This is a genomic window from Bacillus sp. FDAARGOS_235, from assembly GCF_002073415.2.
Lineage (GTDB): Bacteria > Bacillota > Bacilli > Bacillales > Bacillaceae_G > Bacillus_A > Bacillus_A toyonensis.
Genome location: NZ_CP020437.2, coordinates 3,893,700 through 3,951,370, shown reverse-complemented (window position 1 = coordinate 3,951,370; position 57,671 = coordinate 3,893,700). Strand labels below are relative to the sequence as shown.

Annotated in this window: 53 protein-coding genes, 2 pseudogenes and 2 other annotated features (2 of these 57 cut by a window edge); of the genes and pseudogenes, 11 read left to right on the top strand and 44 right to left on the bottom strand. The window is 37.1% G+C overall.

Features of this window, described 5'->3' with window-relative positions:
- The 3 genes from ruvX to alaS all read right to left on the bottom strand — a co-directional run.
- On the bottom strand, positions 1 to 74 hold the 5' portion of the coding sequence (ruvX, locus tag A6J74_RS22545; RefSeq protein WP_001221202.1) for a Holliday junction resolvase RuvX. Its footprint begins 340 nt before the window's first position; the window shows 74 of its 414 coding nt (coding positions 1-74); it begins with the start codon at positions 72 to 74; its stop codon lies off the left edge, out of view.
- Between the two features lie 3 nt (positions 75 to 77).
- Entirely contained in the window at positions 78 to 344 is a 267-nt protein-coding gene (locus A6J74_RS22540; protein WP_000348591.1) for an IreB family regulatory phosphoprotein, read from the bottom strand.
- Positions 345 to 420: 76 nt separating this feature from the next.
- A complete protein-coding gene (alaS, locus tag A6J74_RS22535; RefSeq protein WP_000811807.1) occupies positions 421 to 3,063 on the bottom strand; it encodes an alanine--tRNA ligase in 2,643 nt (880 codons plus the stop codon).
- A gap of 40 nt (positions 3,064 to 3,103) precedes the next feature.
- Positions 3,104 to 3,322 (bottom strand) — a binding site (T-box leader).
- Between the two features lie 237 nt (positions 3,323 to 3,559).
- On the opposite strand from alaS, the gene A6J74_RS22530 reads away from it, so the two are divergent.
- Positions 3,560 to 3,904 (top strand): PH domain-containing protein, encoded by a 345-nt coding sequence (locus tag A6J74_RS22530; RefSeq protein WP_000209538.1) that lies wholly within the window; start codon positions 3,560 to 3,562, stop codon positions 3,902 to 3,904.
- Between the two features lie 42 nt (positions 3,905 to 3,946).
- Here the strand turns inward: A6J74_RS22530 and A6J74_RS22525 are convergent, their stop codons facing one another.
- On the bottom strand, positions 3,947 to 5,014 hold the full coding sequence (locus A6J74_RS22525; RefSeq protein ID WP_000793114.1) for an AI-2E family transporter: 1,068 nt from the start codon (positions 5,012 to 5,014) through the stop codon (positions 3,947 to 3,949).
- Positions 5,015 to 5,190: 176 nt separating this feature from the next.
- Here A6J74_RS22525 and A6J74_RS22520 point away from each other — a divergent pair, with 176 nt between their 5' ends.
- Positions 5,191 to 5,403 (top strand): hypothetical protein, encoded by a 213-nt coding sequence (locus A6J74_RS22520; RefSeq protein WP_000242555.1) that lies wholly within the window; start codon positions 5,191 to 5,193, stop codon positions 5,401 to 5,403.
- A gap of 35 nt (positions 5,404 to 5,438) precedes the next feature.
- Here the strand turns inward: A6J74_RS22520 and A6J74_RS22515 are convergent, their stop codons facing one another.
- The 7 genes from A6J74_RS22515 to cymR all read right to left on the bottom strand — a co-directional run bounded on the left by A6J74_RS22515 (position 5,439) and on the right by cymR (position 11,845).
- Positions 5,439 to 5,567: a YrzQ family protein gene (locus A6J74_RS22515; RefSeq protein ID WP_001053553.1), complete on the bottom strand. Its 129-nt coding sequence runs from the start codon at positions 5,565 to 5,567 to the stop codon at positions 5,439 to 5,441.
- Between the two features lie 18 nt (positions 5,568 to 5,585).
- A complete protein-coding gene (locus A6J74_RS22510; RefSeq protein WP_000469281.1) occupies positions 5,586 to 5,774 on the bottom strand; it encodes a hypothetical protein in 189 nt (62 codons plus the stop codon).
- Between the two features lie 127 nt (positions 5,775 to 5,901).
- A complete protein-coding gene (gene recD2 / locus A6J74_RS22505) occupies positions 5,902 to 8,238 on the bottom strand; it encodes an SF1B family DNA helicase RecD2 (RefSeq protein WP_000528059.1) in 2,337 nt (778 codons plus the stop codon).
- A 107-nt stretch (positions 8,239 to 8,345) separates the two neighbouring features.
- Positions 8,346 to 9,005: a tetratricopeptide repeat protein gene (locus tag A6J74_RS22500; RefSeq protein WP_000066402.1), complete on the bottom strand. Its 660-nt coding sequence runs from the start codon at positions 9,003 to 9,005 to the stop codon at positions 8,346 to 8,348.
- A 110-nt stretch (positions 9,006 to 9,115) separates the two neighbouring features.
- On the bottom strand, positions 9,116 to 10,231 hold the full coding sequence (mnmA, locus tag A6J74_RS22495; RefSeq protein WP_001038014.1) for a tRNA 2-thiouridine(34) synthase MnmA: 1,116 nt from the start codon (positions 10,229 to 10,231) through the stop codon (positions 9,116 to 9,118).
- A gap of 16 nt (positions 10,232 to 10,247) precedes the next feature.
- Positions 10,248 to 11,393 carry a cysteine desulfurase family protein gene (locus tag A6J74_RS22490; RefSeq protein ID WP_000439899.1) on the bottom strand — a complete coding sequence of 382 codons (1,146 nt, stop codon included), beginning with the start codon at positions 11,391 to 11,393 and terminating at the stop codon, positions 10,248 to 10,250.
- Between the two features lie 35 nt (positions 11,394 to 11,428).
- Positions 11,429 to 11,845 (bottom strand): cysteine metabolism transcriptional regulator CymR, encoded by a 417-nt coding sequence (gene cymR, locus A6J74_RS22485; protein ID WP_000704116.1) that lies wholly within the window; start codon positions 11,843 to 11,845, stop codon positions 11,429 to 11,431.
- A gap of 396 nt (positions 11,846 to 12,241) precedes the next feature.
- Here cymR and A6J74_RS22480 point away from each other — a divergent pair, with 396 nt between their 5' ends.
- The gene (locus A6J74_RS22480) at positions 12,242 to 13,528 is read left to right on the top strand and encodes a replication-associated recombination protein A (RefSeq protein ID WP_000812908.1); all 1,287 of its coding nucleotides are present in this window, start codon (positions 12,242 to 12,244) and stop codon (positions 13,526 to 13,528) included.
- A 37-nt stretch (positions 13,529 to 13,565) separates the two neighbouring features.
- Positions 13,566 to 14,207 carry an RsfA family transcriptional regulator gene (locus A6J74_RS22475; protein ID WP_000857728.1) on the top strand — a complete coding sequence of 214 codons (642 nt, stop codon included), beginning with the start codon at positions 13,566 to 13,568 and terminating at the stop codon, positions 14,205 to 14,207.
- A gap of 480 nt (positions 14,208 to 14,687) precedes the next feature.
- On the opposite strand, the gene A6J74_RS22460 is transcribed toward A6J74_RS22475, so the two are convergent.
- From A6J74_RS22460 to A6J74_RS22400, 13 genes and pseudogenes are all read right to left on the bottom strand, one after another.
- Complete coding sequence (locus A6J74_RS22460; RefSeq protein WP_000903173.1) at positions 14,688 to 15,455, bottom strand: tRNA threonylcarbamoyladenosine dehydratase; 768 nt, start codon at positions 15,453 to 15,455, stop codon at positions 14,688 to 14,690.
- A gap of 500 nt (positions 15,456 to 15,955) precedes the next feature.
- A complete protein-coding gene (aspS, locus tag A6J74_RS22455) occupies positions 15,956 to 17,731 on the bottom strand; it encodes an aspartate--tRNA ligase (protein ID WP_000840918.1) in 1,776 nt (591 codons plus the stop codon).
- A gap of 12 nt (positions 17,732 to 17,743) precedes the next feature.
- On the bottom strand, positions 17,744 to 19,015 hold the full coding sequence (hisS, locus tag A6J74_RS22450; RefSeq protein WP_033657340.1) for a histidine--tRNA ligase: 1,272 nt from the start codon (positions 19,013 to 19,015) through the stop codon (positions 17,744 to 17,746).
- A gap of 69 nt (positions 19,016 to 19,084) precedes the next feature.
- Positions 19,085 to 19,315, bottom strand: a binding site (T-box leader).
- A gap of 54 nt (positions 19,316 to 19,369) precedes the next feature.
- The gene (locus A6J74_RS30090; RefSeq protein ID WP_001242605.1) at positions 19,370 to 19,546 is read right to left on the bottom strand and encodes a hypothetical protein; all 177 of its coding nucleotides are present in this window, start codon (positions 19,544 to 19,546) and stop codon (positions 19,370 to 19,372) included.
- An 85-nt stretch (positions 19,547 to 19,631) separates the two neighbouring features.
- Complete coding sequence (locus A6J74_RS22440) at positions 19,632 to 19,823, bottom strand: hypothetical protein (RefSeq protein ID WP_001104578.1); 192 nt, start codon at positions 19,821 to 19,823, stop codon at positions 19,632 to 19,634.
- Between the two features lie 79 nt (positions 19,824 to 19,902).
- Positions 19,903 to 20,235, bottom strand: a pseudogene (locus A6J74_RS22435) (YrdB family protein).
- Positions 20,236 to 20,500: 265 nt separating this feature from the next.
- Positions 20,501 to 20,941, bottom strand: a complete 441-nt coding sequence (locus A6J74_RS22430) for a D-tyrosyl-tRNA(Tyr) deacylase (RefSeq protein WP_001266954.1) — start codon at positions 20,939 to 20,941, stop codon at positions 20,501 to 20,503.
- 17 nt (positions 20,942 to 20,958) lie between these two features.
- Entirely contained in the window at positions 20,959 to 23,142 is a 2,184-nt protein-coding gene (gene relA, locus A6J74_RS22425; RefSeq protein ID WP_001262805.1) for a GTP diphosphokinase, read from the bottom strand.
- A 210-nt stretch (positions 23,143 to 23,352) separates the two neighbouring features.
- Positions 23,353 to 23,865, bottom strand: coding sequence for an adenine phosphoribosyltransferase (locus A6J74_RS22420; RefSeq protein WP_000346217.1), 513 nt, complete (start codon positions 23,863 to 23,865; stop codon positions 23,353 to 23,355).
- Positions 23,866 to 23,930: 65 nt separating this feature from the next.
- Entirely contained in the window at positions 23,931 to 26,252 is a 2,322-nt protein-coding gene (gene recJ, locus A6J74_RS22415; protein WP_000941246.1) for a single-stranded-DNA-specific exonuclease RecJ, read from the bottom strand.
- Positions 26,253 to 26,353: 101 nt separating this feature from the next.
- A complete protein-coding gene (locus tag A6J74_RS22410; RefSeq protein WP_000409731.1) occupies positions 26,354 to 27,247 on the bottom strand; it encodes a cation diffusion facilitator family transporter in 894 nt (297 codons plus the stop codon).
- A 164-nt stretch (positions 27,248 to 27,411) separates the two neighbouring features.
- Positions 27,412 to 29,676 carry a protein translocase subunit SecDF gene (secDF, locus tag A6J74_RS22405; protein WP_001119095.1) on the bottom strand — a complete coding sequence of 755 codons (2,265 nt, stop codon included), beginning with the start codon at positions 29,674 to 29,676 and terminating at the stop codon, positions 27,412 to 27,414.
- A gap of 282 nt (positions 29,677 to 29,958) precedes the next feature.
- Positions 29,959 to 30,243: a post-transcriptional regulator gene (locus A6J74_RS22400; protein WP_000890217.1), complete on the bottom strand. Its 285-nt coding sequence runs from the start codon at positions 30,241 to 30,243 to the stop codon at positions 29,959 to 29,961.
- Between the two features lie 185 nt (positions 30,244 to 30,428).
- Here A6J74_RS22400 and spoVB point away from each other — a divergent pair, with 185 nt between their 5' ends.
- The gene (spoVB, locus tag A6J74_RS22395; protein ID WP_000198279.1) at positions 30,429 to 31,988 is read left to right on the top strand and encodes a stage V sporulation protein B; all 1,560 of its coding nucleotides are present in this window, start codon (positions 30,429 to 30,431) and stop codon (positions 31,986 to 31,988) included.
- Positions 31,989 to 32,044: 56 nt separating this feature from the next.
- Here the strand turns inward: spoVB and A6J74_RS22390 are convergent, their stop codons facing one another.
- Positions 32,045 to 32,701 (bottom strand): DUF421 domain-containing protein, encoded by a 657-nt coding sequence (locus tag A6J74_RS22390; protein WP_000455387.1) that lies wholly within the window; start codon positions 32,699 to 32,701, stop codon positions 32,045 to 32,047.
- Between the two features lie 103 nt (positions 32,702 to 32,804).
- Here A6J74_RS22390 and A6J74_RS22385 point away from each other — a divergent pair, with 103 nt between their 5' ends.
- Positions 32,805 to 33,188: a TIGR04086 family membrane protein gene (locus A6J74_RS22385; RefSeq protein WP_000349137.1), complete on the top strand. Its 384-nt coding sequence runs from the start codon at positions 32,805 to 32,807 to the stop codon at positions 33,186 to 33,188.
- 37 nt (positions 33,189 to 33,225) lie between these two features.
- Here the strand turns inward: A6J74_RS22385 and yajC are convergent, their stop codons facing one another.
- Genes yajC through ruvA form a run of 6 tightly spaced genes read right to left on the bottom strand, consistent with a single transcriptional unit; the run spans position 33,226 to position 37,559 of the window.
- Entirely contained in the window at positions 33,226 to 33,486 is a 261-nt protein-coding gene (gene yajC / locus A6J74_RS22380; protein ID WP_000991114.1) for a preprotein translocase subunit YajC, read from the bottom strand.
- A gap of 27 nt (positions 33,487 to 33,513) precedes the next feature.
- Complete coding sequence (tgt, locus tag A6J74_RS22375; protein WP_000125368.1) at positions 33,514 to 34,653, bottom strand: tRNA guanosine(34) transglycosylase Tgt; 1,140 nt, start codon at positions 34,651 to 34,653, stop codon at positions 33,514 to 33,516.
- 12 nt (positions 34,654 to 34,665) lie between these two features.
- Positions 34,666 to 35,718, bottom strand: coding sequence for a tRNA preQ1(34) S-adenosylmethionine ribosyltransferase-isomerase QueA (gene queA / locus A6J74_RS22370; RefSeq protein WP_000354013.1), 1,053 nt, complete (start codon positions 35,716 to 35,718; stop codon positions 34,666 to 34,668).
- A gap of 19 nt (positions 35,719 to 35,737) precedes the next feature.
- Entirely contained in the window at positions 35,738 to 35,938 is a 201-nt protein-coding gene (locus A6J74_RS22365; protein WP_000136158.1) for a DUF2905 domain-containing protein, read from the bottom strand.
- Positions 35,935 to 36,936 (bottom strand): Holliday junction branch migration DNA helicase RuvB, encoded by a 1,002-nt coding sequence (ruvB, locus tag A6J74_RS22360; RefSeq protein ID WP_000344470.1) that lies wholly within the window; start codon positions 36,934 to 36,936, stop codon positions 35,935 to 35,937. Before ruvB ends, A6J74_RS22365 begins: the two co-directional genes overlap by 4 nt.
- Before the next feature lie 5 nt (positions 36,937 to 36,941).
- Positions 36,942 to 37,559 (bottom strand): Holliday junction DNA helicase RuvA, encoded by a 618-nt coding sequence (ruvA, locus tag A6J74_RS22355; RefSeq protein WP_000464514.1) that lies wholly within the window; start codon positions 37,557 to 37,559, stop codon positions 36,942 to 36,944.
- Between the two features lie 188 nt (positions 37,560 to 37,747).
- On the opposite strand from ruvA, the gene A6J74_RS22350 reads away from it, so the two are divergent.
- Entirely contained in the window at positions 37,748 to 38,692 is a 945-nt protein-coding gene (locus A6J74_RS22350) for an iron-hydroxamate ABC transporter substrate-binding protein (protein ID WP_000823618.1), read from the top strand.
- Positions 38,693 to 38,703: 11 nt separating this feature from the next.
- Here the strand turns inward: A6J74_RS22350 and A6J74_RS22345 are convergent, their stop codons facing one another.
- Complete coding sequence (locus tag A6J74_RS22345; RefSeq protein ID WP_000871206.1) at positions 38,704 to 39,234, bottom strand: BofC C-terminal domain-containing protein; 531 nt, start codon at positions 39,232 to 39,234, stop codon at positions 38,704 to 38,706.
- 439 nt (positions 39,235 to 39,673) lie between these two features.
- Here A6J74_RS22345 and A6J74_RS22340 point away from each other — a divergent pair, with 439 nt between their 5' ends.
- Positions 39,674 to 40,117, top strand: coding sequence for a hypothetical protein (locus A6J74_RS22340; protein WP_002039655.1), 444 nt, complete (start codon positions 39,674 to 39,676; stop codon positions 40,115 to 40,117).
- 33 nt (positions 40,118 to 40,150) lie between these two features.
- Here A6J74_RS22340 and A6J74_RS22335 read toward each other — a convergent pair whose 3' ends face one another.
- The 5 genes and pseudogenes from A6J74_RS22335 to nadB all read right to left on the bottom strand — a co-directional run bounded on the left by A6J74_RS22335 (position 40,151) and on the right by nadB (position 46,729).
- The gene (locus A6J74_RS22335; protein ID WP_001093525.1) at positions 40,151 to 40,798 is read right to left on the bottom strand and encodes a YhcN/YlaJ family sporulation lipoprotein; all 648 of its coding nucleotides are present in this window, start codon (positions 40,796 to 40,798) and stop codon (positions 40,151 to 40,153) included.
- A 2,024-nt stretch (positions 40,799 to 42,822) separates the two neighbouring features.
- A pseudogene (gene safA / locus A6J74_RS30740) lies at positions 42,823 to 42,985 on the bottom strand (SafA/ExsA family spore coat assembly protein); the annotation flags it as partial.
- 224 nt (positions 42,986 to 43,209) lie between these two features.
- Positions 43,210 to 44,316 (bottom strand): quinolinate synthase NadA, encoded by a 1,107-nt coding sequence (gene nadA / locus A6J74_RS22325; protein ID WP_000025287.1) that lies wholly within the window; start codon positions 44,314 to 44,316, stop codon positions 43,210 to 43,212.
- 30 nt (positions 44,317 to 44,346) lie between these two features.
- The gene (nadC, locus tag A6J74_RS22320; RefSeq protein WP_001092204.1) at positions 44,347 to 45,180 is read right to left on the bottom strand and encodes a carboxylating nicotinate-nucleotide diphosphorylase; all 834 of its coding nucleotides are present in this window, start codon (positions 45,178 to 45,180) and stop codon (positions 44,347 to 44,349) included.
- Positions 45,181 to 45,199: 19 nt separating this feature from the next.
- A complete protein-coding gene (gene nadB / locus A6J74_RS22315; RefSeq protein WP_001138523.1) occupies positions 45,200 to 46,729 on the bottom strand; it encodes an L-aspartate oxidase in 1,530 nt (509 codons plus the stop codon).
- Between the two features lie 155 nt (positions 46,730 to 46,884).
- Here nadB and A6J74_RS22310 point away from each other — a divergent pair, with 155 nt between their 5' ends.
- From A6J74_RS22310 to A6J74_RS22300, 3 genes are all read left to right on the top strand, one after another.
- Positions 46,885 to 48,027, top strand: a complete 1,143-nt coding sequence (locus tag A6J74_RS22310; RefSeq protein WP_000973768.1) for an IscS subfamily cysteine desulfurase — start codon at positions 46,885 to 46,887, stop codon at positions 48,025 to 48,027.
- Positions 48,027 to 48,569, top strand: a complete 543-nt coding sequence (locus A6J74_RS22305) for a transcription repressor NadR (protein WP_000812272.1) — start codon at positions 48,027 to 48,029, stop codon at positions 48,567 to 48,569. The genes A6J74_RS22310 and A6J74_RS22305 overlap by 1 nt, the downstream gene beginning before the upstream one ends.
- 79 nt (positions 48,570 to 48,648) lie before the next feature.
- Positions 48,649 to 49,296 (top strand): MOSC domain-containing protein, encoded by a 648-nt coding sequence (locus tag A6J74_RS22300; protein ID WP_000510706.1) that lies wholly within the window; start codon positions 48,649 to 48,651, stop codon positions 49,294 to 49,296.
- A 110-nt stretch (positions 49,297 to 49,406) separates the two neighbouring features.
- Here A6J74_RS22300 and pheA read toward each other — a convergent pair whose 3' ends face one another.
- The 7 genes from pheA to obgE form a co-directional block, all read right to left on the bottom strand.
- Positions 49,407 to 50,258 (bottom strand): prephenate dehydratase, encoded by an 852-nt coding sequence (pheA, locus tag A6J74_RS22295; protein ID WP_000621713.1) that lies wholly within the window; start codon positions 50,256 to 50,258, stop codon positions 49,407 to 49,409.
- 96 nt (positions 50,259 to 50,354) lie between these two features.
- Positions 50,355 to 52,268 (bottom strand): ABC transporter permease, encoded by a 1,914-nt coding sequence (locus tag A6J74_RS22290; protein WP_001026357.1) that lies wholly within the window; start codon positions 52,266 to 52,268, stop codon positions 50,355 to 50,357.
- 49 nt (positions 52,269 to 52,317) lie between these two features.
- Complete coding sequence (locus tag A6J74_RS22285; RefSeq protein ID WP_001011401.1) at positions 52,318 to 54,240, bottom strand: ABC transporter permease; 1,923 nt, start codon at positions 54,238 to 54,240, stop codon at positions 52,318 to 52,320.
- Positions 54,215 to 54,991 (bottom strand): ABC transporter ATP-binding protein, encoded by a 777-nt coding sequence (locus A6J74_RS22280; protein ID WP_000114533.1) that lies wholly within the window; start codon positions 54,989 to 54,991, stop codon positions 54,215 to 54,217. Before A6J74_RS22280 ends, A6J74_RS22285 begins: the two co-directional genes overlap by 26 nt.
- Before the next feature lie 93 nt (positions 54,992 to 55,084).
- Complete coding sequence (locus A6J74_RS22275) at positions 55,085 to 56,167, bottom strand: HAMP domain-containing histidine kinase (RefSeq protein ID WP_001197401.1); 1,083 nt, start codon at positions 56,165 to 56,167, stop codon at positions 55,085 to 55,087.
- A complete protein-coding gene (locus tag A6J74_RS22270) occupies positions 56,157 to 56,864 on the bottom strand; it encodes a response regulator transcription factor (RefSeq protein WP_000276708.1) in 708 nt (235 codons plus the stop codon). Before A6J74_RS22270 ends, A6J74_RS22275 begins: the two co-directional genes overlap by 11 nt.
- 213 nt (positions 56,865 to 57,077) lie before the next feature.
- Positions 57,078 to 57,671: the final stretch of a GTPase ObgE gene (obgE, locus tag A6J74_RS22265; protein WP_000497121.1), read on the bottom strand. It continues 693 nt past the right edge of the window; 594 of the gene's 1,287 nt are visible here — the last part of the coding sequence; its start codon lies beyond the right edge, outside the window; the stop codon is at positions 57,078 to 57,080.

Genomic DNA, 57,671 nt, shown 5'->3' with positions numbered 1-57,671 from the left:
GCTGTCCAGCCCATTTCGTCGCTCATTGCAACTCCGACTGTTTTTGTACCTACATCTAAACCTAATATCCGCATAAACTACTCCTCACGATGATGTTTCAAGTAAGACTTCACAAGCTCTTCAATTATCTCATCACGTTCAAGTTTGCGAACAATGCTTCGTGCATCTTTATGGCGAGGTATGTATGCTGGATCTCCACTTAATAAATAACCGACGATTTGGTTAATCGGATTATAGCCTTTTTCTTGAAGTGCATCATACACAGTTAAAAGTACATCATTTACATGGACACTCTGTTTTTCATCTTGAATGCTAAACTTCATTGTTTTATCAAAACCGTCCATTTCAAGCACCTCACTTATATAGTAAGTATAGGGAGAAGAACTTCTCCTCTCCCTACCATTGTACACTACTATCTCTTTATTTTGAAACAGATTTAACGTACTCTTGTACAAATGCTAAAGCTTCTTCAACTTGTGCTGGGTTTTTACCGCCCGCTTGAGCCATATCAGGACGGCCACCACCGCCACCGCCACAACGAGAAGCTACTTCTTTCACAAGTTTACCAGCATGGTAACCTTGGCTAATTAAATCTTTCGTTACGCCAGCTAAAATGTTTACTTTATCGTCATTTACAGACACTAATACAACAACTGCAGACTCTAATTTATTTTTAAGGTCATCCATCATCGTACGTAAGTTGTTCATATCTGCAACATTTACTTTCGCTGCTAATACGTTTACGCCATCAACTGTCATTACTGAATCAGTTAAGTTTCCAGCTTCGATATTGCTTAATTTTGCAGCAAGAGATTCATTTTCTTTTTGAAGTTGTTTCACTTCAGCAAATAAGCCATCAACTCTCGTTAAAATATCTTTCGGATTTGTTTTCATTTTTCCTGCTGCTTCTTTTAATAAACCTACTTGATCGTTCATTAATTCGTATGCAGACTTACCAGTTACCGCCTCAATACGACGAGTTCCTGCACCGATACCAGACTCAGCAACGATTTTGAAAATACCGATAGAAGCTGTGTTATCAACGTGACAACCACCGCAAAGCTCTAAGCTGTAATCGCCTACTTGTACAACGCGTACAACATCACCGTATTTTTCACCGAATAATGCCATTGCACCCATTTCTTTCGCTTCTTCGATTGATTTTTGAGAAATCTCAACGTTAATACTTTCCCAAATTTTCTCGTTTACGATACGCTCAATTTTTTCTAATTCGTCAGCTTGTACTTGACCGAAGTGAGAGAAGTCAAAGCGTAAACGTTCAGAAGTTACAAGAGAACCTGCTTGGTTAACATGCGTTCCAAGTACATCTTTTAACGCTTGGTGTAGTAAGTGAGTTGCTGTATGGTTTTTCACAACGCTACTACGGTTTTTCGTATCGATAACAGCTTTTACAGCCGCACCTTTCGTTAATGTACCTTCTTCCACAACTACTTTGTGTAAGTTTTGACCATTTGGTGCTTTTTGTACATCTTTTACAACAACTTTCACGCCATCAGCAAGAAGGTAACCACGGTCTGCAATTTGTCCGCCGCTCTCAGCATAGAATGGTGTTACATCAAGCATTAACTGTCCTTCTTCACCTGCTTGTAAGCTATCTGTATACTCACCGTTTTTCACAAGTGCAACAATGTTACTTTCTGTTGCAACTGTACCGTAACCAACGAATTCGCTCGCTACTTTAACTTCACCAAGTACACCGCCTTGAACTTGCATAGAATCAACGTCTTGACGAGCAGCACGTGCACGCTCACGTTGTTTTTCCATTTCAGCTTCAAAACCTTTATGGTCAACTGTCATACCAGCTTCTTCTGCATATTCTTCTGTTAATTCAATTGGGAAACCGTACGTGTCGTATAAACGGAACGCATCTACGCCAGAAATAACAGTTGTTTTTTCTTCTTTCGCTTTTGCAATAACTTCAGCTAAAATTGCTTCACCATCATGAAGTGTTTCGTGGAAGCGTTCTTCTTCATTTTTCACAACTTTTGCGATGAAATCTTTCTTTTCCAGTACTTCTGGATAGAAGTCTTTCATTACTTCTCCAACAACCGGTACTAATTCAAACATGAATGGACGGTTGATGTTTAATTTCTTAGAATAACGAACAGCACGGCGTAATAAACGACGTAATACATAACCACGGCCTTCGTTAGATGGAAGAGCACCGTCACCAACAGCGAATGTTACTGTACGAATATGGTCAGCAATGACTTTAAACGCCATATCTTTTTCTAAGTCTCCATTACGATACTTCTCACCAGAAATTGATTCTGTTGCACCAATCATTGGCATGAATAGATCCGTATCAAAGTTCGTAGGTACATCTTGAACGATAGATGTCATACGCTCTAGACCCATCCCTGTATCAATGTTCTTCTTAGGAAGTGGTGTATATGAACCGTCTGGATTATGGTTAAATTGAGAGAATACAAGGTTCCATACTTCTAAGTAACGCTCGTTTTCTCCGCCCGGATATAATTCTGGGTCACTAAAGTCATTACCGTAAGCTTCCCCGCGATCATAGAAAATCTCTGTATTCGGTCCACTTGGTCCTTCACCGATATCCCAGAAGTTTTCTTCTAAGCGGATGATGCGCTCTTTTGGAACACCCATTTTCTCATTCCAAATTGTAAATGCTTCTTCATCTTCCGGATGGATTGTAACTGATAGTAATTCTTTATCGAATCCAATCCACTTGTCGCTCGTTAAAAATTCCCAAGCCCAAGTAATTGCTTCTTCTTTGAAGTAATCACCGATCGAGAAGTTCCCTAACATTTCAAAGAATGTATGGTGACGAGCTGTTTTCCCTACGTTTTCAATATCGTTTGTACGAATTGATTTTTGAGCATTTGTAATACGTGGATTTTGCGGGATTACGCGTCCATCAAAATATTTTTTTAATGTTGCTACACCACTGTTAATCCATAGAAGAGATGGATCTTCATGTGGAACTAGTGATGCACTAGGTTCTACTGCATGTCCTTTTTCTTGGAAAAAGTCTAAAAACATTTGACGAATTTGTGCGCCTGTTAGTTGTTTCATTGTATTTTCCTCCTTAAATATAAAAAACTCCCGCCCCTATAAAAGGGACGAGAGTTAACTCGCGATACCACCCTAATTATGAATTGATTATTATAACAATCAATTCATCACCTCATGGTGCCGTAACGTGGCAAGACGGCAGTGATTAGCTGCTCTCAGGATTAGCTTTCTGTTACCCTTCATTTAAAGCTCCTTTCAGCCAGTGGAAGCTTCTCTCTACAAATGGACTGTAACGTACTTGTTCCGTCATTGATTTAATGTATTATATGACTAAATATAATAGAATTCTCTTAAGTTTGTCAATGTAGATAATCATTTATATTGTATCAATTGTTTATTACTCATAGTTATTCTACTATTCATTCTTAACAGCCTTTCAATATATTATGCATTTATTACTAAATAGGAATCTCCTCACAAAAAATACTTTATACAAACTTCTAAATATTACATTATTTGTTATAATTAAATTATTAACAATAAAGGAGCGATTACAATGACAACTTTATTGAATCAAGCTAGAGAAATGTTAACAACTGATGAAAAAATTCTTTTTTATGCAGCATGTTCATTAGACATATTTATTTATCGTTCCGTCGCAAGGCCAGGCCTATTGATTTTAACGGACAAAAGGCTATTCTTTTATGGACCAGATGTAAGTAAGAATCCAATATTTGAAGAGTACTCTTTCGCAAAAATTTCTAATCTAAAAGAACAAAAGCGCCTTTTCAGCAATCAAATTGTATTTATGTATGATACGGAATGGAAAAGAATAAAACATATTCAAACAACTGATGTGAGCTCTTTTGTTCAAAAAATAAAAAATCAGCTCCCTAAATAATCATATGATTAGCCCTCTATTTTTTAAATAGAGGGCTTCATTTTAAACATCTTCTCTTTTCCAAAGAGGCCTCACATGAACAATCACTGTACGAATAACTGCTAAAATCGGAACCGATATTAGCAATCCTACAATCCCGGCTATCTCTCCTCCAACTAGTAAGGCAAGCATAATAATAACGGGGTGCATACGAAGCGACTTACCAACGATGTAAGGCGATAAAATGTTACTTTCCAAAAATTGCAAAATAACAATTGTAATCCCCGCCTTAATGAGTAAACTCGTTGATACCGTTGCCGCAATCATCAACGTGGGAATCGCCCCTAAAATAGGACCAAAGTATGGGATTATATCCGTTACCCCAATAATAATGCCGAGCAGCAATGGATACTTCATACCGATAAACCAAAAAGAAAGAACAGATACTCCCCCTAATACTAAGCAAACAAATAACTGTCCTCGAATATAACTTCCGAGTGATTTATCAATTTCTTTCGCAAGCATTTGACCCGTACTACGCCACTTACTCGGAACTAGTTTCCAAAAGATATGATAAAACTCACCGTAATCTTTTAATATGTAAAATACAATGAACGGAATCAAGAAAATAATGAGCAATGAATCCAGTACACCACGGGCTGTGCTCATAACTTTATTTAAAAGCGTTTGTATCTTCATTTCTACACCAACGAAAATTTGCTTTACCTTTTCATGAATAAATGATGGGAAATTCGCTGTTTGTTCTGTAACGCCATCCATCCAAGAATCATACATTTTTGTGAACTGCGGAAATTGTTCATTAATTTCTTGTAACTGTTTAATAACAACTGGCGTTCCTTTATAAATCCCATAGCCAATCCCGCCAAAGAACAGGATGTAAATGAGCAAAATAGCGAGTGTGCGCGGCATCCCTTCCTTATGAATTTTTTCAATTAAAGGATGCAATAAATACGCAATAAAACAAGCGATAAGAAACGGTGTAATCGCCACTTTACATACAAAAATAATCGGCGCCCATAGTGGCTTGATCTTTAAGAAGACAAGCAAACAAAGAAATACAAGTAACAATAATCCTAAACGGTATATCCAAATGATTTTAAGATTCTTCACACGAAAAACCTCCTCCACCTTTATTTTGAAAATAAATAGGGTAGGTTATGTGCAAAACTTTTAAAATCTTTTCATACAGACCATACTGTTTTGTAAAGACGTACATATACATAACATAACAAGGACAACCATCCCTGAGAATGCAGCATGAAACAATATAATCAGGAGGACTCATAATGGTTTTATTTATGCTCGTATTATCAGCACTTTTTATGATTCTTGAATGGGTTTGTATCGGATTTGGTATTTGGAAAGGTTTCTTTATTCGTTCCTCACGAAAAGAGAGGGCGAAGCAATTATTTCATTACGGAATGCTTGGTGTTGGGTGTTACGGTCTATCTTATCTCTTCTCTGAAATTGGACTTTTATATTTGCATACGAGCGCATAAAAAAACTCCCTTATCATGAAGGGAGTTTTTTACGTTTATAAATAAGATTTAATCATCTTACGTGCTTTTTTCATATTGCGTTTTGAAAATACATCTTGCTTGCGAGCATATTGATATGCTGCAGCTCCAACACCTAATGCGATTAATGAATTGCGTAGATTCAAAGTAAATCCCCCTTTTCGTTATCCGATCGTTCTTTCGTTCTCATCAAATAAATCATCAAGAGAGCTTAATGAACCATCTTCCTCTACTTGATGCGTATGGATTTTCCCCTTTGAAACCGATAATTCGATATAACAATTCCAGCAATAAAATTGGTTGACACCTATTTTTCCGATGTCTTTCCCTTTGCAATTTGGACAAATAAACATATGGCTTTCATCTCCTTACAGTCTCCCAGATTCTATTCGCCATTATGTCCAAACCCCATTCATTTATACATTGCTGGAGCCTTTCAACGTTATACGTTTGAAAGTTTCACTATATAATTTCACCTCGTTACATGAAATCATACGGTGAAATGTTTTCCACGTCCATTTCCTCGCCATTAACCGTTACCATCTGCACCTCTCCTTGTGATTCTTGCAAACGACTAGCTAAAGTCGTTTGACGCATTGCATCGTCAAGGCGATTTACACCGGATTGAAAAGCCGCTTCCTCCCCACAAATAATAAGGAATTTCTTACTTCTTGTAATGCCCGTGTAAATTAAATTACGACGTAACATACGGTAGTAGCTCTTTACAATCGGCATAATAACTATTGGAAATTCACTACCTTGTGATTTATGAATCGAGCAGCAATATGCATGGGTAATTTGATTTAAATCCGGCTTTGTATACGTTACTTCGATTCCATCAAATGAAACGATAATCATGTCCTGTTGCTCAACATTTTCTTTTGCATAAAACACCGAAACAATTTCTCCAATATCACCATTAAATACTTGGCTTTCCGGCTGATTGACTAATTGAAGTACTTTATCACCTCTTCGATACACAACGTCACCGTAGGCAATTTCTTTACTTTTTTCTTTTTTCGGATTAAACACTTCTTGAAGAGCTTCATTTAACACATTAATACCTGCTGGTCCGCGGTACATAGGTGCCAACACTTGGACATCTCTTGCGCTAAACCCTTTCGTCTTCGCGTTTTCACATACTTTTTTTACAACTTCAACAATTTGAGCCCCTGCACAGCTGATAAATGAACGATCTTTTTTATTTTGAGCTAAATCCGGTGGAAGTGTTCCGTCTTTTATCGCATGGGCAAGCTGAATAACAGACGAACCTTCCGCCTGACGATAAATTTCTGTAAGTTTTACCGTTGGAATGGCTCCTGCATTTAATAAATCTTTTAACACTTGTCCAGGTCCTACAGATGGCAACTGATCTTCATCACCTACAACGATAACTTGAATATTTGTCGGAAGTGACTTGAATAGCTGATTTGCAAGCCAAATATCTACCATCGAAAACTCATCAATAATGAGTAACTTCCCTTGAACTGGATCGGTTTCATTACGCTGGAAAGACCCTTCTGGCGTCCAACCAAGCAGACGATGAATTGTACAAGCAGGGAGCCCGGTAGATTCACTCATTCGCTTCGCTGCTCTTCCTGTTGGAGCCGTTAATAATATTGGAAATGGATTATCATCACTGTATTCATTCGGATTTAATGATACCCCATGCAAGGACGCGTACATTTCAACAATTCCTTTAATAACTGTTGTTTTCCCCGTTCCTGGTCCACCTGTCAATAACATCATCGGCTTATGAAGTGCCGTTTGAATTGCTTCTTGCTGAAACGGTGCATACTGCACCTTCAGCTGTTCTTCAATTTCACCTAATGTTTTTAACATTTCTGCTTCAGGAAATGAAGGGGTTTCCTCTTGATTCATAAGCCTACGAATAGACTTTACAACACCTTTTTCAGAGTAAAATAACGATGCTAAGTACACTCGTTCTTCTTCAATGATGACTTTCCCTTCACTTTGCATCATTTCAACACAGCCTATAATGTCTTCCTCAGTCACTCTACCTTCTTGATTATTTAAAAGTGACATCGTTTCTCTTACAAGTTGATCTTTCCCCATATAAACGTGACCGAGCTGCAGTGAAACATTCTCTAACGTATAAAAACATCCCGCACGTACACGGTCATCATGATTACCCGATATACCTAACGCACGTCCTATATCATCTGCTCGTCCAAAACCAATCCCGTCCACTTCTTCAATAAGTTGATATGGATTATTACGAATCACTTCTAATGTCATTTCTTTATATTGCTGATAAATTTTAATAGAAAGCTTCGTTCCAAAACCGTAACCATTTAAAAAGCTCATTACTTTCTCTAACCCTTGATGCTCCACAATTGTCTCATATATTTCCTGTGCTTTTTGTTTGTTAACAACACCATTTAACGCATCAGGATCATCCATAATTTTAGAAATGGCATGCTCACCAAGGTGATCTACGATTTTTTCAGCCGTACGCTTTCCAATCCCTTTAAATAAATCGCTCGCTAAATATTGCACCATACCTGCTTTTGTTTGCGGCAATTCTTTCTTAAACGTTTCAACTAAATATTGTTTCCCATACTTCGGGTGGTCTTTAAAATGACCTGTTAATGTAAACACTTCATCTTCATGCATACGGGGAAAATGACCGTTTATCATTACTTTTTTTTCGTCGTATGTTTCATTCGTTTCAATGATTTTCATACTGACAACGGAATAGAGGTTTTCTTCGTTGTGGAAAATGGTATGAAGAACTTGCGCTTTTATAAATTTTTTCTCTTCCTCAAACAAATCCATGGCATGTTGATTTCCCATCTTTCCTCTCCTTCCCGAGTTCTTTTCACCTTAATGAGCAGTACATCCCCCACCTCTTTCACAATCTTTAGATGAGGGGTAACTGCGCATTAAACTATTATTTCACTTTATTCAGCTTCTTGCTCTAATAAACGAATACCATTACCAGCTAAAAAGTGGTCTGGCTGAATTTCAGTTGCTTTCTTAAATAAAGTAAGAGCTTTCTCGTTATTTTCTTCAAATACGTACGCAACACCTAAATTATAATACGCATCTGCATGCTCTTCATCCATTTCTAATACCTTTTCAAAATAAGGTTTTGCCTCTTGAATATGTTCTAGTCGCGCGAAGCAAAGTCCGCATTGGAAAACAGCTTCTACATCGTCTTCATCTAATTCCGTCGCTCTTTGTAAAAATGGTAATGCAAGACGATCATTTCCAAGTTGCACATGTGTAATACCTAACATAAATGTTACATCAGCTGACTGTAAGCCCGATTGCATTGCTTGTTCAAATACAGATTTTGCCTCTGCAAATTGCTCTTGACCGTAATATACGTTTCCTAAGCCATAATAAGCAGCCGCAGATTTATCATCTAACTCTAATGCACGCTTATAAAATAAAATTGCTCGTTCACTATCACCTAATACATCTAATAAATTCGCAAAGTTAATATATCCAAGCGCATCTTTCGGATTTTCTTCGATTGCTTCTGTAAAATTTTTAGCTGCTTCTTCCCAGTTTCCTTCTTGCATATATTGAATACCTGTTTCAAGTTTGTTTGACATGTCCTTCACCTCTACAACAAATTATAACAAAGAATGTATTTTCCAAGCGAACGAAAATTCGCTTTATATAAAAGAAACCTCTAACCGCTAATCGGCAGAGGCTTCTCGTTTTATCCTAAATAATCTAATTTCTTACCACTATGATATACTTCATCAATTGTAGCGCCGCCTAAGCACTCATCTCCATCATAGAAAACAACTGCTTGGCCTGGCGTAATCGCACGAATTGGCTCATCACAAAGAATACGAACTGTATTTTCATCAACAATTTGAACCGTTACTTTATTATCTGCTTGACGATAGCGGAATTTCGCTGTGCATTTAAATTCTGTTTCTTTTGCTTTGTTACTTACCCATCCTACATTCGTAGCGATAACTTCATCACCATATAGAAGTTCATTATGGAATCCTTGATCAACATATAAAATGTTGTCTTTTAAGTTTTTCCCAACAGCGAACCATGGATCACCGTTACCACCAATACCAAGGCCATGACGTTGTCCAATTGTATAGTACATTAAACCGTCATGTTTTCCTTTCACTTCACCAGATAACGTTTGCATCACACCTGGTTGCGCTGGTAAATAGTTACTTAAGAAATCTTTAAAGTTACGCTCGCCAATGAAGCAAATACCAGTACTATCTTTCTTCGCCGCTGTCGCTAAACCAGCTTCTGTCGCCATTTCGCGAATTTGCGGTTTCTTTAATTCACCTAATGGGAACATTGTTTTTGATAATTGCTCTTGGCTTAATTGATTTAAGAAATACGTTTGGTCTTTATTGTCATCAACGCCGCGAAGCATTTTATATTCGCCGTCCATATAAGCAACACGTGCATAATGGCCTGTCGCTACATAATCAGCACCAAGCGCAATTGCATGCTCTAAAAATGCTTTAAATTTAATTTCTTTGTTACACATTACATCTGGGTTTGGTGTACGACCAGCTCGGTACTCATCTAAGAAGTACGTAAATACTTTGTCCCAGTATTGTTTTTCAAAGTTTACTGCATAATACGGAATACCGATTTGGTTACACACTTCAATTACATCATTGTAATCTTCTGTTGCTGTGCAGACACCATTCTCATCTGTATCATCCCAGTTTTTCATAAAAATTCCGATCACATCATAACCTTGCTCTTTTAATAAAAGAGCTGCTACAGATGAATCGACGCCACCGGACATCCCGATGACAACGCGTGTTTCGTGAGGTAGTTTGTTCATCATGTCACCTCCCATGCTAATTTTGTGTTAATCGCTTCACGATTTTCACTGTTTCGTACGCCGCTTTTTCAATTTGCTCTTTCGTATTTCCAAGACCGAAACTAAAGCGTACGGATGAACGTATTTGATCGGAGTCTTTTCCGAACATCGCCACTAATACATGTGATGGATCAATCGAACCAGCTGTACAAGCAGAACCACTTGATACTGCAATGCCAGCTAAGTCTAAGTTCACAAGAAATGGTTCAATGTTCATTCCTGTAAAACTGATATTCAACACATGTGGTAAGCGATATTCCAAGTTTCCGTTTACCTCGAAAGTAATGCCTTCATTTTTGAAGACAGATACCATTATATCTTTAAACTCTTCATATTGGGCATTTTTTTGCTCACGAGTTTTTTCAGCTAAAAGAATTGCATGTTGAAGTCCGACAATACTAGGTACATTTTCAGTACCAGCACGGCGTTTTCTTTCTTGCTCTCCGCCTATTAATAACGGTTCAAATTTCAAATTTGCACTAGCGTATAAGAACCCTACGCCTTTTGGCCCGTTAATTTTGTGCGCTGAAATTGATAATAAATCAATCCCAAACTCTTTCACATTTATTTCTACTAAACCATAAGCTTGTACCGCATCTGTATGGAAATAAGCTTGATGCTCTTTTAGCAGTTTTCCTATTTCCGCAATCGATTGCATCGTCCCTACTTCATTATTCCCAAACATAATAGATACAAGAATTGTCTCTTCTGTTAATGCCTTTTGTATGTCAGAAAGTTGAACACGCCCCGTTTCATCGACAGGTAAATATGTCACTTCAAACCCTTCACGCTCAAGCAATTCACACGTATGCAAAATCGCATGATGTTCAATTTCCGTCGTTATAATGTGGTTACCTTTATGACGGTTTGCGCGTGCTACACCTATAAGCGCTAAATTATCAGCTTCTGTACCACCGCTCGTGAATATAATTTCATTCGGGTTCGCATGGATGCTTTTTGCACACACGCGTCTCGCCTCATCTACTGCATGGCGCGCTTGACGTCCATAAAAGTGAATACTAGACGGGTTTCCGAATGTTTCTGTCATATATGGAATCATCTTTTCGACCACTTCTGGGTGAGTCGGAGATGTCGCAGCATGATCTAAGTAAATGCGTTCCATTAAATCTCCTTCTTTCCAAATCGTTTCACAAGGAATTAAATGTAAAACATATAGCCCCCGTGATTTTCTTCCTCATAACGCACTAAATCTTCTAAAGTTGTACTATCTAACACTTCTTGCACCGCATCTCGAACACGCATCCATAATTGGCGCTGTGCTGGTTCTTCTTCTTCTATCATTTCTACAACACTAATTGGACCCTCTAGTACACGGATTACATCCCCAGCTGTAATGTTAGCCGGTTGATCAGATAATACATATCCGCCATATGCACCACGCGTACTCTTTACAAGACGAGCGTTACGAAGTGGTGAAATTAATTGTTCTAAGTAATGTTCCGATAAGTCATGTGCCTGTGCGATTGATTTTAATGAAATCGGACCTTCACCAAACTTTTTTGCAAGATCGATCATAATTGTTAAGCCGTAGCGGCCTTTTGTTGAAATCTTCATCTATTTTGCACCTCTTTTCAAATTTTCACTTCTATTGGTTATATCTTATTTATCCCGCTATTTGCGGGCAGTAAAACTCCCACCTCAAAATCCGGCTGGAGCAAAGAAGTTAGGTAGGGGATAAACAAAACCCCCACTGATTAAAGTTTCACTTTATAAAAGAACACAATTTAAAATCCTATGAAATTATAGCATAATATAGTATTATAAGAAATTTCAACTTGTGTATCAAAATGATAACATAAAATCACATTGAAAAACTCGGAAATTATTAAAATTGAAAGAAAAATGAAAATATTCATATTCATCTTTCCCATAAAACAGCATCCTATTTCAAATTCCACTAAAAAAAATGATACGATAAAATGAGATTATATAGTAAGGGAGACGGTAAAAATGAAACAACCACTCGCACATCGAATGCGCCCTACAAATATTCAAGAAATTATTGGACAACAGCATTTAGTTGGTGAAGGAAAGATTTTACGGCGAATGGTCCAAGCAAATCATTTTCAATCTATGATTTTATACGGTCCTCCAGGTACAGGAAAAACATCAATAGCTAGCGCAATTGCGGGAAGTACTGGAACACCGTTTCGCCTATTAAATGCTGTTACTCACAATAAAAAAGATATGGAAGTTGTCGTACAAGAAGCGAAGATGCATCAACACCTCGTTTTAATTTTAGATGAAGTTCACAGGTTAGATAAGGCGAAACAAGACTTTCTATTACCTCATTTAGAAAGTGGACTCCTTACTTTAATCGGTGCAACGACGAGTAATCCATTCCATGCGATAAACTCTGCTATCCGAAGCAGATGTCAAATCTTCGAGTTACACGCACTAACAGAAGATGATATTTTAATTGGTTTAAAACGAGCTCTTGAAGATAAAGAAAAAGGGCTTGGGGAATATGATGTAACTGTTACGGATGGAGCATTACATCACTTTGCAAATGCATCAGGCGGAGATATGCGTTCAGCTTATAATGCACTTGAATTAGCTGTTTTATCTAGCTTTACAACTGACGACAAAGCTGCGGAAATCACGCTAGAAATCGCAGAAGAATGCTTACAAAAAAAGAGTTTCGTTCATGACAAAGGTGGAGATGCTCATTATGACGTATTATCGGCATTTCAAAAATCAGTGCGCGGAAGTGATGTAAATGCAGCACTTCATTATTTAGCACGCCTTATTGAAGCAGGTGATTTACAAAGTATCGGTAGACGCCTTCTTATTATGGCATATGAAGATATCGGACTTGCTAGCCCGCAAGCTGGACCGCGCACACTTGCAGCGATCGAGTCAGCTGAACGAGTTGGATTCCCAGAGGCACGCATACCACTTGCAAATGCCGTTATCGAGCTATGCTTATCACCAAAATCAAATTCAGCTTATAAAGCACTTGATGCTGCATTGCACGATTTACGTAACGGTCAAACAGGTGACATTCCAGGTCATTTAAAAGACAGTCACTATAAAGGCGCTGAATCGTTAGGTCGAGGCATTGGATACTTATATCCACATGACCATACAAATGGCTGGGTACACCAACAATACTTACCTGATAAAATAAAAAACAAGCAATATTATAAACCGAAAACAACAGGGAAATTTGAGCAAGCACTTTCTACTGTTTATGAAAGATTACAAAGTTCGAATAAAACGAAAAATAAAGGGTAACATAAACGAAAACGTCACCATTACGGAGGCTTCGCTTATGAAAACACGTCAAGATGCATGGACAAGAGAAGACGATCTCCTTTTAGCAGAAACTGTTTTACGACATATTCGTAGCGGCAGTACACAAATCAAAGCATTCGATGAAGTTGGCGATGCTTTGAACCGCACTTCAGCAGCTTGCGGTTTTAGATGGAATGCTGAAGTACGAGCGAATTACGAAGATGCGGTACAGATTGCAAAAAAACAACGTAAAGAATTAAAACGTTCTGAAGCTAAAATAGAAAAAGAGCAGTTTACACAAACTCGGCAGCTCGTAATCGATGCCGAGTTTTCAGAAAATATCACGCCAAGTCAACAGGAACTTACAATGCAAAATGTCATCTCATTTTTGCAAAACATGGAACATAATAACCCTTCAACCGCAAAGTTGCAAACTGAAAATGAGGTATTACAAGATCAGCTTACTTCCTTGCAAAAAACGAATCATGAACTTCAAGCAAAATTAGCGGTACTCACAAAAAAACAACAAGCAATCGAAGAAGATTATGCAATGCTTGTTAGAATTATGGATCGTGCTCGAAAACTTGTTTCAGTTGAAGAACAAGAAGAACAGATTGCTCCCATTTTCAAAACCGATCAAAACGGGAATTTAGATATTATTTATTCTGCAGAGAATTAAAAACAGGGATGTCACTTTTTTGATTAAGTGACATCCTTGTTTGTTTTCGGTGAACCGTATATAGATATATCGGTAAATGAAATTATATCAACGATTTTTCGAATATATCTATCGTAACTTGCAATATATCAACGATTTTTCAAATATATCTATCACAACTTGCAATATATCAACGATTCGAAAAAAAATATCGATTTAACGACAAAAATTGACAATAACATTTCTCCCTGTCATACAAGGAAACTCCCAAAATATATTGGATAATTTTTACTGTAATGTCATTATAACTCTTGGCCTTCTCGTCCTGACTTTAGCTCTTTTCACCATTAACAGTCTAAAAAATACATCCGCCTATAAATCAGATAAATATGATCATTACTTATTAACCTTACTTACATTTGAACTAGTAGTGATGCAAATATCAATAATTCTTTAAAACATAGAAAAAGCATATATCCGAAATGGATATATGCTTTCCTTTTATTCTTGCCCTACACGCTTCACTTCTACGTTTTTAATACGCTCACGTACAACGTGACTTGCCATAATTAAGCCTGCCACAGATGGTACGAATGCATTTGAAGAAGGTGGTAATTTCGCCTTACGAATTTTTGCATTTTCGTCTGGTACGATTTCTTTACGTACTTCTTCACGAATTACGATTGGGTTTTCGTCAGAGAAGACAACTTTTACACCTTTTTTAATACCCTCTTTACGAAGCTTCGTACGAATTACTTTCGCAATCGGATCTGTATGTGTTTTAGAAATGTCCGCAATACGGAAACGAGTTGGGTCCATTTTATTTGCTGCACCCATACATGAGATAATTTTAATTTTACGACGTAAACATTGTTTAATTAAATGGATTTTGAACGTAATCGTATCAGATGCATCCACTACGAAATCTAAACCGTGTTTAAAGAACTCTTCATATGTTTCATCTGTATAAAACATTTCTAATCCAATTACTTCACATTCCGGATTAATGTCTGCAATACGCTCTTTCATTAATTCTACTTTTGAACGCCCTACAGTAGATACTAAAGCGTGAATTTGACGGTTTACGTTTGTAATATCTACAACGTCTTTATCAACTAATACGAGACGTCCTACACCAGAACGCGCTAACGCTTCAGCTGAAAATGATCCTACGCCGCCAATTCCTAAAATACCGATTGTACTATTTTTTAATATTTCAAGTCCTTCTTTACCGAAGGCTAATTCATTACGTGAAAATTGATGTAACATTCAGCTCTACACTCCTATTACAAAAATGGTCTACCATGTATTCTAGCGTTTTTCCGACTATTTGTATAGAAAAAGTTATAGAATTCCTAAAAATACATATTTCAAACAAAAACATAATATAAACCGGACTTTTATTTCTTCCTACATACACGTTTTAAAAGGAGGATTCAGAGGGCCGAGCAGATCGAGGCACGTATGCTAGGAAGAGCGCAGTGTAGCTTTACTACTCGAGCACCGGACTGGCGAAGCAACGACGAAATGCGACTGCCATCTGAACCGAACTTTTTTAAACTTCCTCTCAATATACGTTTAAAAAGGAGGATTTAGAGAACCGAGCAGATCGAGGCACGTATGCTAGGAGGAGCGCAGTGTAGCTTTACTACTCGAGCACCGAACTGGCGAAGCAACGACGAAATGCGACAGTTATCTAAACCGGACTTTTTAAACTTCCTCTCAAAAAAAGTCTAGACGGCTATAGTATAACCATCTAGACCCTATTCTTACTTCTCTTCTTTCAAGCTTAATTTTAAGTTCAGTTCTTCAAGCTGAGCTTCTGCAACTGGGCTTGGAGCTTCTGTTAATAAGCAACTTGCGCTTGCTGTTTTCGGGAATGCAATTGTATCACGAAGGTTCGTACGACCTGCAAGTAACATAACAAGACGGTCTAAACCTAATGCAATTCCGCCGTGTGGTGGTGTACCGTATTCGAATGCTTCTAATAAGAATCCGAATTGTTCTTGCGCTTCTTCTTGTGAGAATCCAAGCGCTTTAAACATTTTTTCTTGTACGTCACGCTCGTAAATACGAAGTGATCCGCCACCAAGCTCATAACCGTTTAATACAAGGTCATATGCTTGTGCACGTGCTTTTTCTGGTGCTGTTTCTAATAGCTCAACGTCTTCACGGAATGGCATTGTGAATGGGTGGTGAGCTGCGAAGTAACGATCTGCATCTTCATCGTACTCAAGAAGTGGCCAATCAGTTACCCATAGGAAGTTAAATTTACTTTCATCTATTAACTCAAGCTCTTTACCTAAACGTAAACGAAGTGCACCTAAGCTATCTGCAACAACGCTTTTCTTATCTGCTACGAATAGTAATAAATCGCCAGCAGTAGCTTCTAATGTACTCATTAACGCTTTTGCATCTTCTTCGCCGAAGAATTTCGCAATCGGTCCTTTTAAGCCGTCTTCTTCCACTTTAAGCCAAGCTAGACCTTTTGCACCGTATACTTTTACGAATTCAGTTAATGCATCAATGTCTTTACGAGAGTATTTGCTTGCGGCACCTTTTGCATTAATTGCTTTTACTTGTCCGCCGCTTTCTACAGCACTTGTAAATACTTTAAATCCACAATCTGCTGCAAATTCAGATAGGTCTGTTAGTTCCATTTCAAAGCGTGTATCTGGCTTATCAGAACCGTAGCGAGCCATTGCATCAGCATATTTCATACGAGGGAATGGTGCACTAACTTCTACACCTTTTGCATCCTTCATAACTTTCGTCATCATACGCTCCATCATATCTAAAATTTCATCTTGCGTTAAGAATGAAGCTTCGATATCGATTTGCGTGAATTCTGGTTGACGATCCGCACGTAAATCTTCGTCACGGAAACAACGTGCTACTTGATAGTAACGCTCAAATCCGCCGACCATAAGAAGTTGTTTAAATAATTGTGGTGACTGTGGTAATGCATAGAATTCACCGTCGTGTACACGGCTTGGTACTAAATAGTCACGAGCTCCTTCTGGTGTGCTCTTCGTTAAAATTGGAGTTTCAACTTCTAAGAAGTCTTCTGTATCTAGGAAGTTACGAATTGTTTTCGTTACGTCGTGACGCATTTTGAATGTATTAAACATTACAGGACGACGTAAGTCTAAGTAACGATATTTTAAACGCACATCTTCTGATGCATCTGTATCATCAGCGATAATGATTGGTGTTGTTTTCGCTGCGTTTAATACGTTTACTCTCGTTGCTTGTACTTCAATACGACCAGTTGCCATATTGTCATTAATTGCGCCTTCACCACGTTCAACAACTGTACCTTCTACGTGCAATACGTATTCACTACGAATCGTTTCTGCTACTTCTAGTGCTTCTTTTGATGTTTCTGGGTTAAATACGACTTGCACGATACCTGTACGGTCACGTAAATCGATGAAGATTAATCCACCTAAGTCACGACGTTTTTGTACCCAACCTTTTAATTGAACTGTTTGTCCAACAGCTTCTACTGTTACTTTTCCACATGCATGTGTTCTTTCAGCCACTGTAAGTTCCCCCTATATTAATTTCTCTGCTACGTATGAAGCAAATACATCTAATGCTACTTCTTCTTGTCCGCCTGTTGCCATATCTTTTAAGTTAATGATGCCTTTATCTAGCTCATCTTCCCCTAATACAGCTACAAATTTCGCATTTAAACGATCTGCTGATTTAAATTGTGCTTTCATTTTGCGATCTAAATAATCTTTTTCGACTGATAATCCAGCTTTACGAAGATCAAACGCAACTTTCGCAGCATGGTCTTTCGCTTTTTCACCAAGAGCTACAACGTAACAATCAATACTATGTTCAATTGGTAACTCAATGTTCTCAGCTTTTAGCGCCATAATTAGACGTTCAATACTCATCGCAAAACCGATACCTGGCATTTCTGGTCCACCGATTTCTTGTACAAGTCCATTATAACGGCCACCACCGCTTAATGTAGTGATAGCACCGAAACCTTCTGCCTCACTCATAATTTCAAAAACAGTGTGTTGATAGTAGTCTAAACCACGCACTAAGTTAGGATCTTTTTCAAATGGAACATCCATCATAGTTAATAGTTCTTGAACTTTATCGTAGTATACTGCTGAATCTTCGTTTAAGTATTCTGTAATAGATGGTGCTGTACCCATTAATTCATGGTTACGGTCCTTCTTACAGTCTAAAATACGAAGTGGATTCTTTTCTAAGCGAGATTGGCAATCAGAGCAGAACTCGCCGATGCGTGGCTCAAAATGAGCGATTAATGCATCGCGGTGCGCTTGACGGCTCGCTGCATCACCTAAGCTGTTTAATACAACTTTAATATTTTTTAAGCCCATGCCGCGGTAAAACTCTACAGCAAGTGCAATTACTTCTGCATCAATTGCAGGGTCGTTACTACCGATTGCTTCAATACCGAATTGTACGAATTGACGATAGCGACCTGCTTGTGGTCTTTCGTAACGGAACATTTGACCGATATAGTATAACTTTGTTGGTTGCGTTGCGTCACCGAACATTTTGTTTTCAACGTAAGAACGTACAACAGGTGCAGTACCTTCTGGACGTAATGTTAAACTGCGCTCACCACGATCTTGGAATGAATACATTTCTTTTTGTACGATATCTGTCGTATCACCAACACCACGTAAAAATAACTCAGTGTGTTCAAAAATTGGTGTGCGAATTTCTTTATAATTGTAACGACGGCAAATTTCGCGTGCTTGCCCTTCGATATACTGCCATAACTCAACAGTGCCTGGAAGAATATCTTGCGTTCCGCGTGGGATTTGAATAGACATATTCAGTTCCTCCTCAAATTGTTTTAATCTTAATAAAAATAAAAAAACTCCCGCCTCTACTGTTTGAACAGTAGGGACGAGAGTATTATACCCGTGGTGCCACCCTAATTGAAGCACGTATGCTTCCACTTTTTTAATAACGCTTAAATGTGCGTTCATCCCTACTAAGCATATATGCCGTTCAAGTTGAAACCTCTAGAGTGTCATTCAATCAGTCATCATGTAGAAATGTTTTCAGCCTAAGACATCTCCTCTCTTTCCATGTGTATCTCATTTACTCTTCTCTATCAACGGTTATATTCATATGTAAATATAAAATTACTATACGTTTGTTGAGTACGATTGTCAAGTGTTCTAAGAGCGTTCAATCTGCTTCTTAAGACGCTTTACATCTTGAAGAGAAATTCCAAACTCAGAAGCAAGCTCCATCGAAGTATTGTTTTGTTCTTTTGAAATAAAATCATGAAAATTCACGTTAAACAGTTGATTTGCACCGTTTGTAACAGAATGCCCTTTTTCATTCATACGCATACGTATATCCCTCACATTCAATATGGATGTTTTACTTTTTATTGTTCCATATTGATGAGGTAGTTATACGTATAAACGAATAACGTTATTCCATACCACTTTTATATAAATAATCCGCTCTTTGAATCATAAAGGTTGTTACAACCATTGCTGCTATTACAAATACTGCCCAAGTACTGTAACTTAGCACTGCGAAAGTAACTCCTAATGCATGTAAAAAAATAGCTAAGCTAAATCGCAATGAAAATTTCAAATCTTTAAAGATTGACCAATTCATATACTATCTCCCCTTTTCACACATACATCCGAATGTTTTTACCATTTTTTACATTATACTATATAATGGATAACCCAAGCTATTGATTCCAAATCAACATCAGCATTCGATTTATAACAATAATAGTTACCAATCCACTCGCCAGCATAGGATGCTTCAAATGATACAACGCTGCAACATCCGCTTCAAACATGATAATCTCTAACAATACATGCAATATACCTTGTACTTCTCATTCTGCATGCGGAGCTCCAAATAGCTCCCAAATGACTGCAACAACAATCGAAAAAATAATAGCAAGTGTAATTTTTATAGCCGTTATTGTTCCTACCCGAAATCCCCAGTATCCAACAATCCCAAGAACACATAACTCTAGCATAAAACGTAAAGTTATATTGAATTCTTGAAGCATGCTACACCTTCTTTTCCTTTTATTCCCCTTCGAATTAATCCTATGATAAAGTGAAACTTTAATCAGTGGGGGTTTTGTTCATCCCCCACTGATTATCAGCCCTCACCAATCGGGCTTTTACGGGCAGCCCGCCCCCTAACTTCTTTGCTTCCGCTGAATTTTGAGGTGGGGTTCTTACTGCCCACAAATAGCGGGATAAATGAACAAAACATACAACAAAGTATAAAAAAGAGAGGATTATATAATCCTCTCTTCTTAGGCCATACTATTTACTTTCTACAATTAAGGTCACCGGACCATCATTGATTAAAGAAACGTCCATCATTGCACCGAACTTCCCTGTTTCTACATGCAATCCTTGTTTACGAACTTCTTCATTAAAGAAATCGTATAAATGCTCTGCATAGTCAGGTTTCGCAGCATCCATAAAGTTTGGACGTCTTCCCTTGCGGCAATCGCCATATAATGTGAATTGCGAAATTGATAGAACTTGTCCTTCTACATCGAGTACAGAATGGTTCATCTTTCCGCTCTCATCTTCAAAGATGCGTAAGTTCGCGATTTTTTCCGCAATGTACGTTGCATCTTTTTCAGTATCTTCATGCGTAATGCCAACTAGTAATGTTAAACCGAATGGAATTTGTCCTACAATCTCACCATCTACTGTGACAGACGCCTCTTTTGATCGTTGTAAAACAACTCTCATCTTTTCTACACTCCCTATTAATGCATCATGCGTCGTACTGCATAAATTTCAGGAACACGTTTAATGCGTTCTACTACTTTTTTCAAGTGTTGTAAGTTACGAATCGAGATCGACATATTAATTGTTGCCATCTTATTACGATCACTTCTACCAGAAACAGCTGAAATGTATGTTTTCGTCTCTGTAACAGCTTGCAATACTTCATTTAATAAACCACGGCGATCATAGCCTGAAATTTCGATATCAACGTTGTATTCAATTTCTTTTTCAGGGCTACCTTCCCACTCTACTTCTAATAAGCGCTCTACAGCTTCTTCTGTATGAATATTTACACAATCACGACGGTGAATCGATACGCCCCGACCTTTCGTAATATACCCAACGATATCATCACCTGGAACTGGGTTACAGCATTTTGACAAACGAATTAATAAATTGTCAGCACCACTTACCTTTACACCAGAATCCCATTTTCGAATTTTCATCGGTTTACGAACTTCTTTAACTTCAACAATTTCTTCTTCTTCACGCTGCTTACGGAACTTGTCCGTTAGTCGCGTAACAATTTGCGACGCTGTAATTCCGCTATATCCAACTGCTGCAAACATATCTTCTTCATTTGCAAAATTAAACTTCTCGGCAACACGTTTTAAATTGTCAGGAGCTAACACTTCTTTCATCTCATACTCTAGACCACGTACTTCTTTTTCAACAAGTTCACGGCCTTTTTCAATATTTTCGTCTCTACGCTGTTTCTTAAAGAATTGACGTATTTTATTTTTCGCATGAGATGTTTGAGCAAGTTTCACCCAATCTTGGCTTGGGCCATACGAATGTTTCGATGTTAAAATTTCAATGATGTCACCCGTTTTTAATTTATAATCAAGGGTCACCATTTTCCCATTTACTTTTGCACCAATTGTTTTATTCCCGATTTCTGAATGGACACGATAAGAAAAGTCAATTGGAACAGATCCAAGTGGTAATTCCATTACATCGCCTTTCGGTGTGAAGACGAATACCATGTCAGAGAATAAATCAATTTTTAATGACTCCATAAACTCTTCTGCATTAGAAGCTTCATTTTGCCATTCTAATATTTGACGGAACCAAGTTAGTTTCTTCTCTAATGTACCTGTTGTTTCTGCGGTCTTTCCTTCTTTATACGCCCAATGTGCCGCGATACCGAATTCTGCAATTTCGTGCATTTCTTTCGTACGAATTTGCACTTCTAGCGGATCACCTTTCGGTCCAATTACCGTCGTATGAAGAGATTGATATAGATTTGCTTTCGGCATTGCAATATAATCTTTGAAACGACCTGGCATTGGCTTCCAGCAAGTATGAATAATTCCAAGCACCGCGTAACAATCTTTAATACTATTTACAACGACACGTACAGCTAGTAAATCGTAAATTTCATTAAACTGTTTATTTTGCAATGCCATTTTACGATAAATACTGTAAATATGTTTTGGTCTTCCAGAAATCTCAGGTTGAATGGAAACTTCTTTTAATTTCTCACGAATACCAGTCATTACTTCATCTAAATATTCTTCACGCTCTGCACGTTTACGCTTCATTAAATTTACAATACGATAATATTGTTGCGGATTTAAATAGCGAAGTGACGTATCCTCTAACTCCCATTTAATAGTACTAATTCCGAGTCTATGTGCTAAAGGTGCAAAGATTTCTAACGTTTCATTCGCAATGCGACGCTGCTTCTCTTGAGGCAAATGTTTCAATGTACGCATGTTATGAAGACGATCAGCTAGTTTAATTAAAATAACTCGAATATCTTGAGCCATTGCGATAAACATTTTGCGATGGTTTTCTGCTTGTTGCTGCTCATGAGATTTATATTTAATCTTTCCGAGCTTTGTAACACCATCGACAAGCATAGCGATTTCTTTATTAAATTCTCGCTCAATATCTTCTAATGTAATCTCTGTATCTTCCACTACATCATGTAAGAAACCTGCCGATACTGTAGCTGGATCCATGTGTAAATCAACTAAAATACCTGCAACTTGAATTGGGTGAATAATATATGGTTCACCCGATTTTCTATATTGTTCGCTATGTGCATCGCGTGCATATTCATAAGCACGTGCCACTAGCTCAATATCTTCAACCGCTAAATATTGACTTGCTTTCTCGAGTACCTGTTCAGCTGTTAGTACTTGCTCATTTGCCATCGAATCACCTTTTATTGAAAATTGACTTTGTATTTATTAAATAGAATAAATTATATTCTATCATTATAACCCAATGATTGTGAATTGTGAAAAGGAAAAGATTTTACTGACATTTCACCTTATTTTTTTGCTCAATTATACAAAAGTACCCGCTCCTCTCCAAGAGATTCACGGGTACTTTTTATCACCGTAGTTTTACCTATATAGTGATTAGTATTTTTCTAATACTAATACATCGTAACCATCTAACATTTTACGACCATCTAAGTAAGTAAGCTCTACTAAGAATGCAATCCCTGCTACAACTCCGCCAAGTTCTTCAACTAGCTTAATTGTTGCTTCAATTGTTCCACCTGTAGCTAATAGATCATCAGTAATTAATACGCGTTGACCTGGTTTAATTGCATCTTTATGGATTGTTAAAACATCTGTACCATATTCTTTGCCGTAGTCAACTGTAATTACTTCACGTGGTAATTTTCCTAATTTACGAACTGGCGCAAATCCTACTTCTAATGCATAAGAAACTGGGCAACCGATAATAAAACCACGAGCTTCTGGTCCTACTACAACATCGATATCTCTTTCTTTTGCATACTCAACGATTGCATCTGTTGCTGCTTTGTATGCTTTACCGTCGTTCATTAAAGGTGTAATGTCTTTAAACACAATACCTTCTTTCGGATAATCCGGTACAATTGCGATATGTTGCTTGAAATCCATATTTCTGAATCCTCCTCAGATATAAAAGGTTTGTAAATACAAATCCTTTACCCTAACTGTTCTACTTATTTATGATTACGAATCGTTTCAAACCATGTATATAGTTGCTGATATGTGCTATAAACCAATTCTTTTTCTAATTGTAAGTGGTTCATTTTCTCACGATATGTGTTCGATTCAATTAAATCACGCTTTTGTTTTTGTTCGGCCATAAAAATGACACCGTCTTTTATTGTAACAAATTCTAACTCAAAAAACACCTGTGTCATGAAATTTACTGTATCTTTTGACCAACCTTTATGGCGACATAGTTGTTCCCCATATTGTCTTAAAGAAAATGGTGATTTTTGGTTTAAGAAAGAATAGTACCATTTAAAATGTTCCCTCGTTGGGACTGTACTAAATAGATGATTGTTCTCTTGATAAAATAACGTATAGATTCTAGATGGGAATCCTACTTTAAATAAATCACGCAATTCATCTGTTCCTTTTGGCAAATCGAGTAACACGATGTATTGATCATCTAAATGAGTTACCTCTGATGCATGCACAAGATGTTCTTTATAGTCTTCTAAAGAAAACTTATTCAATACCTCTTCAGAAAAATACACCATTGTTATTTTTTCTTTCGGAAGTTCTGCTAAATTTGCTTCCACATTACGCATACTACGCCAATCAAATAATTGCCATGCCTCTACAGCAATATCTTGTACCATTAATTGTGGCTTCTTAAAATTATTCCATTCATTAATGGATGCCTCTCCTATTACAGATACCTTAGCAACTGGAGAAATTTCTTTTGCATACGCACCAAATCCGAATCCAATTGTATCCAGTGTTGCCTGTCCGTCACGAAGTGCCATTTTCAAATGTGAACCATCTGATCCGATTGCACGAATACTTTCTAATTCAGCATTTTTCACTGCAAGACGTGGTTTCGGATTTCCAACACCAAATGGCGCTAACTTTTGCATATCCTCAATTGCTGCAAGCGTTACATCTTCCACTTTACAAAATGTATCAACTGCTGTGATTGGAATAAAATCCGCTTCTGTTAAAATTGCATCCGCTTGCGCATTTAAGCGGCGACGTAACTCATCTACATCATTCATATGTAGCGTCATTCCTGCGGCCATCGGATGCCCTCCGAAGTGCGGTAATAACTCTCTACAATCCGACAAGTTTGCAAACAAATCAAATCCCGCGATACTACGTGCTGAACCCTTTGCTGTTTCTTTGACAGGATCAATGCTTAATACAATTGTTGGACGATAAAAACGTTCAACTAATTTAGAAGCGACAATTCCAATTACACCTGGATTCCAGCCTTCTTTTGCAAGCACTAACACTTTATTTTCTTCTGGCGGGAATTTATTTTCCACTTCAGCGATAGCCTCTTCTGTAATTTGCTTTACAATATCTTTTCGAAGTTTGTTCAGCTCATCAATTTCTTCAGCCAGTTCTTTCGCTTCCTCTGGGTCATCTGATAATAATAGGTGTACAGCCGGCGTAGCATCTTCTAAACGCCCAACTGCATTAATACGCGGTGCGATTGAGAATCCAATGCTTTCTTCTGTAATTTCACTTTGCGAAACGTTAGCAACTTTAAACAATGCCTTTAAACCAATATTTTTCGTCATTCGCATATGTTTTAAACCGCGCTTCACTAGCAATCTATTTTCGCCATGAAGTGATACTAAATCGGCTACCGTACCGATTACTGCAATTTCTAATAAATGTTCTGGTACACGACCTAATAGTGCATGTGCAACTTTAAACGCAACACCTACACCGGCTAAATAATGAAACGGATACACACCGCCATCTAGTTTTGGATGAATAATCGCGAGTGCTTCTGGTAATTCTGGCGGTGGCTCATGGTGATCCGTAATAATAAGATCTATTCCAAGTTCCTTCGCTACCTTCGCTTCATGTACCGCTGCGATACCAGTATCGACAGTAATAATAAGTGAGAACCCTGCACTATGCGCCCAACGAAACGCTTCTTCGTTCGGTCCATAACCTTCTGTAAAACGGTTTGGAATATAAAATTCTACCTCTGCACCTAATTCTTGCAGAGCAAGATATAAAACCGTTGTACTACTTACTCCGTCCGCATCATAATCACCAAATATTAATATTTGCTCTCCATTTTGAATCGCCTTATTTACACGTTCTACCGTTCTATCCATTCCTTCTAATAAAAACGGATCGTGAAATTCTTGATTTTCTGTATTTAAAAAATCTAAAATCTTATCTTCTGTATCTAATCCTCTACCGAGGAATAACGAAATGACAAGTGGTGATAGTTGTAACTTTTTTGCTAATTCACTCACTCGCTCTTCATTATATTCTTTTTCTTTCCAACGCGTCTTCGGTTGTAACACGAAATCACCCCTTAACCTGTTTATTATACAAGACAGATTAAGGGGTGACAATATAATGCAAACTACGATGCAATATCTATATACTAAAATGTTAATGATATTTAATTTGGAGAATACGGATTTATATGTACAAACACATTTTGTACATTATCTTGTTTCATAAGCATTTCTTTCACATGTTTTCCAATACGGTGTCCTTCTTCTACAGTAATGTATGGATCTACAGAAACTTTAATATCGACAATAACATAGTGACCATGTTCTCTCGCATATAAAGAACCGATTTTTTTCACACCATTTACTTGCAGGACAGCTTCTCTAAGCGGAATAACATCTTCCTCATGAAGTACATGATCAAGCGTTGCATGAATCGCTTCCGCCCCAATACTCCACGCCATCTTTGCAACAAGGAGTGAAACAAATAACCCCGCAACCGGATCCGCATATACAAGCCAATCTAAACCTAGCTTACCACCGATAATAGCTGCACAAATACCGATTAAAGCTGCAATTGAAGAAAATACATCCGAACGGTGCTCATATGCATTTGCAATAATTGCATCACTATTTACCCTCTTCCCTAATCGGAATTTATATTGAAACATTCCTTCTTTCACGACAATCGAAAGAATAACAGCAAAAATCGTAATTCCTTTCGGTGGTTCTAGTTCTTGCGAAAAAGCTTTTATAGACGAAATCGCTATCTCGATGCCCACAATAAATAATAATACTGCAACAATAATCGCTGAAATCGATTCTGCTTTACCATGACCGTACGGGTGATCTTCATCTGGTGGTTGCTTTGCTGCTCGCAATCCAAAAAGTACAGCTAGCGAACCAATTACATCTGATGCAGAATGCACAGCATCCGCTAATAGTGCTTTACTGTTCCCGATATAACCAATTACCGCCTTTACAATCGCTAATATAATATTACCAACGATTCCGACAATAGCACCAAACTCGGCCTGTTTAAAACGTTCATCTTTTTCCATAATTAAAATCCCTTCTTTTCTTAACCTATCTTGTTATCCCGATTTATTGTATCAAAAACAACGATAACATCACCACTTTCTTCCATCTTTCTTCTGTAAAAAGTTGCTATCTTATTGTATCCACAAACGAAAAAAGAGATGCCTCCTAATGAGGCATCACCTTTTTATACTTGTGGTTCAGATACTTCTTTCTCAACCTTCTTCTTGTTTTTGCCCTTTTTCAAACGACGGTTTTCAAGCATTAACCAAATTTGAGAAGCAACGAAAATAGAAGAGTACGTACCTACAACTAATCCAATTAATAACGCAAGCGAGAAGTTACGCAGTGATTCACTACCGAAAATAAGTAGTGCAATTACTGGGAACAACACTGTTAAAACAGTATTAATTGAACGACCAATTGTTTGACGAATACTTGAGTTTACGATTTCTTCTAAATCTTTTAAATCACGAACTCGTTTTTTCTGTTTGTATAATTCACGGTTTCTATCAAACGTAACGATTGAGTCATTGATAGAGTAACCAATAATGGTTAATACCGCAGCGATAAACGTTAAGTCTACCTCTATTCGGAAAAGACTAAATACAACAATCATAACGAAGGCATCATGTAATAATGCGATTACTGCAGATACTGCGTACGTAAGACGGAAACGAATACTTACGTATAAAACGATTACTGCAGAAGCAATCAATACTGCAATAAATGCATTTCGTGCAATCTCTTTACCGATTGTCGGTGAAACTGTACTTACATTCGGATCTGTACCGTATTTATCGTGGAAGAATGTTTTCGTTTTCGCAATTTCATCTTTTGATAGAACACCTAATGTACGAACTGCGAAACCTTTATTGTCATCTCCAGTCGGTACAATATTTTCTTCCTTCACATCGATTTTCAATTCTTTAAAATCTTTATGAACATCAGCAACAGTAACTGCTTGTTTTGATTGCAAGTCGATACGTGTACCACTTGCAAAGTCAATACCAAGATTCATTTTGAAAATCGGTAATATAATTGCCCCAGCAATTACGACTACAATTGAGAATAAGAAGAATTTATGACCGATATTTACGAAGTTAATACGATCAAATCTCGTTGGCGGATGTACTACACCTTTTGTTAATGGAATAATATCCTTTTCCTTAACACCAAAATAAGATGGTTTTTTATCGAAGTAACGGCTCTTTACAAGTAAACTTAGTAAGAAACGAGTACCGAATACGTTCGTAATGAAACCGACTAAAATACTAACAATTAAACTTGTTGCGAAACCTTTTACAGAACTATTACCGTAAGCAAATAATACACCGGCTGCTGCAATTGTTGTAATGTTCGCATCTAAAATTGTCGCTAATGAACGATGGTTACCAGCACGAAATGCTGACATCATTGACTTACCAATTTTCAGCTCTTCCTTTAACCTCTCGTACGTAATGATATTCGCATCAACTGCGATACCTACCCCGAGCACTAATGCCGCAATACCTGGCAACGTAAGAACCGCATGCATCCAGTTAAAGACAAGTAATGTAACGAAAATGTATAAACCTAACATAATAACCGCTACAAGCCCTGGTAAACGGTAGAATACAAGCATAAATAAGAAGATAATAGCAATACCGATTGCACTAGCGAAAATCGTTTGCTCTAATGCTTGTTGACCAAATTTCGCTCCAACAGATGTTGAATACATTTCTTTTAAATCAACAGGAAGTGCACCTGCATTTAATAAAGATGAAAGTTCTTTCGCACTTTCAACTGTAAAGTTTCCACCTACGATAGATACTTCAGCTTGGTTAAACACTTGGCTTACTGTTGCTGCTGATAAAAACTTCGGATTCGGTTTTGCAGATTCTGCTTTATACGAATCTTTTCCTTCTTCAAAATCAAGCCATATTACCATTAAATTCGTTGGTGGTGGCATCTTTGAAATTTTTTCAGTTACTGCACGGAATTTTTCAGCGCTTTTTAATGTAAGACCTACGCTCGCACGGCCTTGCTCATCAAATGTTTGCTTCGCTCCGCCGCCTTTTAAATCCGTACCATCCATAAGAAGATTGTCATCCACATCACGGAATGTTAATTTCGCTTGTGTTGATAACATTTCACGTGCTTTTTGCTGATCTTGTACACCAGCAAGCTGTACACGAATTCGATTTTCTCCTTCAATTTGGATGTTCGGCTCACTTACACCGAGAACATTGACACGATTTTCAAGAGCACCTACTGTACTTACAAGTGCCTCTCGGTCAATTTTATCGCCTTTTTTGGCTGGTTTTACTTCATACAGAACTTCAAAACCACCGCGAAGGTCTAGTCCTAGACTAATTCCTTTTGCTATGTCTTTTCCTGCCGCACCAATTACGCCACCGATTAATAAAACGATGAGGAAAAAGGCGGCAATTCTCGTACCACGCTTTGCCATATGTACCCTCTTTCTGCTACTAACACTTTCAATAAATCTCTTACGATTCACTGCTATACGTGTGCATACACCTAGTTAGTAGACTTCCTTTCTATAAAATACATTTGTTTTTTGCTAGTTCATCACTAGCTGTGTCGGTAAACCTTACGCAATACCTACACTTTCATTATTTATTTTTCTTCTTCACTACCTCCTTTACATATAATCTTAGACATCGTTATTTCCTCTTTATCAATACCTATCATTATACTGCAAAAGGAAGAACAAACCAATTGCAGTCAGTTATTTATTTTCATACTCATCAAATGACCAAAGTGGCGCTTGGTATGCTTCAACAGTTAAATATGTCATATATTCATTAGGTGTTATTCTTAATACATCGTTCACTAATTCATACAACCTAACATTACTGTCTATCTTTTTCCACTTTTTCACTTTAAGAAACTTCCAAATGTCATCATCTGTCACTCTGTCATAACCGAACATTTGAAACTCCTCTACTTTACTAACTAAAACGACTTGTAACTGTCCGCGGTATGATTCTACCAAATCTTCTTTTTCTAACATACGTAACATCTCCTTATAATTTCAGCACGAAAAGTCGCTTTTATTCCCGCTCTAATGGACAGCAATAACTACTTTCAAGAGCACTATCATACTTCACTCTCTTAAATGCTTGTCATTCTTGTCTCGTACGTGCATATAAATTATTGTAAATCATTCCACTGATTTTGAGAAGGTAGGAGAAGACCATGACGAGACAAAGCTTTTTAAAAGGCGCATTTATTTTAATGATTGCCGGCTTTATTACCAAAATTCTTGGATTTATTAACCGGATTGTAATGGCACGTATACTAGGAGAAGAAGGCGTTGGCCTTTATATGATGGCCGTTCCTACATTCATTTTAGCAATTACATTAACACAAATCGGTCTTCCTGTCGCAATCGCAAAATTTGTAGCAGAAGCGGAAGCGGTGAACGATAAACAAAAAATAAAAAAAATATTAACCGTATCACTAGCTGTCACTTCCTTTATTAGCATCATTTTAACAATGGGCATTATGCTCCTCACACCTATTTTAGCGAAAACATTATTAACCGATGAAAGAACGTACTATCCATTAATGGCCATTTTACCTGTCGTTCCTGTTATTGCTGTTTCTTCTGTTTTACGCGGTTATTTCCAAGGGAAACAAAATATGAAACCTAGCGCTTATGCTCAAGTGATCGAACAAGTTGTCCGCATTACAATTATCGCTGTATGTATTCGAATATTTTTACCTTATGGCGTAGAATATGCTGCAGCCGGCGCTATGTTATCAGCCGTTCTAGGCGAAGTTGCATCCTTATTATTCTTACTCACTTTATTCCAACGTGAAAAACACTTATCTATACGCTCTAGATTTTTCACTACCGTAAAGGAGAGCAAAGGTACATTTTATTCTCTTATGGATATCGCCCTTCCAACTACAGGAAGTCGTTTAATCGGTTCTGTTTCTTATTTTTTTGAACCTATCGTCGTTATGCAAAGTTTAGCGATTGCCGGAGTTGCCGCTTCTGTCGCAACCCAGCAATACGGTATATTAAACGGTTATGCATTCCCGCTCCTATCACTACCCGCCTTCATTACATACGCTCTTTCTACAGCGCTCGTTCCTTCAATTAGTGAAGCAATGGCAAAAAGGCAACATAAATTAGTGGAGCACCGTTTACAACAAGCACTTCGAATTTCATTAATTACTGGTGGGTGGTCTGTCGTTATATTATACGTATTCGCTTCCCCTGTTTTAACTCTTATGTACGGATCAGACAGCGCAACAGCATTCATTCAGCTACTTGCACCTTGCTTTTTATTTCATTATTTTCAAAGTCCACTTACATCTGTATTGCAAGCTTTAAATTTAGCACGCGCTGCTATGATGAACACATTTATTGGCGCCATCGTGAAATTAATCGTTATTTTTGTACTAGCTTCAAAGCCAGAATTTCAAATGATGGGAGTTGCTCTCGCTATTGCAGCAAATATAGTAACAGTAACATTCCTTCACTACGCTACCGTTTTAAAAAAGATTACATTTACCATTTACGCAAAAGACTATATTTTCGGCGGACTTGCCATCGGTATCGCAGGTGCCTTCGGTTTTTACCTTCATAAGTATATTATTTTCTCTCATTCTCTTGGTATACAAACATTATGGGAAATCACTTTAACAACAATGGTTTATGTCGTTCTCCTCTTCATCTTTAAACTAATTCGAAAAGAGGAGTTAAGTCGCCTCCCTATCATTCGTAAACTTTCATTTTTGAAATAAAGTAAAACTTTCATTAGCGAGACTTTTCCGGGCTTACTATTTAAAATGGTAAGCTTTTAGTTTTCTTTCAAATCAACAAAAAATTGTCCATTTTGAAAACTACAGTATAAAATTTGTGTTATATCGTTATAACCTAAGTTTTTTAGTTTTTCAATGAGCCATTCGTCTGTATGTTCAATCATTTGCAAATGATTAGATTGAATTTCTCCATCAATAATTAATGGCAGAGTAAAAATAGGCGTATCATTTTTACTCTTTTTACTTTTTTGTTTTTGAAAAACGGATAACTTCCCTGATGGTTCCAAAATAGCGTATTCCACATCCCGCACGTCTCCGACCCCTTGCTCCCTTAATTGCATCATTAAATCATCTATGTTATAGCGCTGTTTTCTCATCTTTTTTTCATCAATTTTTCCCGCATTTATAAGAATAGCAGGCTCCCCTTCTATTAAATGCCGAAATCGTTGAAACTTCAAAGAAATAACCGACAAAATGATTTGTATGCACATAAGGATAGTCATCGGAACTAATTGATGCCAAAGTGATTTATCTGTATTTTCAATCGCTACTACAGCCATTTCACCAAGCATAATGAATACGACTAAATCTAATACACTTAGCTCTCCAATTTCACGTTTACCCATAAGACGGAAAATAATTAAGATAATAATATACAAAAGCATCGTCCGGCCAATTATCGATACCCATTCCATTTCTACATCTCCTTTTTTACTTATAGATTCCCCTATAGAAAAGAAAATAGTCTAACTTAAGCAAAAGAGAAATATGCTTGTATTAAAAAGGGGGAATGCATAAATGGATGGAACGAAAAAATTATCAACTGCAATTGGTTTCGGTATTATTACCCTACTAATTCTCGCATCTATTACTAGCATGGTTATGGCTCTATTATTAAAGTTTACGAACATGAATGAAAGTACATTAACCGTCACTATTTTGATACTAGCTCTTTTATCTATGCTTATGTCTGGGTTTATTGCTGGTAAAAAAGCACAAGGGAAAGGTTGGCTAGTTGGTTTTACAACAGGACTCACATTCGCCATACTCGTTTTTCTAGTTAACTATTTAGGCTTCTCTCAAACTTTATCGAACTCACAGTTACTTTACCAATTGGCATTAATGGGCGCGAGTACACTCGGTGGTATTTTCGGTGTAAATATGTCAAAGCAAAATAATTAAAAAAAGGCCCTGCACATTTCATGCAGGGCCTTCCTCATTAGTTTTTCACAACTTCACGAATCGCATTGCGATCGAAAGTTAAGTGTGCACCACCAGATTTAACAACGATTTTCGTTTCATCTACTGATTCGATTGTACCGTGTAAGCCACCAATTGTTATGATAGCATCACCTTTTGCTAATTCGTTTTGCATTTGAGCAACTGCTTTTTGACGCTTTTGTTGCGGGCGAATTAATAAGAAATAGAAAATCGCAAACATCGCAACGATCATAACGATATTCATCATACCTGCATTCATCTTTTGTTCCTCCTTTTAAATTATGTATTAGAAGTTTTTAGCATTCGGTTTATTAAAGCCATACTGTTCAAAGAACTCTTCGCGGAAATCACCAAGACGGTCTTCACGAATAGCTTGTCTCACCTGCTCCATTAAGTTTAACAGAAAATGAAGGTTGTGATAAGACGTTAAACGAATTCCGAACGTTTCATCACATTTCATCAAGTGACGAATGTACGCACGAGAGTAATTTTTACATGTGTAGCAATCACAATTAGGATCAAGCGGACCGAAGTCTCTTGCGAATTTCGCATTTTTTACAACTAGACGGCCTTCACTTGTCATACATGTACCATTTCGAGCGATACGAGTTGGAAGTACGCAGTCAAACATATCAACGCCGCGAATTGCCCCATCAATTAACGAGTCAGGAGAACCTACTCCCATTAAGTAACGTGGCTTATCATCTGGAAGAAGTGGTGTTGTAAACTCAAGCACACGATTCATAATATCCTTCGGTTCACCAACAGATAAACCACCTATAGCATAACCAGGGAAGTCCATTGAAACAAGGTCTTTTGCACTTTGGCGACGAAGCTCTTCAAACTCTCCGCCCTGTACGATACCGAATAAACCTTGATCTTGTGGACGTTCATGCGCTTTTAAGCAACGTTCTGCCCAGCGGCTTGTACGTTCTACAGATTTCTTCATATATTCAAAAGTAGCTGGGAACGGTGGACACTCATCAAATGCCATCATAATATCTGAACCTAATGCATTTTGGATTTCCATCGCTTTTTCTGGTGATAAGAATAATTTATCTCCATTTAAGTGGTTACGGAAGTGAACGCCTTCCTCTTCAATACGGCGGAAGTCACTTAAACTGAATACTTGGAAACCACCAGAATCCGTTAAGATTGCACGGTCCCAGTTCATAAATTTATGCAAACCACCTGCTTCACGAACAATTTCGTGACCTGGACGTAGCCATAAATGATACGTATTACTTAAAATAATGCCAGAATCCATTGCTTTTAATTCTTCTGGTGACATTGTCTTAACTGTTGCAAGTGTACCAACTGGCATGAATGTTGGTGTATCAAATGAACCGTGCGGCGTGTGTACACGACCTAAACGTGCACCCGTTTGTTTACAAGTTTTAATAAATTCATAACGAATTGCTGTCATAATTTACTCCTTTTATTTGTTTCTCATTTTAGCGTGAGATGCAACGAACATTGCGTCACCGAAGCTAAAGAAACGATATTTTTCTTTTACTGCTTCATTATAAGCATGAAGTACATTATCTCTATTTGAAAATGCACTTACAAGCATAATTAATGTTGATTTCGGCAAATGGAAGTTTGTAATTAAACCATCAATTGCTTTAAATTTATATCCTGGGTACATAAAAATATCTGTCCAACCAGAAGCTGCGCAAAGCTTACCACTATGATCGGTCGCAATCGTTTCTAACGTACGAGTTGATGTCGTACCTACAGTGATAATACGTCCACCATTCTCTTTCACACGATTTAATAATGCCGCTGTCTCTTCAGACATATGGTAATATTCTGCGTGCATATGATGCTCTTCAATCGTATCTGCAGAAACTGGTCTAAATGTTCCAAGCCCTACGTGAAGTGTAATAAATGCTAACTGAACGCCTTTTTTCTTTAACTTCTCAAGTAACTCTTCTGTAAAGTGAAGTCCCGCTGTCGGCGCTGCTGCTGAACCGATTTCTTTCGCATATACTGTTTGATAGCGATCGCGATCTTCCAGTGTCTCTTTAATATATGGAGGAAGTGGCATTTCCCCAAGTTCATCTAAAATTTCATAGAAGATGCCGTCATATGAAAATTCAAGCTGACGCCCACCTTGATCTGCAGTCCCTGTGCAAGTTGCTTTTAATTTCCCTTCACCAAAAGAAATTACAGTTCCTTCTTTTACACGTTTCGCTGGCTTAACAAGCGTTTCCCACTTATCGCCTTCCTCTTGTTTCAAAAGAAGCACTTCAATGTGCGCGCCTGTATCTTCTTTCACACCGTGCAAGCGAGCAGGCATAACTTTCGTTTCATTTAAAACTAAGCAATCCCCCTCATGTAAGTAAGAAAGAATGTCCGTAAAATGTTTATGCTCAATATCACCAGTTTCACGGTCTAACACCATTAATCTTGATGTTTCACGATCCTCTAACGGGACTTGTGCAATAAGTTCTTCTGGTAAATGAAAATCAAACAGATTAATATCCATAACTGTATCCACCTATTTCTTATTTGAATCGATTTATTATATACATAATAAAAGATAATGCAATACTTAACACAATACATGTAATGATAGGAAAATAAAAGGTAACGTTACCTTTTTTCACAAAAATATCGCCTGGAAGCCTTCCAATGAACTTCCAAGCTAAGCCAACAACAATGAGTAAGATACCTGCTGTTATAAGCAATTTCGGTATCTCCGTCATACTTTTGGCATCTCCATTCCGAAATGTTCATACGCAAGTGGCGTTACGATTCGGCCTCTTGGCGTTCGTTGTAAAAAGCCAATTTGTAATAAATACGGCTCATACACATCTTCAATTGTATGAGATTCTTCTCCAATCGTTGCCGAAACTGTCTCTAATCCAACTGGGCCACCACGGAATTTCTCAATTATACCGAGCAATAATTTATGATCAATATGATCGAGTCCTAATTTATCTACCTGCAGTAGTTCTAATGCCATTTGTGTAATTTCCATTGCAATTGTTCCGTCGCTGCGAACTTGTGCGAAGTCACGTACACGTCGTAATAAACGATTCGCAATACGAGGTGTACCACGGGCACGTCTTGCAATTTCTAGTGCGGCTAACGAATCAATTTCCACTTCGAATACTTCCGCTGTACGTTCAACAATCGCAGAAAGCTGATCCACTGTATAATACTCTAATCTTGAAAGTACACCGAAACGGTCACGGAGCGGCGCTGATAATGCTCCGGCACGTGTTGTCGCTCCAACTAATGTAAATGGAGGTAAATCTAAACGTACAGACCGTGCTGACGGTCCTTTTCCAATTACGATATCAAGGCAAAAATCTTCCATCGCAGGATATAGTACTTCTTCAATTGATCTATGCAAACGATGAATTTCATCAATAAACAATACATCTCCAGGCTGAAGTGCTGTTAATACCGCTGCTAAATCTCCTGGTCTTTCAATTGCGGGACCTGACGTCGTTCGAATGTTAACACCCATTTCATTGGCAATAATATTCGCAAGCGTCGTTTTACCAAGTCCAGGTGGTCCATATAAAAGTACGTGATCTAACGTTTCTTCACGCATTTTCGCCGCTTCAATAAACACTTCTAAATTATGTTTCGCTTTATCTTGGCCAATATACTGACGGAGCGTCTGTGGCCGTAATGAATACTCTAAATCCGCATCTTCGTATCCAGATTCCCCTGAAAGGAGACGTTCGTCCATTATACTCACCTCTTACCATTTAGTAAAAGACTAAGTGCCTTTTTAATATATTGATCCGTCGTTAATGATTCTTTTAATAACTCTGGTACAACACGAGAAACTTCCCGTTCTGCATAACCAAGTGCACGCAGTGCTTCCAGTGCTTCATCAAGTTCAACTGAGGAACCTTTCTTCTCATCAAAACTTTCAACATCTGAGAACAAATCAACAAATGCATCTGGTACAACATCTGCTAGTTTTCCTTTTAAATCTAAAATCATTTGGCGCGCTGTTTTCTTTCCGACGCCCGGGAATTTCACTAAAAACTTCTCATCTTCATGTTCAATCGCTTGAACGACCTGTCCTGTTTGACCAGAAGCTAAAATCGCAAGAGCGCCTTTTGGCCCAATGCCAGACACACCTAACAATTTTGTAAATAATAAACGCTCTTCACGTGTTTTAAACCCGTAAAGTGCCATAATATCTTCTCTCACATAATGATATGTATAGACACGGATTTCTTGCTTACTTCTTTGAAATACATACGGATTTGGTGTGAAAATTTGGTACCCAATTCCATTATGGTCAATTACGACATATTCCGGTCCTACATACTCCACGTAACCTGTAACATATTCAAACAAAATACGATCTCTCCCTCTTAAATCATGTATTCCATTTTAACATATTTAATGATAGAAAAGCGAGACTACCCCAACAAATGTTCTCCGTTTAAAACTTCTGTTATTTTCCATTGACAGAAAAGATAAAGCACCTTAATATACAGGAGTCGATAATGATTATCAATACTAATTAAAGGGGTTACATCAGGATGAAACGTAAGTTATTTATTTTATTAACTATTATGCTAGTCGTTCTTTCTATCGTTGGCTGTTCTTCTCAAAAAGAAGCGTCAAAAGCAAAAGAACAACCGAAAACAAAAGTTGTGAAACACGCTAAAGGGGAAGCTACAATTCCAGTAAATCCAAAGAGAATTGTTGACTTATCTGGATCAACAGAAGAGTTATTACTTCTTGGACACAAACCTGTTGGTACAGCAAATACATATAAAGATAAAATCCAAAATCACTTAACAGACAAGCTAGATGGCGTAAAAGCAGTTGGCTGGTACTGGGCACCTAAAGTTGATTTAGAAGCTGTTACAGCTTTAAAACCGGACTTAATTATTTTAAATAATCGTCAATTAAAAATTTATGATCAATTAGAAAAGGTTGCACCGACTGTTGTTCTAGAAACAAACTTAGAAGACTGGCGCGGTAAGTTTAAAGAAGTAGGTAAACTATTTGATGAAGAAAAGAAAGCTGACAAATGGATTGCCGACTACGATAAAAAAGCAGACTCTTTATCTAAAAAAATTAAAGAAAAAACAAAAGATGAAAACTTTATGTTTGTCGCAGTTACACCACAAAACTTCCGTGTATACGGTAGCTTCGGATACGGTGACATCATCTTTAACGACTTAAAACTTCCAGCAACAAAAGGTACAGATTTAAAACAAACGATGGCGCAAGTATCATTAGAAGGGCTTGTTGCATTCCAACCTGATCAAATGTTTATTGTAAGCTTCGGCGGCGAGGCTGATAAAGTGTACGAAGACTATAAAAATAGTGCTGTTTGGAAAGACAATAAAGCAGTAAAAAACAATCACGTATATGAAGTATCGAATGAAATCTTCAATACGAAAGCATTCAATCCAATCGGAAAAGATATGCTAATTGATGAAATCGCAAAAGAAATTTTAGCTAAAAACAAGTAAGAAAAAGCAGCTCACCATGAGCTGCTTTTTTTCTTATTTTGCACTGCATATTGCTTCATTTTTTCAATCGTCTTCACAAAACTTTCTTTTGATTTTATACGAATACCACGTTTCAATTTCGCACGCTCATAACTCTCAAGTTTTTTCATATCAATTTGAAAGAAAGAATGAATCGCATTATCACTTTTTGGTACACCCTTGAAAATTTGTAATATCCCTTCCTCTGAAACACCAAAATAGCCGCTCGTCTTCAATAACGGAGAAATATCGTCCACTTTCTTTTGCAATACAATTTGTACATCATCACGATCAACGAGTTGCCATTCTTTATATTGCTGTAAAAACTTTTCTAAATCCGCTACTTTTTCTGTAAATATTTCTTCACTTACTTCTCCATCAACATACATACGCTCTAATAAAATTGTAACTTCAGATTCTTTTTCTGTTACTTCTGGTACTGGTCCTTCCGCCCTCACACTCGTTTCATAGGCTAAACAAAACATCATCACGAAAGCTTGCACTGCAATCAGTATCCATTTCATTTCCGTTCACCTCTTTTAGGCAAAATCAAACTTTCATTAGTAGTTTTGCCGAAAGTGGAGGTTTTATCCATATAAACAACCACATTACATTTCTCTCAAAAATAAAAAAATGCAGATAAGGTTTTATCCTTATCTGCATTAGCATTTGTTTTTATATAAAATGAAAGACGCCTGCAAACAGGCGTCTTGATGCGTTTACGGCGAGAGACCAGGCGACCACATTCGCGTGTTTAGCACTTAAGCATATCTCTCGTCTTACGTAAATTAGCTCATCGCTTTGCTAATATAACATTAATAACGTATAAGTGCAACATTTTTATAACAAATATTTTATTTTCTCTTTCACCCAAACGAACTTTATGTAAATTATAAATTGATAAATGTAATATATATATATATATTACGATTAATGTAACAGCGAAATCATAATAAACAGGAGATGGATATTGTGAAAAAAATAAAGGATGAACGTCTCATTCTGAAAACATTAAAAAACATACGTATTGCCTTTCTTTTTCAATCACTTGGTATAATTGGCATTTTAGGCTATATCGGATTCACTGAAGGAATGGATCAAATTACGAAATCTCCATTATGGTTATTATTTATCCTTACAAGTATCGTACTTAGTTATTTACAGTTAAGCGTTTCTATCGATGTAGAAGAAGGCGAAAAGGATATAAAGTTAACTCCTTATTACAAAATTATTTTACGCTCTCTTATTGTAGGAACTATTATAGCCATTATTTATATCATTTTCAGTCCAGAAAGACCTCTGTTTGAAGCACTTCTAACAGGTAGTATTTTCTTCATATGCTTTTTAATTTCTTATTCCGTTAGTTATTTTATTAAAAAACGTCGTTTACAAGATAACGATGAATAAAGAGGAAGGGCAACCCCTTCCTCTTTTGTTTTTCTATCGCACTGTACCAGTTAAACCGTAACGAATGTCTCGGAACATATTTCCTATGTCACGATTAAAATCATTTGTAACTGTACCGTTACGTAGACGCGTACTCATTGCATCGACACGAGTAAACATATCATTTCTTACAGAAACATATACGTTTCTGTTTCCAACTTCATTTGAAACCGCTTGACGAATTTCGTTCGCCATCGCCGTTTCATTTGTCGCTGTGTTACGTGGTTTTACTGCAATCGCTACGTCGTTTCCATATACAACCGTAGACACGCGGTCTACGTTATTCATACGTTTCACACGATTTGTAATTCTTTCTGCAGTTTTACCATCATTGTTAATGTATGAATTGTTCATTGTAATATTACGAGTTGGATGCGGATTAGCAATTTGCCCGTTGTAATTTACATCACGGTAATAATTATTATATCCTGTATCGTTACGACCGTTTCTATATGTTACATAATCTGTATAACGATCGTTACGCGCTACATTATCACGATACTGATGTGTATCATTATAAGATGTACGCTCGTAATTGTAGTTACGTCCATCCATCGCATTGTTATCTTTTGGTGTACCACATGCAGCTAATGCACTGGTAACTAACAAAGAAGCAGCAATCACTTTTACTTTCGTATTCAATACAAAAACCCCCTCTGTTAGAATGAACTTCTCTTCTGAAAAGCTCCCTCTTATGATGAGTAACAGAGAAGGTTTTTACACTGTTAATATTTCACTGGGAATTTTCTAACACTTGATGTAAATCTTCCGTTTTCAAAACAATTCTACATACAAAAAAGGTGGGAATAATCCCACCTTTTTTTAAACTTCTTCTTCGTCCTCTTCTTCTGCGACTGGCTCTCCAAATACATTTGGTGGATCTGGTTGATAATACATCGTCCCTGGCTGTGGTGCATATGCAGACTGCGTTGGTTGATAATATAAAGGATTAGCGTATTGTGGTCCCCCAGGCTGCGGACTATATAACCTACTCTCTCCTCCGCATCCACAATCTTCCTCACCTTGTATGAGTGGCGGCATATTGTTATCCATTGGCATCATATTTGAATTTGGCATAGACGTATACTGTGGTCCAAAAGGTGCCCCTTGCTGATATGGCATATTGTAATATGGGTTTTGTTGTTGATAATATGGATTCGGCGGCATCATCGGCTGTTGATACGGCATTTGATATGGCATCATATTCGGTGGTTGATTGTTATCCATGATCGGCATCATATTTGGCATTTGATTGTTATCCATGATCGGCATCATATTCGGCATTTGATTGTTATCCATAATCGGCATCATATTCGGCATTTGGTTATTATCCATAATCGGCATCATATTCGGCATTTGATTGTTATCCATAATCGGCATCATATTCGGCATTTGGTTATTATCCATAATCGGCATCATATTCGGCATTTGGTTATTATCCATAATCGGCATCATATTCGGCATTTGATTGTTATCCATAATCGGCATCATATTCGGCATTTGGTTATTATCCATAATCGGCATCATATTCGGCATCATATTCGGCATTTGATTGTTATCCATAATCGGCATCATATTCGGCATTTGGTTATTATCCATTATTGGCATTATATTTGGTGGTTGGTTGTTATCCATTATTGGCATTATGTTTGGTGGTTGATCGTTATCCATTATTGGCATTATATTTGGTGGTTGATTGTTATCCATTATTGGCATTATATTTGGTGGTTGATTGTTATCCAGCATTGGCATTATATTTGGTACTTGAATATTTGGCGGTATGACTTGTGGGATAACCACATTTTCTTTCGATACATTTGGTGATACTATGCTTCCTACATTTTCTTTCTTCACTTGCGGCGATACTATATTCCCTACATTTTCTTTCTTTACTTGCGGCGACACTATGTTTCCTACATTTTCTTTTTTCACTTGCGGCGATACTATAATCCCTACATTTTCTTTCTTTACTTGCGGCGATACTATGTTTCCTACATTTTCTTTCTTTACTTGCGGCGATACTATGTTTCCTACATTTTCTTTCTTTACTTGCGGCGATACTATGTTTCCTACATTTTCTTTTTTTACTTGCGGTGATACTATATTATCCTTTTTCGTTTGCGGAGAAATGACGTTGTTAGGTTTCATTTTCGTAATTTGCGGAGCAATTAACTCGCTTCCTTTTTTAATTACATCTGAAATTTTATATTCTTTTTTCGTTTTTATTGGCGGTTGCGGCGGCTGTGGTAATACATTTATCGAAAACTTCGTATTTTCTTTTTCCGCTGGTTTTTGTTTTTCTATAACAGGTGGCTTTTGAATAACAGACGGTTTTTCAGCTGGTTTTTCTTTTTGAATTGGCTGTTCTTTTTGCACTTCTTTTTGTGGTTTCACCTGTACTTCTTTTTGTGGCTTCACTTGCATTTCCTTTTGTGGTTTTACTTGCACTTCTTTTTGTGGTTTTATCTGTACTTCTTTTTGCGGTTTTACTTGCACTTCTTTTTGTGTTTGTTGCATAGCGGGCTGCTGGGTAATTGGTGCCGATTGATACGTAACTTCTTCCTCATCTTCTATTCCAAGCGGCGTTGGTGTTGCTGCAAATTCTTTTTGTTGCACTTCTTTTACGTATTGCTTTGGAGGTGCTGATCCTGCTCCAGCTTGCTGTTTCACGTGGACGCCGTTTGATGGTACTTTAATTTTCATACCTGGCATGATTAAATCTGGATTACTAAGCTGTGTATTTGTTTTTTTCAGCGTGTCAAAATCCACTCCGTACTTTTTCGCAATTTTCCAAAGGGTATCCCCTTTTTGCACGATATGAATTTTCAAATTTTCCCCCTCCTGTATAACTTATCTATAAGTAACAAATCTCATGAAGTAACCCTTTCTAAATAACATTAACTTCTTTTCACTTTTATCACTTCTTCTATTTTCAATATAGTTGGAAGTGGAATAGGCATAAAAACCACAATGATTTCTTCAAAACAATGTATGCCCATTTCGCTCTCGTTATGATTATATGTATGAAAAAAAGCAACGGTATTCCCGTTGCTTTAAACACGCTCTAACATACGATTTAATGCGAGAACTGCTTCTTTCGTTACTTGTTTGTCTACGCCAATAACGTTAATCTCTTCTCCGCCTTCTATCGTTTCAAGCACCCATAGTAAGTGAGGGAGGTCAATTCGATTCATCGTTAAGCACGGACACATAAATGGATTAAGTGAAACAATTTCTTTATCTGGATGTTGCTGAATAATTCGGTTCACTAAATTCATTTCTGTACCAATTGCCCATTTACTTCCAACTGGAGCTGATTCAATCATATCAATAATGTATTTTGTTGAACCTGCATAGTCTGAAGCGGCTACAACTTCATAGCAACATTCTGGATGTACAATAATATTCATATCCGGATGATTTTTCCGCACACTTTCAATATTTTTCACTGTAAAGTTTTGATGAACTGAACAATGTCCTTTCCATAAAATCACTTGGATTTCTTCTATGTTTCCATCGTATTCTAATGAATCTGTATGTGGATCCCATACCGCCATTTTATCTAACGGAATACCTAAATCGTGCGCTGTATTTCTTCCTAAATGTTGGTCTGGTAAAAAGACAAGACGCTCTTTTTGTGTAAACGCCCAAGAAACCATTTGTTTTGCATTTGAAGAAGTTACTGTCGCTCCACCATTACGACCGCAAAACGCTTTAATTGCAGCTGTAGAATTTACATATGTTAACGGAATCATCGTATCTCCAAATAACTTCGTGAGCTCTTTCCACGCTCTTTCTGTTTGTTCAATATCTGCCATGTCCGCCATTGAACAACCTGCGCGCATATCTGGTAAGATGACAACTTGTTCATCTGTCGTTAACATATCTGCTGTTTCTGCCATAAAGTGCACACCACAAAACACAATGTATTTTGCTTCTTTATTACTCGCTGCAACTTGCGCAAGCTGAAGTGAGTCCCCTGCTGCATCAGAAAATTGTACAACTTCATCCTTTTGATAATGATGCCCTGGAATAAATAACGTTTTCCCCATTTTTTCTTTAATTTCACGAACACGCTTTTCCATATTTTCCATTGACATTGTGTAATAACGCTCTGGTAACATCGTTTCAATTGGCTGTACTTTTTCTAAAATACTCATATACCTTTCTCCCCCTCTAAGCCACTTTCCTTACGCTTCAATATTGAAACTAATATCAAGTGCTTTCACTGAATGTGTTAACAATCCAAGTGAAATATAATCTACCCCTGTTTTTCCATATTTCGATAAATCTTCAACTGTAATGCCACCTGACGCTTCCGTAACAATGGCGCTTGGCACAATCTTTGAAAACTCTCGAATTTCATCTGGCGTACGGTTATCAAACATAATAATATCCGCACCGGCTGCTACTGCCTCTCTCACTTGCTCCTCCGTTTCTGTTTCCACTTCTACTTTCACCATATGTCCTAATTTTTCTTTCACCGATGTAATAGCTTTTGTAATAGAACCAGCAAACGCAATATGATTGTCTTTAATCATGACACCGTCATATAAACCGAAGCGGTGGTTAAATCCACCTCCGCACACGACTGCATATTTATCAAACATACGTAGCCCAGGCATCGTTTTTCGCGTATCACAAATGCGAGTATGACTACTATCTAACGCAAGAACCGCTTTACGTGTCATCGTGGCTATCCCACTCATACGCTGAATAACGTTTAATATAACGCGCTCTGCTGTTAATAACGAGGCAATTGGACCTTGCACAGTTGCAATGATTTCGCCTTTTTCTACAAGATCCCCATCTTTTTTATGAAGCTCTACTTCAATTCTCTCATCAATTAATTTAAATCCTGATTCAATTACTAAACGTCCTGCAAAGACCCCTGTATCCTTCGCAAGAAACGCTCCTTTCGAAAGCAAGTTATCTGGAAAAATAAGCTGAGATGTTACATCTCTTTCCCCTATATCTTCTAAAAAAAATCGATTTAATGCTTCTTTAACTTTTATCGTGTTCATAAAGCCCCTCTTCCCCTCATCACACAATTTGTAGTTTTCTCTTTACTCGAACAATCTCTTTCTTTCCTATATTTCTATCTGGATAATCACTCCGGTAATGCCCGCCAATACTTTCTTCTCTTTGCAAGGCTGACACAACTATAAGCTCACAAACCGTTAACATATTAATAAGCGTTATCTCTTCATTCGTAAGAACATCATGTTGTAATATCATATTTCGAACACCATACTTACTAAGCCATCTCTTCGCATAAGATAAACTGTGCTCTGTTCGCACAATCCCAACATATTTCATCATGCATTTTTGTATTTCTTCTTTCGTCGGTAAATGATTCAGAACGATAAACTTTGCTTCCTTTTCGGCTAGCATGTTCACCTTTTCTTTTGTCTCTCTAGATAAAATGTGTCGTCCGATTCTTTTTCCAAACACAAGACCTTCTAATAATGAATTACTCGCTAATCTATTTGCACCATGAACCCCGTTACAAGCTACTTCACCGACTGCGTATAAGTTCAGAATAGACGTCTCTCCATCACAGTTCGTTTTCACGCCGCCCATGTGAAAATGAGTACCGGGCACGATCGGAATAAGTTTTTTATTTATATCGACTCCATTTGTTTTACATATCGATGACACGGTCGGAAAGCGTTGTTCAAAGTTTTGAATCATTTCGATGTTTAAGTACACTTTTTCACCCGCAAGTAGCTGTTCATGAATAGCCCTAGCCACTACATCACGCGGGGCTAGATCCTGTTCAGGATGTATCTCCATCATAAAACGCTGTCCTTTTCCATTTATAAGGACAGCTCCTTCTCCGCGAACAGCTTCGGACACGAGACCGGAACAACGCCCACCCGCGTATAACATCGTCGGATGAAATTGTATAAACTCTAAATCTACAAGTTCCCCACCTGCGCGGTACACCATTGCAAGTCCATCGCCTGTAATTGTCTCATCATTAGAAGTAAAGGCGTATAAACCGCCAATACCGCCTGAAGCTAACACCGTATAATCTGCATTGTAACGTTTCAGTTCTCCTTTATTGTTGCGAGTTAAAGCCCCAACACATTTATCTTTTTCTATAATAAAATCGAGCACCATTTCCTGTTCCACTACCGTAACGTATGGAGCTACTTCTTGAATAAGATGCTCTAATAAATTCTTTCCTGTTGCATCGCCACCTGCATGTAAAATACGACGTTTTCGATGCGCCCCTTCTTTTCCAAGATGAGGACCTGTTTCATCTCCATCAAATTTCATTCCTCTTTCAATAAGGTTATTAATTTCTTTCGGTCCTTCCTCGACTAAATAACGGACCACTTCTTCATTGTTATAATGACACCCTGCTACTAACGTATCTTCAAAATGATCATTAGGATTGTCATATGCCGCTACCGCTGCGGCAATTCCACCTTGAGCTAAATGTGTATTATTATTACGTTTCGTCTCCTTTGTGATAATAATCACATTCTTTTCGTGACAAATCTCTTTTGCAACACGAAGTGCCGCAACGCCACTTCCAATAATTAAGACATCTGCACTTGGCATAATTGTTGCCTCCTACTTTACACTTTTCAACTGTCTTGACACCTATATTTACATAGTTTTAAAATAATGACAAGAGTTTTTTTATAATTCTTATTTTCACTACTACCATTTAAAAAGTAAAAGAAATGTAACTCTTACTAGAGAGAGGAACTTACATGATGATATATCTTGACTATGCAGCTACTACACCTATGAGCGAGGAAGCGTTACAAACATATATGAAAGCAGCTTCGCAATACTTCGGAAATGAACAAAGTTTACATGATATTGGAGGAACGGCTTCTTCTTTATTACAAGTTTGCCGAAAAACATTTGCGGAAATGATTGGAGGCAAAGAACAAGGAGTATTTTTCACAAGCTGTGGATCGGAATCGAACTATCTTGCGATTCAATCACTTCTAAGTGCCCGAAATAAGAAGCATATTATTACGACACCTATGGAACATGCATCCATTCGAAGTTATTTTCAATCTCTAAAATCAAAAGGCTATACGATCACTGAAATTCCTGTTGATAAAAGCGGACTCATTTGTTTAGTAGATTTAGAGGCAGCTATTACAGAAGATACTGTGCTAGCAAGTATACAGCATGGTAACTCTGAAATTGGGACTGTTCAAAACATAGCAGAAATTGGGGCCCTTTTAAAAACATATAATATTTTATTTCATACGGATTGTGTGCAAACGTTTGGTAAACTGCCTATCCATGTTTTTGAGATGGGAATTGATAGTCTTTCTGTTTCAGCACACAAAATATACGGTCCAAAAGGTGTCGGCGCTTGCTATATAAATCCGCAAGTTCGCTGGGCACAAATATTCCCGGGAACTTCTCACGAAAAAGGATTTCGCCCAGGCACAGTGAACGTTCCTGGCATCGCATCTTTTTTAACAGCTGCTGAAAATATATTGAAAAATCAACAGGTAGAAAGTTTACGTTTTAAAGAGTTACGATCCTACTTTTTAGAGGAATTACAAACACTTCCGCTAGAAATTGAAGTAGAAGGTCATTCTACTTCTTGTTTACCACATATTATTGGGGTTACAATAAAAGGAATAGAAGGTCAATATACAATGCTAGAATGCAACCGCCGCGGTATTGCCATCTCGACCGGAAGTGCTTGCCAAGTTGGTAAACAAGAACCTTCGAAAACAATGCTTGCAATTGGAAGAACGTATGAAGAGGCTAAACAATATGTCCGCTTCTCTTTCGGACAACAAACAACGAAAGAACAAATTGATACTACTATTCATGCACTACACACAATTGGAAATCAATTTTATAGAGGTGTTAAATCATAATGAAACAAAATGAACAAAAAAAAATTTTAGGTGAAGAAAGACGACAACTTATCCTTCAGTGGCTGCTTGCTGCAAATGAACCGTTATCTGGAAACGAACTATCTAAGAAGACAAACGTAAGTAGACAAGTTATTGTGCAAGATATCTCCTTACTAAAAGCAAGAAACGAGCCAATTATCGCAACTGCTCAAGGCTATTTATATTTAAAACCACAGGAGAAGCAACAGGCTTTTGAACGCGTGATTGTATGCCAACATAAACCAGCAGAAGTACGTCAAGAACTTACAATGCTTGTTGATCATGGCGTTACGATTAAAGACGTAAAAGTTGAGCACCCTGTATACGGCGACTTAACAGCATCAATTATGGTAAGTAATCGATTTGATGTAGAGCAATATTTACAAAAAATCGAAAATACAAATGCTTCCTATCTTTCGCAACTAACAGATGGTATTCACTTACATACAATTGAAGCAGATTCTAAAGAAAAATTAGACGCTGCTTGCGAGGCTTTAGATAAAGCAGGATTTCTCGTTTATTAATGTAAAGCACAGAGTTTTTATAATTCTCTGTGCTTTTTTAATGCTATAATATTGTAATCAATCGTAAAGGAGATCGAATATGGGAATTGAACTCGTTCACTTTAGTACTGGTAAACCGAAACAAATGAAATATGGCGAAGATAAAGAAATGATAACAGGTATATGTAAAGATCCTACAGAAGAGGCCTTTCTCTCAAAAGACGGATTTCGTGGTGATGACGTAGCGGATTTAAAACATCACGGCGGTCCTGATCGCGCTGTTTGTGTGTACCCACACGAGCATTACGCACTATGGGAAGAGGAATTTCAAACTACGCTTCCAGCTTCCACATTTGGCGAAAACATTACCGTAACAAATATGTTAGAGCGTGATGTTTGCATCGGAGATACATATCAGCTTGGTGAAGCAATCATTCAAGTGACACAAGCAAGAGTACCTTGTAGCACTATTTCAAAACGCCTCGGTATTCCTGGCATACTGCCGCGCATTGTAGCAACTGGATTTACTGGCTACCTATGCCGCGTTCTTCAAGAAGGTACTGTACGTAAAGATTCTAAAATCACATTGCTAAAACGTCCATCAAACAATGTATCTGTTTTGTTTTCTAACGAAATTTATTTTCATAATAGAAAAAATAAAGATGGCATTGAAAAGATTCTTGCTGTTCCTGAACTAGCCAATATTTGGCGTGGTCAGTTAGAGGATCGTCTTGCTAAGTTAAAGTAAAGAATCCCACCTATAAATGGTGGGATTTTATTTATCTATCAGACGGTATATTATCGACTGAAATTATATCGATTTAACTACAAAATACGACAAATACTCTCCCTTACCCTTTACAACCAATAAGAAGAATAGCTCCCCAGCACAGTAACAGAAAAACCGAGCGCTTCAAGTTCCATCGTTACGCCTGGCAATAATACGTCATCGTATGCTTTATCGACATCGATTAAGAAAAAGTAATTTCCGAGTCCTGTTTTCATCGGGCGCGATTCGATTTTTGATAAATTTAATTTTCTCCATGCAAAAGCTGATAACACTTGATATAGTGCCCCTGCATAATCTGCAGGTAACGTTATCATAAGCGTCGTTTTCTCCCCGCGGTTTTCTCCGTTATTTGAGAGTATTACTTTCTTTTTCTTATGGAGCACTAGGAAGCGTGTATGATTGTTTTTATGCGTATGAATGTCACGTCTTACAATTGTTAATCCGTATTTTTCTGCGGCTGCTTCATTTGCAATGGCAGCGATTTTTTCTTCAGGATGTTCTTTCACATATTGTGCAGCAGCACTTGTTGATGTCATGTCTCGAACAGTTACCCCTTTTAATTCTTCATTTAAAAACTTATGACATTGTGCGATAGCATGCGGATGTGAATGCACTGCATATACTTCTCCCCACACTTCTGCATACTGCGGATGTACGAGTAAATGTTGCTGAATTGGTACTGTAATTTCTCCTACAATAGAAAGTGGTCGCTCATGCACGAGGTAATCGACCGTTATATTTACTGAACCTTCTATTGCGTTTTCTAACGGTACGACTGCGAAATCTACACTTTCATTTGCGGCTGCATCTATACAATCCGGAATCGTTCGATACGGTACATGCTCTGCTTCCGGAAAAAAACGACTCACCGCCATATTTGTAAATGTTGCTTCTGGTCCTAAATATCCTACTCGAATCATCGTCTTTTCCCCTCTTTTTCGTTTTCTTACTGTTATACCATACTTTTTTATATTCTTCTATGTAAATTTCGAATATTAAAAAAAGACTAGCATCCGCTAGTCTAAATGTTTCTTATATTCTCTTTGAGCGAAGAAGAAATAAACGATGCATGCAGCGATATAATACAGAATAAACAAGCCTACTTTTCCTAATGATCCATCCATAAAGAAAGTATTATGAAACGTATATAACGCAACTGCACTATGCATACTCCCTACTATAATTGGCGCAAAAAATAGCATACATAATTGCCAGCGAGAAATTTCCCATACTTCTTCCTTCGTCATTCCAAGTTTAGAGAGTGCACCATAATGCTTTCGGTCCGATGCAATATTATGAAACCATTTAAAATATACGATACTACATGAAGTAAGAAAGAATAATATACTAATGAATGAGCCTACAAATAGAGTAATATCGCCGCCTTCTTTCATATTTACATATAACTCCATATTACTTCGAAACGCATTATTATTATCTTGTTTCATATGTTTCCGTAAATCTTCATTTAATTTCTTCGTCTTTTCGATATTTGGTAATGTGTAGCCTCTATATATCATTTTTTCAGAATCGAGAACCTGATTTGCTATACTGTCAAAATCTTCATCATTCATAACGAAGAACAGACCATTAATGTACGAAGGGTGATAGTTAAATTGAACCCCTTCTTTCTGACCGTTAAATACGAATGAATATGGTTGACTCATTACTTGCAATTGAATCTCTTTTTGATTATATACATTCGAATTATTGTATTTATTATAATAAACGAGTGTCACTGTACCTTTTTTAGGACGATACATTTTCTTTTTTTGTTTCCTCGCTTCTTGGTTATATTCACTTTCCTTTATAAGCGGTGCTATTGTTGTTTCTCCTTTATTAGACCGAAAGGATGCATACACTCCAACAAAACTCATATATTGAAAATCATCATACCCGTATTGATTCAGTAATTTTTCAACCGCACCTTCCTCAAAGACTTCATGAGTAGAAATACCTTTTTCTATGTATGAAAACGAGTGTACCCCTCCAGTTCGCCACATATCTTGCATGCTAGAAAAATATAAGAACACCGTACCTGTTGCCGTAACTACAAACGTCGTTGCCATAGACATCAGAAAGAAAAAGCGACCATTTTCTTTCATTCGATGTGACAATTGGTTTACTATAAATAAATACGGATATGTATACATAATCTTTTTATTTCGTTTTATTATTTCTAATATTTGAGCAGTTCCGTGTGTAAAAGAAAAATAAGTTCCGAAAAAGACAAGTATAGACACAGGAAAAAAATAGAATGCTATCGTTGGCATCGTCGCTTGTAACGCTAACGCATATCCTATACCTAAACAAATAAAACCGAATATACAAAGCCACATTGATGTTTTCTTCTCTTTTTTATCTGTTCGAAATTCTTTCAATAACCGAATGATTTTTATATTCCATATGCGTAAAGCACTTATAAAAGATAAGACAATAAAAACGACCATATATGTAACAAACGTTACCCCAATTGCTCTCACATCAAATATGACAGGGAGTTCTTTCGGAAGGCCCAGTAACATACTAAATACCATAAAAAAGAGTTTCAAAAAGATCATACCAAGCCCAACCCCGAAAATATTCGCGAAAATCCCGATTAATATTTGCTCGGTCATTATCACTCCTATTACGTTAGACTTCGTCGCTCCCATTAACATATATAACCCTAATTCTTTCTTACGTGCCTCTATGAAAATAGAAGTAGAGTACAAAATAAATATGACGAAAAAAGAAATGACTATAACATTACATATAATAAGTCCCCAGCGTACGTTTTGATACCACATCGTCTCCTGCATATACGGATGTACAATGACAGACATGTATGCAAAAGACGCAAATATCGCAAAACAACTGCTTAAGAAAAACACTTTATAATTACGCCAATTTCCTTTTATATTTTGCAGCGCTAGTTGCCGAATGTTCATCTATCGTCCCCCTATAACTTACTACATAAGCAAAAAGCTAGAGGTTTCTCTAGCTTTGCACGTGTTTCAAATATCCTCTTTGTGCAATCATAAAGTAAATCGCAGAAGCTATAACGTATGTTCCAATTACAATCGCACCTGATTTCCATAAATCAATATAAAGTATTTTCCCTAACGTATGAAGAGCAAACCCACTATGAATGGCACCGATTAAAATTGGGATAAAGAAGATAACGCCCATTTGACGAATTGCAATTTTACGAATTTCTTTATCTGTCATACCGATTCTCTTTAACGATTTAAATTGAATACGATCTTGTTCTTTATCGTTAAACCATTTAAAGTATGTCATACTACAAGCGAAGAAGAAGAATAGTACCGCTACGAAGAAACCGATGAACATTGTAATTGCTCCTGATTCCCTTATATTTTTATAAGCGAGCACCGAGTTATTTAACTCCTCTTGCTTATCTGGTGCAATCTCCTTTTTCAAATCTAACACAAGGTCTTCCGTACTTTTCCAGTCTTCTATATAATAACCATAATATTTCGTCTTTTCTTCATCTGGTACAAGCTTTGCGTATTTCTCAAAATCTTGATCATTCACAATGAGATATTCACTATCATTAAAAACAGAAAATGAAGTTGGCTCATTTAATTGAACAGATTGCTTTTGTCCGTTAATTTTAATTTCATACGGTTTCGTACGATCTATCTTCATCATATCATTCGCCATATCCATTATGACCATCGTTGCACTACCTGGTGCATTATGAACTTCTCTAACTTGCTCTCTCTTTTGTTTACGTACTTCAGCGTTATATTCTTTTTCTGAAACAATCGCCATTGGTATCTCATGTTCACTGTTAAACATTGTGATTTTTTGCGTTCCAGGAAGTTTTACGTACGTTACTTCTCGCGCTTCTTCAAATCCGTGTTTTTTTATTAATTCTTTTGTTTTTCCCTCTTTTATGACATTATGCATATGGATTCCCTTTTCCTCATAAGAAATAGCATGCGGGGTACTAGTTACTGCCTTATAACTCATATCCTCAAAAAATACGTACAGCGTACCAACTGCTGAAGATACAACCGCCGTAATGATAGAAATTACAAATAGAAAACGGGCATTATCTTTCATTTTATAAATAAGATTGCTAAGTACGAACATATTTGGATATGTATAAAAAGATTTTTTTCGTTTTTGTAATGCCTTTAATACGACTGTACTACCTTGTGTAAATAGTAAATAAGTTCCGCCTATCGTCAGCCCTACAATCGGTAAAAACAGGATGACAAAATTCATAAATGTTACTTGGAAGCTAAGTACATATGCAACAATAATACATCCTATACCAACTACGCATAACCATGTAAACGCAAAAGGTTCTACTTTCTGTTTTCTTGCTTCTCTTAATAAATCAATAATTTGCAAGCGTCCTACTGTCCAAACGCTAAACAATGATAGAATTAAAAATAGAATTAAGTATACACCCGCTGTAATCAAAACCGCTTTACTATTCCATACGAGTGGAAGTGTTTTATCTATTTTCAATATTACGCTTAATGCTTGGAAGAATAATTTTGAACAAAGCATACCAAGTCCAATACCTACTACAATTGCAATACTACCTAACATAAGCTGTTCTAATATAATCATTCGGCCAAGTTGTGATTTTGTTCCGCCTATTAATGTTAATAGACCAAACTCTTTTTTCCTTGCTCTTAAAAATGTTGAATTTGCATATAAAATAAAAAGTGCTGAGAAGATGACTACAATATAATTCATCGATTCTAACCCTTTTGAAATCATCTCCCTCATACTAATATTACCGCTTACGACATCTGGATGATAAATGAAGGAAGCATACATGAAAAATACGACAATCGATAAACAACTGCTAATAAGAAACGCTTTATAATTACGCCAATTTCCTTTTACGTTATTAAGCGCGAGCTGGCGAAAGTTCATGATATTCTCCTCCTAGCATCGCAAGTACGTCCAAAATTTCTTGGAAAAAGGCTTGTTTCGTTCTTCCCTTATGTATTTCTGAGAAAATCTCTCCATCACGTATGAAAAGAATACGTTCGCAATAACTCGCCGCTACTGGATCATGCGTTACCATTGCAATTGTTACTTTCTTTTGTTCATGCAAATCTTGCAACGCGCTCATTAATGATTTTGCCGACTTAGAATCTAAGTTTCCAGTTGGCTCATCCGCTAAGATTAACGTCGGTTCATGAATAATCGCTCTCGCAGCTGCTGCACGTTGTTGTTGGCCGCCTGATACTTCATATACTTTTTTATTTAAAATGCCTTCGATATTTAAAAACTTTGCAATCTCAAGCACTTTTGCATCGATTTCATTTACAGATTTCTTCGCCATTACAAGTGGTAAAATGATATTTTCTTTAATCGATAGCGTATCAAGTAAGTTAAAATCTTGGAAAATGAATCCTAAATGTGTACGGCGAAACTCCGCTAATTTTGCAGCACGCATTTGATTAATTTCTTCGCCATTTACAAGCACATGACCTGAAGTTTGCTTATCAATTGTTGCTAATAAATTTAAAAGCGTTGTTTTTCCGCTTCCTGAAGGACCCATAATCCCTACAAATTCGCCTTCTTCTATTTTAAAATTTATATCATTTAAAGCAGTCGTCGCTACTGAACCTTTTGATTGATACACCTTCGTTAATCCTTTTACTTCAAGAACACTCATTTCTAATCCCCCTATGTGTTTTCTTCTTACATTTACTATAAGAAAAATAAGAAAAAGAAACGAGTGATTTCCCTTACAAAACGTTTTGTTATCTTACAGTTTTGTCATTTTTCTCATTAATGTATGATATTCTTCATCTTTTGCAAATTGGAACGTAAATGTTGTCCCTTCCCCTTCAGCCGATTGCACATAAATACCGTGATGTAAATTATCACAAATTTCCTTCGTAATATATAAACCCATTCCAGTCGCTTCTCTCGTTTTACGGCCATTTATCCCCGTAAAGAACGGATCAAATATACGCTTTACATCTTGCTCCGGAATACCGATTCCATTGTCTTTAATATGTAATAACACCTTTTGATCTTTCTCTTCAATTTGAAATTGAATTTCCTTTTTCTCTGCTTCTGAAATTCTCGTATACTTAATTGCATTTACAACAATTTGCCCTATAGCAATACTAAGCCATTTTCTATCAGATGCAACCATACAAGTATCTTCTTCAAACATTACTTTCGGAAATACAGACGATTGAATGAAAGACTTTCGATTTTCATTAATAATACCTCGAATAATATCTATCACATTTACTACTTCTACTTTATAATCTTTCGCAAATTGCTCTAACCTTGCCATATGTAACGCTAAATCTAAACCATTTAGTATACGGTTATTTTCTTCACGAATACTTTCAACTGTTGCTCTCGCTTCACGATGCTCTTTACCAAACTTCTGTAATAGTAACTCAATAACAGATACTGGTGTCTTCATTTGATGAATCCATTGGTTCATAAATATCATTTGCTGTTGCTCTTTCGCATGCTGTTTATGAACTTCATTCATATATTGCTGTCTTAATAGCGTAAAAGATTCAACGATCATCTCTTGTTCTGTCGTATACGAAGTATCAATAAGTAAAGAATCATGTAATGTATTTCCATCAGCAACATATTTTTCGATTCTCTTAAAAAAAACACTTCTTTTTCGGTAATCGTAAATGAGGTATACAGTAAACACAACTGTCCCTAATAAAAGTCCGTATAACCACGTACTCCAATCAATTGATCTTTTTTCTAAAAGACTTTGCAACTGCAATACGAGTCCAAATAAACAAAGACTTACAACATAAGAAAGAAGTAAAGCAAAGCGGTCTATGAGGTAACTTTTAACCTGCATGCCCTTCACTCCACTCTGTAAGAAGCGCATAACCGTATCCACGTTTCGTTACAATCGCATTTTTAATACCTAGCTCCTCTAGTTTCTTCCTTACGCGCTTTACATTCACAGTCAGTGTATTATCATCAACAAAAGCTACTTCATCCCACAGAGCTTCTAACAATTCTTCACGTGTTACATATTGATTCGCTTGTTTCATTAAACACTCTAATAAGTAAAATTCATTTTTTGTCAGCTCTGTTTGTTGCCCTTGCCACTCAACAACGTGTTGGGACGGGAATAACAAAAGTCCATTCACACCTAAACAATCACTTTCTGCCGCAGAAGCATACTCACCATACCCACGTCGAAGTGCACTTTTCACCTTAGCCATGACAATATCTAAATGGAATGGCTTTGTAATGTAATCATCTCCGCCATTTTCAATTGCCATTACTTGATCCATTTCCCCTGTTCTTGCAGAAACAAAAATAATCGGCGCATTCGATACAGTGCGGATTTGACGACACCAATAGAAACCATCAAAATATGGTAAATTGATATCCAGTAATACGAGATGTGGATTCACTTTTACGAATTCATCTTTTATATGACGTAAATCAATTGCTCTAAATGATTGATAGCCATACCTTTCTAAATGCTCCTCTAATATTCCCGCAATTTTCTCATCGTCTTCTACAATTAATATTTTATACATGTTCTCTTTCTCCCCATAAATATTCTTCTAAAATTACTTCTTTTTCTATTATAAATTGAAAATTTAATTAGTGGGGATTTTTTCCTATCTTCGTAATTTTTAACTAGCAGCCTGATTCACACCTAACTTCTTTGCTTCAGCTGAATTTTGAGGCGGGAATCTTACTACTTGCAAATAGCAGAATAAAAAAAAGACCGCCATACTTTGGCAGTCTTAATCGATAAATTCAAATTCATATTCAAGAATTTTTACAATATCTCCGTCTTTTGCACCACGTGCACGAAGCGCTTCATCAATACCCATTCCGCGCATTTGGCGAGCGAAACGACGTATAGATTCATCACGTGAGAAGTCAGTCATTTTGAATGTCTTCTCGATATCATAACCAGAAATAACAAACGTGCCGTCACTTTCACGTGTAATTTCAAATTTAAGACTTTCAGCATCAAATTTATACATTACACTTGCTTCAGACTCTTCAACAACATCGTACATTGGGAATTCTGGTGTTGTTTCTAATAAGTTCGCTACTTCAAATAGTAAATCACGAACACCTTGTTTCGTTACAGCTGAGATTGGGAAGATTTTTACTTCGTCTCCCACTTTCTCTTTAAATGCTTGTAAGTTTTCTTCTGCATCCGGCATATCCATTTTGTTTGCTACAACAACTTGTGGACGCTCTGTTAAACGCATATTATATTCTTTTAATTCATTATTAATTGTGACATAATCTTCATATGGCTCACGGCCTTCTAAACCAGACATATCAATAACATGTACAATTACACGTGTACGTTCGATATGACG

Bases quoted from the DNA above. Each gene is read 5' to 3' on its own strand.
- A6J74_RS22540 (WP_000348591.1), bottom strand. From the start codon at position 344: ATGGACGGTTTTGATAAAACAATGAAGTTTAGCATTCAAGATGAAAAA.
- alaS (WP_000811807.1), bottom strand. From the start codon at position 3,063: ATGAAACAACTAACAGGCGCACAAATTCGTCAAATGTTTTTAGACTTT.
- A6J74_RS22530 (WP_000209538.1), top strand. From the start codon at position 3,560: ATGACAACTTTATTGAATCAAGCTAGAGAAATGTTAACAACTGATGAA.
- A6J74_RS22520 (WP_000242555.1), top strand. From the start codon at position 5,191: ATGGTTTTATTTATGCTCGTATTATCAGCACTTTTTATGATTCTTGAA.
- A6J74_RS22510 (WP_000469281.1), bottom strand. From the start codon at position 5,774: ATGTTTATTTGTCCAAATTGCAAAGGGAAAGACATCGGAAAAATAGGT.
- recD2 (WP_000528059.1), bottom strand. From the start codon at position 8,238: ATGGGAAATCAACATGCCATGGATTTGTTTGAGGAAGAGAAAAAATTT.
- A6J74_RS22500 (WP_000066402.1), bottom strand. From the start codon at position 9,005: ATGTCAAACAAACTTGAAACAGGTATTCAATATATGCAAGAAGGAAAC.
- mnmA (WP_001038014.1), bottom strand. From the start codon at position 10,231: ATGAACAAACTACCTCACGAAACACGCGTTGTCATCGGGATGTCCGGT.
- A6J74_RS22490 (WP_000439899.1), bottom strand. From the start codon at position 11,393: ATGGAACGCATTTACTTAGATCATGCTGCGACATCTCCGACTCACCCA.
- cymR (WP_000704116.1), bottom strand. From the start codon at position 11,845: ATGAAGATTTCAACAAAAGGCCGCTACGGCTTAACAATTATGATCGAT.
- A6J74_RS22480 (WP_000812908.1), top strand. From the start codon at position 12,242: ATGAAACAACCACTCGCACATCGAATGCGCCCTACAAATATTCAAGAA.
- A6J74_RS22475 (WP_000857728.1), top strand. From the start codon at position 13,566: ATGAAAACACGTCAAGATGCATGGACAAGAGAAGACGATCTCCTTTTA.
- A6J74_RS22460 (WP_000903173.1), bottom strand. From the start codon at position 15,455: ATGTTACATCAATTTTCACGTAATGAATTAGCCTTCGGTAAAGAAGGA.
- hisS (WP_033657340.1), bottom strand. From the start codon at position 19,015: ATGTCTATTCAAATCCCACGCGGAACGCAAGATATTCTTCCAGGCACT.
- A6J74_RS30090 (WP_001242605.1), bottom strand. From the start codon at position 19,546: ATGCGTATGAATGAAAAAGGGCATTCTGTTACAAACGGTGCAAATCAA.
- A6J74_RS22440 (WP_001104578.1), bottom strand. From the start codon at position 19,823: ATGAATTGGTCAATCTTTAAAGATTTGAAATTTTCATTGCGATTTAGC.
- A6J74_RS22430 (WP_001266954.1), bottom strand. From the start codon at position 20,941: ATGAGAGTTGTTTTACAACGATCAAAAGAGGCGTCTGTCACAGTAGAT.
- relA (WP_001262805.1), bottom strand. From the start codon at position 23,142: ATGGCAAATGAGCAAGTACTAACAGCTGAACAGGTACTCGAGAAAGCA.
- A6J74_RS22420 (WP_000346217.1), bottom strand. From the start codon at position 23,865: ATGGATTTCAAGCAACATATCGCAATTGTACCGGATTATCCGAAAGAA.
- A6J74_RS22410 (WP_000409731.1), bottom strand. From the start codon at position 27,247: ATGGAAAAAGATGAACGTTTTAAACAGGCCGAGTTTGGTGCTATTGTC.
- secDF (WP_001119095.1), bottom strand. From the start codon at position 29,676: ATGGCAAAGCGTGGTACGAGAATTGCCGCCTTTTTCCTCATCGTTTTA.
- A6J74_RS22400 (WP_000890217.1), bottom strand. From the start codon at position 30,243: ATGTTAGAAAAAGAAGATTTGGTAGAATCATACCGCGGACAGTTACAA.
- spoVB (WP_000198279.1), top strand. From the start codon at position 30,429: ATGACGAGACAAAGCTTTTTAAAAGGCGCATTTATTTTAATGATTGCC.
- A6J74_RS22390 (WP_000455387.1), bottom strand. From the start codon at position 32,701: ATGGAATGGGTATCGATAATTGGCCGGACGATGCTTTTGTATATTATT.
- A6J74_RS22385 (WP_000349137.1), top strand. From the start codon at position 32,805: ATGGATGGAACGAAAAAATTATCAACTGCAATTGGTTTCGGTATTATT.
- yajC (WP_000991114.1), bottom strand. From the start codon at position 33,486: ATGAATGCAGGTATGATGAATATCGTTATGATCGTTGCGATGTTTGCG.
- tgt (WP_000125368.1), bottom strand. From the start codon at position 34,653: ATGACAGCAATTCGTTATGAATTTATTAAAACTTGTAAACAAACGGGT.
- queA (WP_000354013.1), bottom strand. From the start codon at position 35,718: ATGGATATTAATCTGTTTGATTTTCATTTACCAGAAGAACTTATTGCA.
- A6J74_RS22365 (WP_000136158.1), bottom strand. From the start codon at position 35,938: ATGACGGAGATACCGAAATTGCTTATAACAGCAGGTATCTTACTCATT.
- ruvB (WP_000344470.1), bottom strand. From the start codon at position 36,936: ATGGACGAACGTCTCCTTTCAGGGGAATCTGGATACGAAGATGCGGAT.
- A6J74_RS22350 (WP_000823618.1), top strand. From the start codon at position 37,748: ATGAAACGTAAGTTATTTATTTTATTAACTATTATGCTAGTCGTTCTT.
- A6J74_RS22345 (WP_000871206.1), bottom strand. From the start codon at position 39,234: ATGAAATGGATACTGATTGCAGTGCAAGCTTTCGTGATGATGTTTTGT.
- A6J74_RS22340 (WP_002039655.1), top strand. From the start codon at position 39,674: ATGGATATTGTGAAAAAAATAAAGGATGAACGTCTCATTCTGAAAACA.
- nadA (WP_000025287.1), bottom strand. From the start codon at position 44,316: ATGAGTATTTTAGAAAAAGTACAGCCAATTGAAACGATGTTACCAGAG.
- nadC (WP_001092204.1), bottom strand. From the start codon at position 45,180: ATGAACACGATAAAAGTTAAAGAAGCATTAAATCGATTTTTTTTAGAA.
- nadB (WP_001138523.1), bottom strand. From the start codon at position 46,729: ATGCCAAGTGCAGATGTCTTAATTATTGGAAGTGGCGTTGCGGCACTT.
- A6J74_RS22310 (WP_000973768.1), top strand. From the start codon at position 46,885: ATGATGATATATCTTGACTATGCAGCTACTACACCTATGAGCGAGGAA.
- A6J74_RS22305 (WP_000812272.1), top strand. From the start codon at position 48,027: ATGAAACAAAATGAACAAAAAAAAATTTTAGGTGAAGAAAGACGACAA.
- A6J74_RS22300 (WP_000510706.1), top strand. From the start codon at position 48,649: ATGGGAATTGAACTCGTTCACTTTAGTACTGGTAAACCGAAACAAATG.
- pheA (WP_000621713.1), bottom strand. From the start codon at position 50,258: ATGATTCGAGTAGGATATTTAGGACCAGAAGCAACATTTACAAATATG.
- A6J74_RS22290 (WP_001026357.1), bottom strand. From the start codon at position 52,268: ATGAACATTCGGCAACTAGCGCTGCAAAATATAAAAGGAAATTGGCGT.
- A6J74_RS22285 (WP_001011401.1), bottom strand. From the start codon at position 54,240: ATGAACTTTCGCCAGCTCGCGCTTAATAACGTAAAAGGAAATTGGCGT.
- A6J74_RS22280 (WP_000114533.1), bottom strand. From the start codon at position 54,991: ATGAGTGTTCTTGAAGTAAAAGGATTAACGAAGGTGTATCAATCAAAA.
- A6J74_RS22275 (WP_001197401.1), bottom strand. From the start codon at position 56,167: ATGCAGGTTAAAAGTTACCTCATAGACCGCTTTGCTTTACTTCTTTCT.
- A6J74_RS22270 (WP_000276708.1), bottom strand. From the start codon at position 56,864: ATGTATAAAATATTAATTGTAGAAGACGATGAGAAAATTGCGGGAATA.